Below are 57,671 nucleotides of genomic sequence, written 5' to 3'. Positions count from 1 at the left end.
AACTAACAATTTGTCGCCAAATTTTTCCTTTAAAATTTTAATCGAATTAGCTGCACTATCTATGGTGTAACTGACTTCCATTACATCAACTCCGCCTTTAACAATGCCTTCAGCAATTTCGATAACACGATCAGTTGATGCACGTACAACTGCCAACGCACCACTGTCATAAATACGATTCATATAATCAAGTTTTTTCATACGACACCTCTAAATAATATTATTGGTTCTGTAATAACTAATCATTCTGTCAATATCTTCAAGTTCATCACTATTGGGCATCATCACAGGATCCTTAGCTGGTCCAACATTAATTCCACTAGCAGTTACAGTAGCTTTTAGTGCAGACGGAGTTGTTCTTGTATGCAAAACTTTTCTCAACGGTTCAATTCTGTGTTGGCATTCCTCAGCCATCTTTAAATTGCCATTTTGATAATATTCATAAATATCAACGTCATTTTGGGTTAATAGATTAGCTGTTGCAGCAATTGCTCCATCACCTCCGGCTTCTAATAACGCCAAAATCTTCGAATCGGAACCTGATAACACACCAAAATCTTTATTAGCTCGAAGTTTCAAATAACCACGCATGTTATCAATACTTCCAGAACTATCTTTTACTCCAACAATATTAGAATTCTTTGATAGTTCGGCAACTGTTTCAGGGTCAATATTTACACCGGTTTTTCCGGGCATATTATAAAGAATAATTGGAACATTTACTGAATTAGCTAATTTTTCAAAATGATTGATTAGTTCTTCCTGAGTAGGCGGTACAAAATAAGGCGTTACCACTGACAAAGCATCTGGATTCAAAGTTGCGATTCTCTGACTAAAGTCAATCGTTTCGGAAGTACTATTTAATCCTGTCCCAACAAAAATTTGAGTTCTATGATTTACATATTCAATTACATGTTTAGCAAAGGAAAATTTTTCATCCTCTGTTAATGAATACGCCTCTCCATTTGTTCCTAAAATAAAGATTCCATTAATGTTATAAGTTAAAAGTTTATCTATCAATTTATCTGTTCTTGAATAACTAATTTTTTGATCATCGGCTAATGGTGTAACCATTGCGACAATAATTCCAGAAACGTCTGTCAAAATATATCCTCCTTAATGAAAGATTCCTAAGAACCAATTTAATAGTGAACCTACAACGTTGTAGTCGACGTTTGGGAATGTTGATCCAGTAATTCCAAGTGATGAGAATGTTGGATAAAGTAATAAAGGTAAAAAGGCTAACAATAATCCGACTACAAACGAACCTAGAATAGCGCCTCTCCATCCACCAGTTGAATTACCAAAGATACCCGCAGTACCACCGGAGAAGAAACAAATATGTGCAGCAGGAATGATAACGATTGGGAATTTCAACATAACCATTACAACAATTGCCAACAAACCGGCTGTGTAAGAACTTAGAAAGCCTACCAAAACAGCCGTAGGTGCAAATGGGAAAATTGTGGGAACATCCAATGCTGGACGTGAACCTGGAATGAATTTTTCTGAAATGGCAACGAAAGCAGCTGTAATTTCAGCAAGAAACATACGAACACCTGTCATCAAAATAGAAATTCCGGCCGTAAATGTTAAAGCTTGAATCATTGGGAAGACTAACCAATCAGTTGTTCCTGACAATTTTGTAACAACAGTTTTACCTGCAGCTAACGCAGCAACATAGAAAATAACGATCATAACAACCGCAACTCCCATTAGGAAATCCTTAAAGAAAGATAACCATTCTGGAAACTTGATGTTTTCTGTTGTTTCATCTTTATGACTTTTGAAAATATTGCCAATAAAACCAGATAGAGCGTAACCAATCATATTGAAATGACCTATAGCTTGAAAATCTCCACCTGTTATTTTTTTCATAAATGGTTGGCATAATTGTGGAAGTGCTGCTGAAACAAACCCTAAAATTGTTCCGCCAACAATGATAGCCATCGTATTACCAATTCCATGAGCCTTTAAAACAAGTGCTAGAACGCAGGCAAAGAATAAACTGTGTCCACCTGTAAAGAAAACATTTTTAAACGGAGTTATTCGAGCAAAAACGAGGTTCATAATGAACCCAGCAATTAGTGTTACTGATACTACAAATCCATATCTGCCTTGAGCCAAGGCTGTAGCAGCTTCAGGAGAAGCAATAACACCTGTTAAATGAAATCCTTTTTGAAACATTGCGTTAAAATTCTGAAGTGCAGCGGTCATAGTGCTAGCACCAACACCAAAAATTAAAAATCCAATTGCGGTTCTAAATGTACCCTTTAAAACATCTGTACCTTTTTTATGTTGTGCTACTAAACCTATTAAAGAAACAATTGCTAATAAGATAGCCGGATTAGATAATAAACTAACTGTAAAATGCATCAATTTATCCCCCTCGGATTTTTTTTTGGATAGGAATTACTAAGCTTGTACTTGTTTCAATGCGTCCGAAAGTTTTGCATAAATTTCATTTTTATCGAGAATATTCTTTATACCGACTATTACCTTATCGATGCCTTGTTCTTGAAGCTCTTCAGCGACATCACTTAGTGCAATAACAATAGGTCCATCGAAACTTGGTAAACCATCCAATGATGAATGTTCAACTTGAACTGGCAAATCATGTTCACTGATGACCTCATTTAATTTGATCTTTAACATCAAACTTGAACCAACACCTGCACGACATGCTACTAAAGCTTTAACCATAATAAATACTTCCTTTCGTTATTTACCAATTTTTTGTTTTACTACTGAATCATTTATATACTGTAAAATTTCACTAGGTTTTTGAGAATTTGATAATATTTGATAAAAATTATCATCCGTTAATAAATAAACTAATTCCTGCATTGCTTTAAGATGAGAATTACTATCGGGTGCACTTAATGTAAATACGTAAGACACTGGATCATTATTTGTATTGTTGAATTCAATTGCCGGTTCCAATACAGATATTCCCATTGCCAACTCTTTTGCTCCAGCCTCACCAGGTGCATGTGCCAATGCAACATGTGGTGCTATTACAAAATACGGTCCATATTCATTTACAGAATTAATAATTTCATTAACATAATTAGGAGTAACTATCTTATTGTCTACTAATGGTTGAGCTGATAATTTAATAGCTTCTTTCCAATCATGTGATTTAACGTGTAATTTTATTAAATTCTCTTTTATAATTTTTTCGATCAATGACAACACCGCCTAATCTCTTTTACACGAGTTATTATATATTCAGCCTTGTAAGCGCTACAATGATGATTGATTCCATCTTTTGTTAAAAGTCGCACAATATTTACGATTTACCCTTCACAAAAGAAAGCTCAACATCCCCATTCATCAATACTTCTGAGCACTTTTGAAATCGCTTACTAACCATGATTTATGACTTCTTAAACATAATTTGGAACCAATTACCATTGATTATGCCACAGTTACAAAGTAAAAATAGCGTTAGATATTATTCCTAAGGAGGACGATTATCTATGCTTAATTCGTATTCGAACATGATCTATGGCTTTATGGAAAACGAAATTGATTCCTTAAAAGATGTTAGAGACAATCTTTCCGAACAAATTGATCCAGTAATTGATGTACTTTTACATGCCAAAGGCAAATTGATTTTTATGGGTGTGGGAAAATCGGGACTAATTGGTAGGAAATTGGCGGCCACATTTTCAAGTACTGGTACACCATCATTCTTCATTCATGCTACTGAAAGTGTTCATGGTGATTTAGGAATGATCGAAAAGAATGATGTTGTTATTCTTATTTCTAATAGTGGAGAAACCAAGGAAATACTTGCTCCTTTGAAATCTTTAAATATCATTGGCGTTACTACTATTGCTTTTACTGGTAACGAAACCTCTAGTTTAGCCAAGGCATGCGATTATAAAGTTATAATTCATGTTGATAACGAAGCAGACAAATTAAATTTAGCCCCAACAAATAGCTCAACAGCCGTCTTAGTTGTTGGAGATGCCATTGCCTGTACGCTTTCCGAAACTAAACAATTTACTAGAGATGATTTTGCAATTTTTCATCCAGGCGGAGCTCTGGGTAAAAAATTATTAAGTTAAACACATATAGACACAAAAAGAGCGAACATTTTATATGTCCGCTTTTTTTGTGTCTTATTTAAATTTAATTTTTCTGTCCATAATATGCATTTTTACCATGTTTACGATAATAATGCTTATCCAACAAATATTGTGGAACTTCAATGTTATCACGTGTTAATTGTAAAGCGTGATAATCCATTTCAGCTACTACTTCTAGAACCTTAGCATTATAAACAGCTTTATCAGGTGTAGCACCCCATGTAAATGGTCCATGTTGTCTTACTAAGACGCCAGGAACAGCTTCTGGATCGATATTACGTTCTCTAAATGTCCTAACAATAACATCCCCAGTATTTTTTTCATAAGCTGTCTTTATCTCTTCTTCAGTTAAAGCATTGGAAACAGGAACCTTTCCATAAAATGTATCAGCATGTGTCGTTCCTAAAGCAGGTAAATCAATTCCTGCCTCTGCAAATGATACTGCCCAAGGAGAATGAGTATGTACGATTCCACCAATATTTGGAAATTTATTATACAAAACTGTATGTGTTGGCGTATCACTGGAAGGATTTAATTTTCCTTCAACAACTTCACCTTTTAGATTAACAACGACCATATCATCGGGAGTCAATTTATCATATTCAACGCCTGATGGCTTTATAACGAATAGTCCTTTATCTCGATCAATACCTGATACATTACCCCATGTGAATGTTACCAAACCCAATTTGGGTAATTGCATATTTGCTTCATATACTTTCTTTTTTAAAGACTCAAGCATCAAATAGCCTCCTGCTCTATGCCAACATTTACAAAAATGTCATCAAAGAATTTCTTTGCTTCTTTAACTTGTTCGATTGGATTATCAGAAGTCTCACTCCACATCTCAATCGTGTAAGCACCGTTATAATTCAATCGTTTTAATTCTTTTAAGCATCCATTAAAGTCAACTGTTCCTTTACCAAATGGAACATTTTTGAATTGACCCGCGAAGCCATTAGTAACAGGTAAAGTATCTTTTAAATGAATCGCTGCAATTGCATCAATATTGTTTTCCAAATCTGATCCTATGTCATTTTCAGGCCAAGCATTTATATTACCCAAATCTGGATAAGCCTGTAACCAAGGACTATGAATTTCTTTTTTCATATTCACAACTTTTTCAATAGAATTCAAGAAAGGGTCATCCATTATTTCTATATCAAGCATTACTTCATGGCTGGCAGCATAAGCGACACATTTCTTCAAATCTTCTACAAAATATTCTCTAGAAGTAACACTCTTCTTATCATAATAAACATCGTATCCTGCCATTTGAATATTTCTTACACCCAAATCAACTGCTAAATCGACTGCTTTATACAACATCTGAACGGATAACTTTCTTGTTTTCTCATCATATGAACCCAATGGGAATCTACGATGTCCGCTCAGCATAATGGTATGTATGCGTGTTCCAGTACTCCAAATGGCATCCCTAACTTCTGTACGTTGTTGCCTAGTCCAATCTAATCTAGCCAATCTCTCATCACTTTCATCAATCGAAAGTTCTAAAAAATTAAACCCTAATTTATGAACCAATTCTAATCTATCATGCCAACTTAAGTTCTTAGGTAGAGCTTTTTCGTATATACCTAATGAATTCATAACCATGTCTCCCTATTGACCCAATTGTATTTGAATCACTTCAATACCACGTTTACGAAATGATTTAATTACTTTTTCATTTGCAAAACTATCGGTTATTAGAATGTCTATATCATCAATGTCGGCCACATGATAATTACTAGTAACACCTATTTTACGATAATCTGCTAAACAAATTACTTTCTTTTTAGTTCGTTTTATCATTGTTGTATTAACTTGTGATTCGTATAGATTCTGTGTTGTTAAACCGCCATCTACACTTACGCCATCAAGTCCTATAATCGTATAATCCGACTGCATACTCGATAATAATTGAATTGCAACTCCACCGACTAATGATTCTTTGGGATACCTAATTTCCCCACCAGTTAAAATAATTATGGTTTGAGGATGATGTACTGATTCAGTCGCATGTGCATTATTGGTAATAATAGTTAGTCTTTTAGATGCTAATTGATTAATCGCCATCCAGCAAAGGGTACTTGAATTGACAAATATTGTACTAGATTCCGATATAAAGCTAGGGACAGCAGCGGCAATTTTCATTTTTATTTGATCCACTCTACTGCTTGCATTCACATCTAATGAAGTTGACGAAAGTGACTTTCCATACGTGGATGTAGCAACACCACTTCTCCAACCAATTACACCCATTTCTGATAATATTTTCAAATCTCTTCTAATTGTTATCTCAGAAACGTTAAGTTTTTCCGCCAAATCTTCTACTGACATAGATCCCTTTTTGTTAACTATTTTTAGAAGTTCGCTTCTTCTCTCCTGTACATTCGATATTGAATTTTTCATATGATCATCCTCAAAACGTTTTTTATTAGTTCCAAATGCGTTTGATTTCGTTTTGGAGGTCAGTTGCTGCTTTTGCTGGGTCGCTTGCTTTGGTTATTGCTCTACCAGCAATAAATGTGTATACGTCTACTCCTTTAAACAATTTAAGCGTATCAACGTTTAATCCACCAGTCACTGAAACTCTAAAGCCCATATCAACAAGCATCTTAACTTTATTTAAATCCTTTTCGCCCCAAGTTTCACCTGAAAGGAGCGCATCTCTACTCTGATGATAGACTGCTTGTGAAATTCCAGCATCTAACCATTTTTGAGCATCCTCTTTAGTCCAGTTACCATATAGTTCAACTTGAATCTCATCAATTTCTTTATTGGCCGCTTTCATAGTTGGAATTGTTGCTGAACAGATACAAGTCATCCAATCAGCTCCGGCGTCAGCCATATTCTTAGCTACAGTTCCACCTGCATCAGCACATTTCGTATCAGCAATAACGGTCTTATTAGGAAATAGAGCTTTCAATGATTTAACGGCTTTGGTTCCCTCTTGAAGAATCAAAATTGTTCCTGCTTCAACGATATCAACAATATTTCCCACTTCTCTTACATCAGCCAAAGCACTCTCTAACGTATTATTATCTAAAGCTACTTGTAAATTTGGTTTCATATTCTTTCTCCCTATTTAACAAAATCAGTTTCTTCTCTAACTCTTTGTTCAATTTCTTTATCACTCAGAACATTTTTAACACCAACGACCACAACGCCTTTTGATTTTGCATCATCAAACATATTTACAAAGTTCATAGGTGTGAATACAACATCATATTGCTTAGCTGTACTCGTACCTTCAGCAATACTTGTATGTTCAATATTAGTAATAGGGATGTTTAATCTTTCAAAAGCTTTCTTAACACTTCTCATCATCATTAAACTTGTTCCTGATCCATTCGCACATGACACTAAAACTTTCATAATTTGCCTCCACTATATTATAAATTATTTTTTGCTAACGTTTTCTTTGTATTTGTCATAATCAGTAACCATTAAGAAATAGTTCTTAGGATCTTTCCGGTATTCAAGTTGTGGAATAACAACCAAAATAATGATAACAATTACGATACCTGCTATGCCTAGATACTTCATGATTGCCGTAAATACAGGCCATAATGTATCCCAATCAAACATTCCAAGGTAACCACCAAATTTGGCTAATCCAACCCAACTAGCGATAAATGCAGCACCAAGAACTTGAATCATCCCACTAATAAATGGAAGAATCATAGCGGCCTTAGCTCCGGCACGTTTATTAGCGTATACGCCAAAGGCTGCATTATCAAAGAACAACGGAATAAATCCGGCGATAATAATTGTTGGTGAATGTAAAACAATTAAAGCACCTATCGTCAAAAACTGTCCTAAGGCACCAAATAGAAATCCAATCGTTACGGCGTTAGGTTCACCAAAAGCAAATGTAGCGGCAACATCAATACCAGGTACTGAACCAGGTAATAACTTATCTGAAATACCACTGAAGCTTTCTGTTAGTTCACCAACGAAGGTACGAACACCTAATTGTAAGATTGCCAAGTTAACGGCAAACCCTAATGATGTAGTTAAAATATAGAATAAGAAACTACCACCAGGTGCCAAACCTGAAGTACCTTTACTTGTTACATAAATTTCGTTGAAATATGGACGCCCCAAAACCAACATAATGATTCCAAAGAAGAACAACATTAGAATACCGGTAGCAACCATATTTTCATTAAAAATTTTCAAAAATCCAGGTAATTCAATATCTTCGAGTCTCTTAGCTTTCTTTTGTGTCTTCTCATCATGTTTCTTTATTTTATCGGCCAACCAGGAAACCAAAGCAATACCGAACATTTGTTGATGAGCAACCGCAAAACCACCGCCATCAGTTAAATCCTGAGTATATCTAATAGTCATATTCGAACCAACGGCCCAATATAATCCTAAGATAACTCCCATCACCAGCAAAACTTCCATTCTACCCATTTTAGGGAAACAGAATAGCAATAGCCAAAAAGCTGTAGCTGCTTGTTGAACTTGTACATTACCAGTAGTAAATACTGAACGTAATTTAGTAAACTTTTGGAATCTTACTAATATGATGTTAAAGACAAAGGCAAACAATAGAAGCAGCATTACATCCCCAAAGGTTCTCCCGAAAGTCTTTACAACACCATCTGTAACGGCGTTTTGCCCAAAATATGGGTCAATAACCGTCGCCGTGAGATGAAATCTTGTTTTTAATCCTGTAAGAATGGGTCTAAAACTGTTAACCAATCCTCCAGAACCTACCATCAAGATCATGTATCCAATGACAGCCTTCATAAAACCAGCAATTGATTCATAGATCGGCTTCTTTTCCAAAATGTAACCTAATAAAACGATAAAACCGATCATATATGCTGGTTGGGTCAAAATATTTGTAGCAAAGTAATCCCAAATCTTCATAAGAATGCTTAAAAAATTATCCATTCTTATACTCACCTGCCTTTATTTGTCAGATCCAATTAATTCTTTCAAATCATCAATATTTTCAACATTCATCAATTTATCTATAAGACCATCTGTCATTAGCATGTCAGATAATTCTCCGATATTTTTTAAGTGTTCATTTGGATCTCGCGCAGCCAGAGTAAAGAATAATTTAGCATTGGAATTCGGACCAAAGCTTACTGATTCATTAAATTTTGTAAATCCAATCGCTGTACCTAAAACATTGTCACTTTTGGCATTTGCATGAGGCATAGCAACTCCAGGTACGATTACGATGTATGGGCCATTATCTTCAACATTCTTTATTATTTCATCGATGTAAGCCTCTTTAATGTAATCATGTTCAACTAATTTCCCAGCAGCAATCTTTAATGCTTCTTTCCAATCTTTGGGAGTTTTATCGGTAATCTCAACCAAATCTTTATCTAGCATTTCATTTAACATCATATTATCTGCACCGCGTTTCTTTGTTTTATAGGAATGAAGGGAATGGTGTGTCATTATCAATTGAAAATGCATCCGAGAAACCACGATCATAGTTATATTCCATTCTGTCTTTGTCATCTGGATATGTGAATTCTCCACCTACTTGCCAGATAAATGGTTTGAAGTTATACTGCAAACGATCTTTTCTAAACTTCCATAAGTTTTCAATTTCCTTAGGGTCCGTCATAAAGTTTGTCCAAATATCATAATGAACAGGAATAATAACCTTGGTTTTCAATGATTCAGCCATTCTCAAAATATCTGAAGATGTCAATTTATCTGTGATACCTCTTGGATTTTCACCATATGCACCCAAGGCAACATCAACCTTATTTTCATTACCATGTTTAGCAAACATATTTGAATAGTGTGAATCGGCTGCATGATAGAGATTTCCACCTGTTGTTTCGAATAGATAATTTACAGCAATCTTATTCATATCTTGAGGCATTTTACCTTTAAGAGTTACATCAGGATTGTCTTCCGTTACTAAAGCTGTTCTATCAAAACCTTCAAGAACTTTAACAGTCGTTTTACCAATCTTCACAGTGTCTCCTGGTTTTACAATAACTGTCTTCTCTGCGGGAACGCCCCAACCTTGCCAAATTTTAACCACTTGTTCTGGACCATAGAATTTAGCATCTGGACAGTTCTTATTAACTGCTGCGGCTGTGTTGATATCCAAATGATCTGAATGAATGTGACTTACAAACAACGCGTCAACATTTTTAATCTCGAATGGATCAATAACAAATGGCTGATTTCTCAAATTAGGTTGCATCTTTTGAACACCACTCATTCTTTGCATTTGGTGTCCCTTACGCATCATGCCATTACCATGAGTTCTCTTACCAGTTCCACACCACATATCTACTAAGATGTTGGTATCTTCAGCCGTCTTCAACCAAATTCCTGTACAACCTAACCACCACATTGAAAATGTATTAGGTTTAACCTTCTTATTTTCAATCTCTTCATTCAACCATGTTCCCCATTCTGGGAATGTATTTAAAATCCAGCTTTCTTTTGTTACTTCATTAATATTTGTGGCTTTTGACATTTTATTATTGCCTCCGATAAATTTAATTGTGTTTCTTTACACTTTTTATGATAAGTTCATATGTATACGCTTTCAACGACGCTTTATGTTCATTTTGTATATTTTTATGATTTTTATGTTTGTTATATGAACTATGCTCATTATTCGGTTCATAAACATCAATTTTCATCTTATTTTTATGATTCATTTCAATTATCGTGATTCAAAAAAAGAAGTACTTGATTGATTCTTCAATCAAGTACTTCTTTTGACTATCACTTTTAACTCTTTAATGCATATCAAATGTCAAAAAAGATTATATTCATATATGAATTTTAACTAAAAAATTATCCTATGTTCGAATAATCGCCTTTAAAAGTAGCATTATGGCTATATATTAATAAATTTATTTTTGAGGGTGAATTAAATATGTTTAAAAAGGGAAATAACATATTTAGTCTATTAGTCATAATCTTATCTATTTTTATGACTAGTACATCTAATGTTGTTAACGCCGACAGTACGTCTCTCGGGGCTTCAACTCCACAGACTACTGCTACTACAAGTAAAGATTTAGGTACTACAGATACTGAAGATACTAAAGGCACTGCAGATGCTGAGAATATTACAAATACTGCATCTACAAGTACTAAAAATACTACAAGCACGGATTCAAGTACTTCTTTATCCAATCAGTCCAGCACAACTGATTGGGGCAATCAACTGATTACAAAAGCTCAATTACAAGATGAAAATGGAACTCCACAAGATTCATTTGGTCAATATGACACAATTAAAGCTTATTGGGAATTTTCAACTAATAATCATGTTGTTCATGATGGCGATACTATGCATGTAACTGTTCCTAAAGAACTAACAATTGCCAATGATATCCTAACTCCACAACCAGTTACTGAAATCCCTGGTGGTAAAGAAATTGGAACTGCCACACTAATAAAAAGTACCAGAACTATTACAGTAACTTTTAATCAATATGCAGCTAATAAATCTAAAACTTCTACTGTAGTTGGATCTTTCAATGCCATAACTCACTGGGATTTAGGTCAAGTTTCAGTAAATCAAAAAGTTCCATTAAACTGGAACCTACAAGGTTCAGCAACAAATGACACAGACTACACACCTTCTGCTACTGTTTCTAAACCAAGTGTAACAGATCCTGATGAAAAGCTATTCAAATATGGTAGCTATATAGATGATACGATTCAATGGACTGTACGTTTAAATTACGCCAGTCAAGAAATAAGTGATGCCGTTTATAAAGATACTTTAGGTAAAAATCAAGAGCTATTAATCGACTCTAGTAATCCGTTCACTGTTAATTCAGCCACAGCGGATCATGCAACTGGAAAAATCACTAATGATACTGACAATTTGTTTGCTGAAACCCAACCTTCTGATATAACAAATACTGGATTTACAGTAGACTTAGGTACCATTAATAAACCCGTTATTATTACTTACTACACTCGTATTACTAATTACAAGAATATTTCCAGTTCATACGGTAACACTGGTGATCTTCTTTCTAACAAGAATGAAGTACAAAACTTGCCCGTTAATATTTCATCAACAACTCTAGGCAGTGATGCCAGTTCTGGTGATCAAATAACATCCTTTATGGGACACAAAATCTGGAAAAATGTTCCAGCTGATCAAATACCAAAAAGTATTACTGTTAATCTGATTCAAAATGACAATACAACATATGCAAGTCAAAAAGTTACTGCTGACTCCGACTGGTCATACGTTTTCAATAATCTTCCTAAATATGATGACAATGGTAATTTATACAAATACACTGTCACAGAAGATCCAGTAAACGGATTTACTAGTTCTACTAGTGGTAATGACTTAATTAATGTTTTAACTTCTTCAAAAACTAAATTTACTGTTACTAAAAAATGGAACGACGGCAAGTCTCAAGATGATCATGATCCTATTACAGTAAGAGTCTACGATGGGAATGGTTCTGCTCCAAAAAATTATAAACATGATAGTTCTGTTGAGTTATCATCCAAGAATCAATGGACGCATACTTTTACTGACTTAGACCCAAATATTACTTGGTTCGTTTCTGAATATGATATCCCTGCAGGATACATTTCTGAAGATAGCTATCCAACTGACGTAAAAAATGACAAAGTAGTTACTAATACATTGGCCACTACTTTTAAAGTTACTAAAAAATGGGTAGATGGTGACAATCATCAACACCCTGACAAAATAAATATTCAACTTTATTCATCAAGCGATGATAAAAATAAAACAGCTGTTGGTGACCCAGTTGAATTAAGTGAAGCTAATTCTTGGTCATATACCTTTGGGAATGGGAAAACTAAACTGCCTAAATATGATAAAAATAATAAAGAAATCACTTATTCCGCTGAAGAAGTAAAAGTTCCTGACAACTATTCACAAGAATCTTCCACTAATACCAATGATACAGAAGAGACTATCACCAATACTTACAAATCAACCACACCAGAAACAACTCAAGTAAAGGTTAATAAGGTATGGAAAGATACTAAGTCAACTCATGATCCTATTACCGTTCATTTACTAGCAGACAATAAAGATACTGGTAAGACCGTTAAATTGAGTGATAGCAATACATGGAGTGGCAGTTTCACTAATTTAGACAAACAAGCTAATGGCAAAGATATTACTTATACTGTTTCAGAAGATACACCGACCGGATATACTTCAAAAGTTACTAATCCAGATGGTACAAATGATTTCACGATCACCAACACACCTACCCCAACTACTGATGAAAAAACTAGTTTAACTGTTACAAAATCTTGGAACGATGATAACAATAAAGATGGAATTCAACCTTCTAGTGTCACCGTTAAACTTCTAGCTGATGGCAAAAATACTGGTAAAACTATTACCTTAAATAAGGATAATAATTGGACTGATACATTTAAAAATCTAGACAAGAAAGTTAACGATAAAGATGTAACTTATAGTGTTAAAGAAAATGATGTTTTGGATTATACAGCATCATACAACTCCACCGACTCAACACATGTAACAATTATTAACAAGCACACACCTAAGTCAGTAACTCCTTCTGATAACAGGCGTACTTTCACCGTTATTAAAAAATGGGCTGACAACAACAATGCCGATAGTACTCGTCCAAGTGAAATCAAAGTTCAATTAACTGCTAATGGTAAAAATGTTGGTGATCCTGTCACTTTAAATGCCAAAGGCGGTTGGACTAATACTTGGTCAAATCTTGATAAACAAGAAAACGGCAAAGATATTGTATATTCAGTCAAAGAAATCAAAGCACCTGGTTACACAACAAAGACTGTTACAAAAGATAGTTTTGCTACAATTACTAATACTTTGAATCATGTAACGCCACCAATTGATAATAAGACTAAGTTGACCGTTACAAAGACTTGGAACGATGAAAATAATCAAGATAAGATTCGTCCTAATCAAGTTAAAATCCAATTGCTAGCTGACGGTAAGGAACTCGGTGATCCTGTTGTCTTGAATGCGGATAATGACTGGTCATATACTTGGAATAACCTTGATAAGAACGTCAAATATTCTGTTAAGGAAACTCCAGTTACAGGTTATACTACCGAGGTTAAACGGGTCGATACTAACAATATTTCCATTACCAACACGCATTCGACTAATACGCCGGTAAATCCTAGTAAACCAGATAATCCTGACAAACCAACGACACCGACAAAGCCTACAACTCCAACTACACCTATAGAACCTGAACAACCTGTAGAACCAACTATTCCTAGTCAACCAAGCAACCCTAATACTTCTACTGATACTAATTTGATTCCTTCAGAGTCTGATAATAACGAATCTTCTTCAAAGGATTCAACACCATTACTTCCAGATAATCCGCTCACACCGGCTAAAGCTAGTGATCCTAATACTCCAAATAATGATGCAACTAAAGGTTTATTACCACAAACTGGCAATCAAACGACTTGGGTACTTAGTTTACTCGGTATAATTGTTTTAATAGCCTTAGGACTATATAGTTTAGTTAAGAGATTAATCTAAACAAAAAAAGCTGAAACTTTATCAAAGTTTCAGCTTTTTTTGTATTTGAGTGTTTTTAGTATAAGAAATACTATTTTTTGAAGCCAGACTCTTTTTTATATTTTTCAAACAAGGAATTAATTCTATCTTCAACTGTTGCGCTGTGATTGATTTTAGCAAAAGCTAAAGATTCATTTAATAATTCTTCAATTTCTTTATGTGGTCTCTTTTCATTGATAGCTATTTCCGCGGAAAGAAGTTTCAATCTAGGTAAATAATAAGTAATATGTTGCTCCGAACAAAGTTTTATTCCCCGTGAAACTAATTCATTACTTTTATCATATTTCTTATTTTTTATATAAAACTCCGCTGTATAAAAAATAATTGTTAATATTCGTAAATAAACATTAATTCCATTCTTTTGATATGTTTCATCTTTATGCAAATCAATATAGTTCCAGACCTTCTCAAAGAAGAAACTAGCCTCATCGATCATACCTAACCTAAAATAAAATACACCCAAGCCAACGTATGATAGATGAGTATAAATTGTTTGATGCTTCTCATCCAAATCATTTAATATGCGTGCAAAACAATAAAAAGCATTTTCAAGTTTACCATTTGTCAAAGCTTCATAAAGTCCCCGTTGATAATAGTATTGCATCTTTAATGCGTTATTATGAATTTCATCCGCATTAATTTCAGACAATCCCTTGAAAGTGTTCGAATAATTTTCCATCATTAATTCACTTTCAGTTTTATTTAGAAGTGACTTCATATGTGTCGTCGTTGCTATTGAATTTCTATATAGATCATCAACAGAAAGTCCCAACCTCTCACATAATTTACTTAAAATGGTCAACGAAGGTATTCGACCATTATTTTCAAATTTACTAAGAGTTGATTGTGTGCAAATGTCCTTACACAGTTTTACTTGGGATATTTTCAGCGATTTTCTCCGCTCAATAAATATATTAATATCCATAATCTCATCCTATTGTTTTTAAATCCTGGAAATATTTTGTGCGGGATATCAAGGTTTTTGATCACCCATATTCCGCACAATATCAGATTTAAAAATTTCCTTTACTTATAAACACTGTTCATTATCTAATTTATACCTTAAATTGTAAACACATATCATTATATTTATATTGAATCATATTTAATTAATTTTTATTTCAAAATATGAACAATGCTATTCATATTTTACCCATACCATTCACATGTGATGAGTAACATACCTAATGAAAAAATAAATGACAATTTCATCAGACTGCGGTATCATAGAATCCATGTTACAAAAACAACTGTTCACTAATAGTGAACAAATTAGAAGTGAGGGGTTAATATGGCTAAGAAAAATTTAAGTCGTAGTCTATCATCTAGACAAATGCAAATGATCGCCTTAGGTGGAACAATTGGAGTCGGTCTGTTCATGGGGTCTGCTTCAACCATCAAATGGACTGGTCCTTCAGTTTTACTTGCCTATGGATTAGCTGGCGTGATTCTTTATATGGTTATGCGTGCATTAGGGGAAATGCTATATGTCGATCCTTCAACTGGTTCTTTTGCCAAATATGCAACAGAGTATTTACACCCTGTAGTTGGGTATTTAACTGCCTGGAGTAATGTTTTTCAATACTTGGTAGTCGGTATCAGTGAAGTTATTGCTGTCGGAACTTATCTAGAATTTTGGTTCCCAACCATGCCCAAATGGATAGCAGGTGTGGTGGTTGTTGTTACATTATGCCTAGCTAACCTTACATCTGTCAAAGCATATGGTGAACTGGAATTCTGGTTTGCCTTAATCAAAGTTTTAACAATTATTATGATGATTATTTTAGGATTTTTTGTTATCGTCTTTGGAGTAGGTAATCATGGTCATCCAGTTGGTATCAGCAATCTCTGGACTCATGGTGGTTTCTTCACTGGTGGATTAAAAGGATTCATCTTTGCTTTATCTATTGTTGTTGCTTCCTATCAGGGAATCGAGGTTATCGGTATCACAGCTGGTGAAGCCGAAAATCCTCAAGAGAATATCATCAAAGCTATTCGTTCTATCGTTGGACGTATTTTAATTTTCTATATCGGTGCTATTTTTGTTATCGTGGCTATTTATCCTTGGGATAAATTGGGTACAATCGGATCACCTTTCGTTGAAACATTCTCCAAAGTTGGTATTACCTTTGCGGCCGAAATTATCAACTTCGTTATGTTAACAGCCGCTATGTCTGGGTGTAATTCTGGTATTTTCAGTTCTAGTAGAATGCTTTATACACTAGGTCTAGAGAAACATTTACCTAAATCATTCGTAAAATTATCTCGTCATAACGTTCCATACATTCCCGTACTAGCCATTTCTATCGGTATCTTGATTGGATTAATTTTGAACTACTCATTGCCTGTTCTACTACATACTTCTGGTGATGTCTTTGTTATCGTTTATAGTTCAAGTGTTCTTCCAGGTATGGTCCCTTGGTTCGTCATTCTCTTTAGTGAATTAAGATTCCGTAAGATCAATCAAGATAAGATGAAAGATCATCCTTTCAAAATGCCATTTTTCCCTATCAGTAACTATTTGGCAATTATTTCCTTAATAATTATTTTGGTATTCATGTTCTTAAATCCTGAGACCACAGTCTCACTACTTGTAGGAGTTGTTTTCTTGATTGTCATGTCAATCATCTACTTCCTAAAAGAACGCGGCAAAGTACCTGTTGAAGATACTAAGCCTGAAGCATTTTCAAACTTTGAAGAAAATAAAGACTAAACAAAAAAGCTCAATGTATCTACTAGCAACTAGTAGTACATTGAGCTTTCTTTGTTTTTACATAAAATCAGTAACATCTTTAACATCATAACGAACTGACTTAGTATAGTCGCCTTCCGGTTTACCAATAGCAACAGCTGTAACTGGAATATATCTTTCACTGTCCAAACCAAAGGTTGAAGCAATTTTACCAAAATCATAACCTGACATTGGGTTGGCTTCGTAACCATGAGCACGTGCAACTAGTAACAATTGCATAGCAGCCATACTGCCATCGATTGTAGCATCCTTTTCAAGAAAACTTCTGTCAGCATGTTCATACAAAGGTAAGAATGTCTTAAAAACCTTATCACGTTCCTCAGGGCTAATTTGACCATTCTCACAAGCCTTATTCCAAACATCACGATACTTGTAATGTGATTGTGTATCACCTAAAACGAAGATAATTGCTGAACAACTGTCAGTCTGTGGATAGTTGAAAGGCATCATAACAGAATGGGCTTTCTTCTTACCTTCTTCATCATCACAAACAACAAAGTGCCATGATTGTAAGTTACAAGCTGAAGGAGCAGTAATTGTTTCTTCAAGCATTTCTGAAATTTCTTCACGAGAAATTTTTACATCACTTTGGAACTTTCTATATGAATGACGATTGAACATAATATCTTTAAAATCATTATTAACTAAATTCTTTGTTTCATCCATTAATCTTCATCTCCAAATATTTATCATACTTAATTCTACCGCCTTGATTAAATCTTGTAAACACTTTCACAAACTGGGTAGATGAAGTAAGAAATTTACGAATCATTCTCACTAACCACTCATCGTTAATGTACTGTTTGATGAATTTCATGAGTAAATCATGATTGACTTTCACCATCAAGTTAGCGGCACTTAAAAAGATCCAGCAACTCTATACTGAGTCACTGGATCTTTTATTTTAATTATTTAGTTTCTTTTGAAGTTTTCTTTTTCTTAAGATCGCCATGTTCACTCATTTCATGCCATTCGGCTAAACTGATCAAACTGGACATAGTCATTGGTAAGATGAAGACTAAGACAACTAATCCGATAATTACACCTAGAGCAACTTGAATCAAAGTTGTAACACCACTAGGAATCAAAGCGGCAAAGGTACCACTCAAGATAATAGCGGCACTGATAACAACCGCACCAATTGCTGTAGCAGCTCTCAACATTTGACTCTTCAAGTTAGCATCATCGTGATCATCCCTATAACGAATCATTAGGAAGATACTGTAATCAACACCTAAGGCCATCAACATAATGAAAGTAAAGAATGGTGTGTTCCAACTCAATAATGGTCTTCCCAAGAAGGTTGCAGAAATCATTCTTGTTAAGCTCATTGAAACAGCATAAGCAGTTAACAATGTACCGATAATCATCATTGGTTGCAAAATTGATTTAATAACAACGATCAAAGCAATTCCGATGCCAATCAACATGATAATAGCTGTACGCTCGAAGTCACCATTAGCAAGAGTTCTCAAATCGTTATCTTGTGATGTTTGACCACCGATAGCAACCTTAGTTCCAGCTAATGCGCCATGTTTAACTTGAGACTTCAAATCTTTTTGCATACGTTTGAATTGTGTATTTGCTTTAGTTGAATTTGGATCACCCTTTAATACAACTGTTAGAGTTGTGATCTTATGATGATCTGCCATGTATGTATCTAGAGCTGGCTTGAAGGCATTTGACTTAATCGTAGCTTTAGGTAGATAGAAATCATCACCGATATATGACTTACGTAATTCAGTCAAATATTGATTCATGGTATCACTACCACTTGCCAAAGTTGTCAATCCATCAGAGGCACTACCAAGTCCTTGTTGCAATTGATCAACTTGTGAAGACATTGATTGCAACTTAGTATTCAAGGTTTGAACACCTGTATTAACTTGTTGACTAGCAGAAGCAACAGTACCGGCACCACTATTCAAAGTAGAACTCGATGCATCTAATGTATTAGTACCACTAGCTAAAGTACTTGCTCCACTAGCAATTTGTGAGTTAGCGCTAGCAAGACTATTAGCACCTGATGACAATTGACCAGCACCACTGGCAACTTGGTTAGCACCACTAGCTAGGGTTTGTGTACCACTAGTTAATTGACTAACTTGACTTGTTAAGCCAGGAAGTGAACTTGTAAATTGATTGATACCGCTATTCAAAGTACCAGCACCACTATTTAATTGATTAATACTACTTACTAATGTAGAAATTTGGTTAGCACTTAATTGACCGCCAGTTGCTTGGCTAAGTGCACCACTACCTTGTAATTGAGCAAGTAATGGTTTTAGTTGGTTAACTGTTGCAGTTAGTTGATTCATTTCAGTAGCTAAAGTATTACTACCTTGACTCAATTGTTGAACTTGACCAGTCAATGTAGGCAGACTAGCTGCTGTACTACCGACACTAGATGCTAATTGATTAGAACCACTAGCAACTTGGTTAGCACCACTAGCCAAAGTTTGTGTACTTGAAGCTAAAGTATTTGCACCACTAGCTGCTTGGCTACTACCAGAAGCTAATTGTTGAGCTCCTGAATTAGCACTTGAAACCCCAGCCGTGTAATTACTGATACCAGATTGTAATTGTTGGGTACCAGCTTGTAACTCTTGAGTACCATCGGCCAATTGTTGAACTTGGCTCATGCTACCACTGATATTTGCGTTACTTAATTGTGTATTTGCACTATCTAAGCCTGATTTAATAGTATTTAAACCTTTTTTAGATGAATCCAAACCTTTAGTAATAGTCTTCAATTGATCTTTCAAATACATTGAACCAATCTTACTACCACCAGGTTCAGTTACAGAAGCAACTGTCTTAACACCATCTTCTTTTTGAAGATACTGTGTTAATTGATCGACAGCAGCTAATTTAGATTGAGTATTTAATTTCTTATCACTCTGAATATAAATTGTGATAGGAGCTGTCATACCTTTAGAGAAGTGCTTTTGAATTATCTCGTACCCAGCTTTTGACTTATAGCTACTTGGTAATTCATCAGCATTATTAAAGTTCAAATCAGCGTTCATAGTCATAACGAATGGAATAGCTAAAATAACAATTACACCCAAGACAATAGCTGGTTGTGCCAAAGCTGTCTTAGATAATCCATGCCATAAATGACTTGAACTACTACCATTAGAAATTTTACTTGGCCAGAATAATTTTGGACCAAGTACGGCCATGAAGAACATGTTCAATGTCAATAGAACTGGCAATAGAACAAGAACACCAATTGCGACGGCTGAAGCACTTTGATAGAACGAGAACTTAGCTAGCCACAAAACTGAAAATCCGATTAGAACTGAAATTCCTGAATAGAGAACTGTTCGACCACCATGTTTACGAGTTGACCTCATTGCATCGACCGGATCTAGTCCATCTGCCAACGCTCCCTTAAAGTAATCGTAAAGTAAAATATTATAATCAGTACCAATACCAAACAAGACAACGACTAAGAAGACTTGGGTAAAGTTAGAGATTGGGAATCCAGCATGTTGAGCTAGATTCATGACAACACTCAAACTGGTAACAAAAGCTACACCAACGTTTAATAAGGAAATAATTGGCACGATTGGTGAACGGAAAACTAAAATCAATACGATAAAGATAAAGATAACCGCAATAACTTCAGTCTTTTGAATACCTTTTTCAGTTACGGTTGAGAAATCATCATTTAAGGCATCACTACCTGTGACGTAAGTATTAATACCAGAAGTCTTTAACTGACTGTTAAGTTCTTTTACTTGGTGCTTAACAGTTCCATTAGCCTTAACCGTAATTTGGGCTAACTGAGTTGTTTTGTCTTTAGAAACCAACTGCTTCTTTGTTTCAGCATTATCTGTTGGTCCCATGACATTAGTAATACTTAGACCTGATTCATTCTCTAAACCAGACAAAGTATCCTTAATCTTTTCGGTTTGATTGGAAGAAAGCTTTTGATTTCCATTACTAAAAACAGCCGTATATGTACGGACTGATTTATTATTATTCGCTTTTTTCTGAATCTTATTAGCTACTTCACTCTCCACTGTGTTGGGTAGCTTTATCCCACCATTTTCTCTGACTAACTCTGAAACGTTTGGCATAGCGACGATTGCAATCAAGATTACAACCAGCCATACGATCAGTGCTGGCCACTGTTTACGACGAAAATCTTTCATAAAAATCACATTCCCTTAATCAAATTCAGTTATCCATACTTGGACAGTTGTAAAAATACAAATGTAATGATAAGGTTAATTACGAATTTGGGCAAGAGACAAGTCTTGTCATTTTGTCTAAACTTTGACAATTTATGAAAATTGTCCAGAATTGAGGCGCTTACATTTTGAAATATAATCCAAACGTTAAACAATCACGTGGTATTGAACGTACCCAACGGGCATTTGCAACCGCTATGTTTGATTCCTTAGCTCAGAAACCTTTTGACAAAATTACAGTAAATGCTCTCTGTGAAAAAGCCGATTACCCACGTGCCACTTTTTATAATTACTTTGATGATAAATTTGATCTTTTGAATTTCTGTTGGTTCAAATTAGGACAAGATACTCACCTGGACGTCAACAATACCCAAGAAAACAAATTAACCATTAAGGAGACCTTTGCGCAGATCTATAAATTATTTGAAGATTATCAGTCTCTACTATTAAGTATTATCGAAAATAATCCAATCGACAGTCCCTTAGTAAATCATTTTGTCCGTCATTTTACAGATGTCATTTATACATCTATCAAGAACAATTTTGAAATTAAGGACATCAATACTCCTTCAGAGTTAGTAGCTCAACATTGTAGTACAACAATTATCGAAATTTTGAGATGGATCTACTTAGGTCAACATAAAGTAACCCTCGAAGAGGCCGAAACTTACTTGACTGAATTACTCTCTGGACCAATTCGTTTACAAAAAGATAAACAATAATTTACCAATTTCACCACTTTTTGCAAAAAAGAGTACCATAGAAGTTATATTTATTATTGAAGGGTGTTTTTTATGGGTGTTTTCTTCTCAAGTATTCAAGGAATTCTAATAATCATTGGCCTAATCGCTGTTGGTTATGGTTTAACTCATTTAGGCTGGTTTTCAGAAAACTCAACACAATTGATTGCGAAATTAGTTACACAAGTTGCTTTACCTACCTATATGATTTCAACTATCACTAAAGACTTTACGGCTGAAAAATTGATCAAACTCTTACCTGACTTAGTTATTCCCGTTTTGTCGATGACTATTTTGATCTTTGTTTCTATAATTTTAATTAAAGTTTTGAAAATTGATCCTAAACATAAAGGCTTATTTTCATCAATGTTTTTCAATTCCAATACTGTTTTTGTCGGTTTACCTGTTAATATGGCACTATTTGGTGAAAAAAGTTTACCTTACGTCTTGGTCTATTACATGGCTAACACAACTTTCTTTTGGACACTTGGAACTTATTTAATTCAAATGGATGGAGAAATTAAAGGTAAATTCAAACTAAAGACGACTCTCAAAAAAATTTTTTCACCACCATTAATGGGATTCATTATCGGATTGATCTTAGTCATGCTCCATATTCAATTGCCTAAGTTCTTAATGTCAGACTTTGAATATCTAGGTAATCTGACTATTCCTTTATCCATGATCTTCATTGGTATTTCTATCTACAACGCTGGTTTAAAGAATATCTCATTTCACAAAGACAATTTGGCAATTCTCTTCGGAAGATTTTTATGTGCCCCATTATTAATGGCTGCTCTCTTCCTATTCATTCCTGCCACACCTTTGATGAGACAAGTTTTCATCGTCCAAGCAGCTATGCCAGTTATGACTAACGCCCCTGTTGTAGCAAAGCTTTACCATGCCGATTCAGATTACGCAGCTATCATGGTTACCGAAACAACTTTACTAAGTTTGATTGTTGTTCCTATCATTATGGTTCTAATTAAATAACTTTCAGCTTGCCATCAATTTGGTAAGCTTTTTTTGTGAAATTTTATTTCTTCATTCTTCGAAAGGGCTTACAATGTAGTCAGCTAATTAAGAAGGAGTGAGTATATGTTCTTTATCGATACGTCTAAAAATGGAAAACCTGTCTACAATGCTATAGTCAATCAATCATTGGATAATTACTTAGTAAATGATCTTCGTTTACCAGGCCATGGTTTGATCCTCTATATCAATAATCCTTCGGTTATCGTAGGTGTTCATCAAAATGCTTATGCCGAAGTCAACTTCCCTTACCTTGAGAAGAATAAAATCCAACTTGTCCGTAGAACTTCCGGTGGTGGCGCCGTTTACCATGATTATGGAAATCTGATTTTCGAAAATATTATCATTGGCGACGACGAACATTTTGGAGATTATGCCTACTTTGCCCAACCAATTATCGACGCTTTGCATGATATGGGTGCTACTGGTGTCGAGATGCGTGGCCGTAACGATATCGTTGTGGATGGCAAAAAATTCTCTGGTATGACAATGTTTAAAGTTGGTGATTCTTACGCCGCTGGTGGCACTTTAATGTTCGATTTGGACATGGATACTGCTAGTAAGGTTCTAACACCTGAACAAGATAAACTTGAATCTAAAGGTGTTAAATCTGTTAACAAGCGTATTACCAATATCAAACCATATCTTGATGAACCTTTCAGAAGTATGAATGCCAATCAATTTAGAGAAGAATTGTTGAAACGAATCTACCACGTCGACAAGCTCTCTGACATTGAAACTTACACTTTGGACGAACATGATTGGAACATTATTGACTCTCGCTTAAAGAATAAATACGACACTGATGCTTGGAATTATGGTAAGAATCCTGGTTTCACTAACTATGTTTCTAAACATTATGATATCGGTACAGTTGCTTTCAACTTCTCTTTAAAAGATAACAAAATCTCTAATATCAAAATTTATGGTGATTTCATTACCGGCGGCGATATTACTTTAATTGAAAAAGCTCTCTTAGGAGCCGAATTCACTAAGAAAGGCTTAATCACTGCTCTTGAAAAAGTTGATTTAGCAGCCAACCTAGGTAAAATTGAACCAGCAATCTTAGCTGATCTACTACTATCTTAAAGAATTCACTTATACGATTAAATACAGAATAATAAATACTAAAAAAGACCAGTATAACAGCTATTTTTAATAGTTGTCATACCGGTCTTTTTATCGTTATAACGATAAATCAACTTACAAAAGTTGTATGTTTAGCTTTCCAATCTTCCAATTTGATATTAACCCAAAATGAGTAAATTCCAATCGTGATGATAGACAATAAAAACCACTTGATCCAATTACCAAATAACTCTAACCCAGTTCCATTAAAGTGCATTCGATGACCCTCAATTACAGTATGATTAATTTTCCATCCGTAAACTAAACAAAGCGCCCAAGGATAAAGAATACCAATTGTAAAAACAGTCATAATAAATCCACCTAAACTCAGCAAGATCAGTTCAAAAAGTCCCCCATCAAAATACGAATATCTTCCAAATTTCACATTTTGTGATCTAACTCGTTTCGTATTTGGTTGTTGTTCTTGATTATTCATATTCCCCCCTGATACAAAACATATCCTAAAAGTCTGTCCTCTAATTATTGTAAATCATTCGTTTGACTTTTTTGGACACTGGATAATAATTGTTTAATTCAGAAAATTAAAACAGCACCACTTAGAAACGCAAATGCATACGTTCATTCTAAATAGGTGCTGTTAATTGTTATTTAACTGAATAATTAGGTGCTTCTTTAGTAATTGTTACATCATGTGGATGTGATTCTCTTAAACCAGCATTTGAGATTTGGACAAATTGAGCGTCTTGTAGTTCTTTCAAATTATGAGCACCAACATAACCCATACCTGAACGTAAACCACCAAGTAATTGATAAATTACATCGCCAACAGCACCTTTAGCTGCAACACGACCTTCAATACCTTCGGGAACTAATTTATTAGCCTCATTAACACCGCTTTGGAAGTAACGATCGGACGAACCATGGGACATAGCAGCTAAGCTACCCATTCCACGGTAAGTCTTGAAACGACGACCTTGATAAATTTCAAATTCACCAGGTGCTTCATCAGTACCAGCTAACATTGAGCCAAGCATAACGGCGTTACCACCACCTGCTAGAGCCTTTACAATGTCACCTGAATACTTGATACCACCGTCAGCGATAATTGTCTTGCCATATTCGTGGGCAACACTTGCAGCATCATAAACAGCTGTTAATTGAGGAACACCGACACCAGCAACGATTCTAGTTGTACAAATTGAACCAGGTCCAATACCAACTTTAACAACATCTACTCCAGCATCGTAAAGTGCTCTTGTACCTTCAGCTGTAGCGACATTACCAGCGATTAGAGTTGCTTCTGGGAACTTATTTCTAATTTCAGAAATCTTTCTTAAAACTCCGGCTGAGTGACCATGAGCTGTATCAATAATAATGGCATCAGCTCCGGCATCAAGTAAGGCTTCGGCACGTTCGAAAGTATCACTAGTAACACCAACAGCGGCGGCTACTAACAAACGTCCATATTGATCTTTAGCGGCATTAGGAAATTCTTTTACTTTTTCGATATCTTTGATTGTTACAAGGCCACCCAAACGACCGTTTTTATCAATCAAAGGTAATTTTTCAATCTTGTGTTCTTGGAGGATCTGTTCTGCTTCTTTTAAAGATGTTCCAACTGGTGCAGTAATTAATTCTTCACTCGTCATTACAGTACCGATTTTAACTGAAAAATCAGTAATGAAACGTAAATCTCTGTTAGTAATAATACCAACCAATTTCAAATCAGTTGTATTAGTTACAATGGGAACACCACTTATGCGGTATGTACTCATCAATTTTTCTGCTTCACTAACTTTGTCATCTGCTGTTAAGTAAATAGGGTCAATGATGACACCATTTTCGGAACGCTTAACTTTTGATACTTCATCAGCTTGTTGCTCAATACTCATATTCTTGTGAATGACACCCAAGCCACCCTGACGAGCCATTGCAATGGCCATCGGTGCCTCGGTAACTGTATCCATACTTGCACTTAAAATTGGTGTATTTAGCTTGATATTCTTAGCTAGTTGAACTGATAAATCTACTTCATTTGGTAAAACATGACTCTCTGCTGGTATTAATAAGACGTCATCAAAAGTGAATCCTTTTTTATCAAATTTTGTATCCCATGCCGACATGATCTTCCTCCTAATTATTTGTTTTGCCTAAATATAGGTAAAATTTATAAACATGTTATCCGATTTTTCTACGATAGTCAATCAATAAAAAAAGACCATCGTCATAACGACAGCCTCATTCATACATTTTTATTGCTATAACTTTATAATTCCATAAATTTTGTTTTTCTAAATAAAAATCAAATCGACGTTTCTTCAAATATAATTTATACCGTATAACGTCGTTTTGCTTGGAAACATATTCATTGAGTCGATGTAATTCGTGATCATTATTTCTCTTCAAATAGGATGAAGTCTTCTCATCCAAGGCAATATCATCAATTTTTTGACGATTGGCCAAGGCATGTTTACAAGCAAACTCCATTCTTTTACGAATTAAGTCATTTAACACTAGCAAAATAATTATAAATATCATTACTAGTAACAGCAAGCCACCACATATTTCCGTCATCTCTACATTTGAAATATTCATAACAATCAACACTTTTATATTTATTTTAATTAAATAATATCATGATGATATTATTGTTATCAAATTCTCGGCTTCTATCCTTCTTGTGTGGTAAGATTCTTTTACACAACGTTTTAGGGGGAACTTATAATATGAGAAAATTGGTTCGGGACAAAATACCTAATATTATCAACGACGATTCTAAATTTGAAGTACTTTCAAATGACGATTATCGTCTCTCTTTACGTGAGAAAGTAGTTGAAGAAGCTACTGAAGTAAAGGCTGCTAGTACGCGCGCTAACTTGGTCGAAGAATTAGGGGACTTGGAAGAAGTTATTCGTGCTATTCTCGATGACGCTTCAATCACTTATGAAGAAATGGATAGCCTTAGACATGCTAAAATCAATCAAAAAGGTAAATTTACTGAAAAATTTGCTATGATAAATATTAAAGAAGAATCATAAGCTTTTGGTTCTTCTTTTTTGTTTCCATTGTATGATTTTTTAAAACAGGCTAATATAATACTTATACTTTTTAATATAGAAAGAAGATTAAAATGCAAATCTTAACTTTATTTTTAGTTGCACTAGTTGCCTTAGAACATATTGGTATTGCGGCTTTAGAGATGTTTGCTAAACCAGAACAACAAGCCAAGGCTTTTGATATGCCCTTGGACTTCGTTAAAAACGACCATGCCAAAGTTGCCTTAGCAAATCAAGGAATTTATAACGGTGCTTTAGGTCTCTTAATTCTTGCAATGATTCTTTTCTTCACTGGTACAACTTTGAAAATTATCATGATTTTATTGATGCTTTACGTCATCATTGTAGCAATTTATGGTGCTATGACTGCTACTAGAAAGATTATCTTTCTACAAGGACTACCTGCTCTGATAGCTTTGGTTTTCGTACTCTTCTTTTACCGTTAATCAAATGCTTCTATAATATAAGTAATTTTATAAAGAATGGATAAAAAAATGAAAAAAGATTCATTACTAAAAAGTTCGCTGTGGATTTCCATTAGTGGAATTATTTCTCGTATTCTAGCGGTTGTTTACATCATTCCCTGGAATATTTGGATTGGTCCGTTGGCCGTTAATGCTGCCAATGCCATGTATGGAAAAGTCTATAACATTTACAATCTCTTTTTGATTATCGCCACAGCAGGTATTCCTTCAGCTATTTCTAAGGAAGTTGCTGCTCATAATGCCTTAGGACGTTTTGATCAAAGTGAAAAACTCTTCAAGAAGTACAGTTTCTACATGACTTTAGTCGGTATTGGCTGTGCTGCAATCATGTTCTTCGGCGCTAAATATGTTGCCATTGTTTTGGCAGCCGGCGATATGCGTGTTGTAACGCCCATTAAATATTTGAGTGTCGCAATGTTGATTATTCCAGCTTTAGGTATTTTAAGAGGTTACATTCAAGGTTACGCCTTCATTTCTTATTCAGCCTTTTCACAAGTTATCGAACAAATTGCCCGTGTTGCTTACATGCTTTATGCCACATATACAATTATGATTTTGCAAAAGGGTAATTATATCTCTGCTGTTAACCAATCGACTCTTGCTTCATTTATCGGTGCCACATTAGCCTATGTCTTCTTACTTTGGATTCGTGTCAAAGTCAGACGTTCAGTAACAATTGACGACATCAAAACAAAGGATGACTTACCTACAGACGAAACAATTGATATCAACTTTGGTTCAATGTTGCGTTCAGCCATTCCGTTCTTGTTAGTTGATACCATCATGACCGTTTTACAATTATTTGACCAAACAACTTTCACATGGATTTATCAATTGATTCTTCATGCTAGTGAAAAAACAATTGATAACCTCTATGCAATGTTTGGATTCCAAGCTAATAAGATTATTATGGTTCTTGTTTCCTTAGCTATCTCCGTATCTGCTTCCGTTATTCCAGCTCTATCAGCTATGGTCAGCAAGAAAGTTTCCAACGAATACATTCAAAATTTCATGCGTAAAATTGTTCAATTCACGGTCTTTATCATCCTTCCAGCTACTTTCGGAGTGATGGCTATCAGTCGCCAACTCTGGACTGCTTTTGTCTTCTACGATCAAAGTATCCTCGGTTCAAAAGTTTTAATAGTCTCCTGTTTTGAAGCTTTCTTCTATTGTCTATTCATGATTTTGGAAAATATTCTTCAGGTTACTCATCACATGAAGAAATCAATGATCTATCTAGCAATTGCCTATCTACTAAAAATAGTGCTTCAGTTACCTCTAACTTTGGCTCTAGGTGTTTATGGTCCGGTTGTTGCAACAACTATTGCATTCGTAATTATGAGCCATTTTGCCTTTAGATTGATCAATAAGCAATTTGCAATTGTTGATAAAGAATTAGGCAAGAAGTTAATTCGCATTCTCATTGATGGCGTAATTATGTTAGTTGTCGTTGTGGTTGCCAACTTATTAATTGTTCAAGTGATTTCTGACGCCACTAAAGTTGGAGCAATCATCGTGATTGCTATCTGTGGAGTTCTCGGTATTTTAGTTTATGGTTTCCTCAGTTACAAAGATGGTTCACTCAACATTCTTAAAGATATTCGTGATACTAAGATTTATTAATTAAAACAAAAAGGAAAACCATTAATGGTTTTCCTTTTTTTGTTTCTCTAAGCCGAATCGATCATTTGCCACGTTATAGTACCGTTATAGTTACCTGACTTAGTATTACTATCCATCTTTATTTTCCAAGAACCGGCTCCGATATATTCTGATAAATCTAAATTATCTTGTCCGCCTGAGAAGCTCTCTGACTGGATCCTTGTTCCGTTTGCCAAAATTGGTTGCCATGTTCCGGAATCAGTGACACTTGTTTGGCGTTGACGGAAGAATAAAATGTTTCCCAAATTGTTACTTAAAGTATCTACATCACTATTCTTCATCTGTGAATTAGGATCAGTATTATCGTAAGATACGGAAATCATGAACGGATTGTCTGTCGGATGATTAATAATCAACTCACCATCAGTTTTGACGTTATTAGCCTCTAAACTCGAACCTGAAAAGTTATGTGTTCCAAAATCAATCATTTGTGGGACCGACGTAATGCCATCAACATTTTCAATCGAAACTTCGGCGTTATTAGAAATTAGATCATCCAAATCCTTATTCGCTACAACTCCACCTTTCAAAGTAGCGTTAGTCGTTATTTTACCAACTGCCGCTGAAGTAACTTTGGCCTTGTTCTCAACAATAACCGACTCACCGGCTTTTACTTCTCTAACAACTCCTGTATTAGTACCACCTTGCGGATAACTGTTTCCATCGGCTCCTGTAACAGTAATATCATAAGGTGTACCCAAGCTATTTGGTAAATTACTGATCATATTGGTGGCACTGGTTAGTGGATGCGTACTATCACTCGCAACTTCAAATTTTGTTTTATAACTGATTACATCTCCTACTTTAGCCGTAGTTTGATTAGCGTAATCTGTTTCCTTATTAGTTTCATTTTTAACTTGGCGCGTAAAATTATAATTGAAAGCCAATTTTTCGATCGGCACATCAACCGAGGCTAAACATTTTTTCTGGCTTGCCCCAGATACTTTTTGATCGGTTCCAAAGAATTGAGCTGTATTTTCAATTGTCGTACCAGCACCACTTTCGACGACAGCTTCAAAAGTTATCGTTGCGGAATCGTTATCCTCTAGAGAATACCCTGGCATAACAGTTAAAATTCGATTCGTATCATTGTAACTACTGGCAGGAACTGCAGTAAAATTAGTTCCATCATTAGATTTTTTTATTGTTGAAGTATCTATTTGCAATCCTTCAGGAATTTCATCGATCAATTTATCATAAGACCACTCTGATCCGTACCCATTATTAGTTACTTTCATCGTAAATTTCAAACGATCTCCAACCTCATTTTTACCTGTGGAGTTAGTTTTATTAGTATAGGTTTTTGATACAGCCGGTGAAGCAGAAGATTGCGGCATTGCTCCCATAGTTGAAACAAAGTGAGCTGTCTGTCCCGGTTCCAAAGTAGTAGGATTCCATTTCAATGCGTATGCCGTATCAACGACTCTCGGCGAACCATCACTAGTCTTGAAAAGTGAAGTTCCATAAGCATTATTGTCTTTTTCAGCTCCTGAACCATCAATACTGATTTGATTCTTGCTATTCTTGAAACCATCCAACCAATTAGTCGGATTAGTTAGTAAGTCTCTCGCAACCCCAGTATACTGATCAAATCCATCCTTAACTTTATTAGTAATTAAAAGGGTATATCTATCTGAGGAATCAGCTCTGGATGTAATAATCAGCCCTCGACTTTCACCCATATCATAAATATATGACTGATCGGTTTTTCCCATTAATCCTAAGGCCGTATCCTCAGCAAACATGGTTGTGAATTTCTGTGTCGTTGAACTTGGGTTATAAACATACATCTCCCTTTGAACAACAGCACCATTATTAGGATCAGCACGCATCAATAATTCGACTTTTAAATCAAACACTCCATAGGTCTTACTATTACGTTTCAAATCACCAACAATTTTATAAGCAGCATTTCCATTCTGATCGGTTCCAATATAGTACTTTTTATTCGACATCCGATTAGTTGGATCTGTCCCTGAAAATTGTGATGGCAAAACTGAATATTCCATTGCTGTAACTTTAGTCGTCGTTGAATCAGACGGTACAATCATAAAATCTGGTGACAACGATGAGGCTAGACTGCGATTGGTTTCAATACTACTTCCGGCACGATTTTGAAAAAGAGCGTTAACGTATTTATCACCTTTTTTCAAAAAGACATCCATCTTAGAATATTGAACTGAATTACCACTTGCAATTGAATCTTTAATAATTGAATCATCGCCACCATCTAAAAAATAAGGTAACTCACTGGAATTAGAATTATATCCTTGAGCCAATCCAAAAGTATAACCTAAATCCAAATTATCACCCATCGGTAACAAACCAACTTGGGTTGTTTGACTAGACGGCGCATACCAGTTATCTATCCCGTCATCTATTTCTGCAGCCTGCACATTTCGAATTGAAGACACGCCAAATATAGCCACTAGAAATAAGAGTAAACATAATATCATTTGCTGTATTCTATTGGTTTTCATATCCTCCACCTATCTAAATTAAGAATAATAATTATGATTCATTATAAATGGAAACGCTTAAAAATATTATTCAAGACAAGCAAAAATATTTTTACATTTTTGATAATTTAAGATATGCCATTATGTATCATTATTTCTATGGAATTATAAATAGAAGTATACTAATCTAGTATCAAAATATTGTTAACCAGGAGATACTACTTATGGCATATGACAAAAAATTTATGGATTTAGCCGCTCAAGAGGCTCAAAAGAATGTGGGAACACAGATTGGTGGACCCTTTGGTACTGTTATTGTTAAAGATGGAGAAATTATTGCACAAGGTCGCAATCACGTTTTAGCAAATCACGATCCTTCAGCACATGGTGAAATCACCACCATCAGAAAAGCTTGTGAAAAATTAGGAACACACGATTTATCCGGTTGTGAATTATATACAAATGCTTATCCTTGCCCAATGTGTTTAGGTGCTATTATTTGGTCTAACATCAAAACTTGTTACTACGGAAACACCGCTGAAGATGCTAAGAACATTGGTTTCAGAGACGATTTCATTTACAAATTCTTATCCGATGGTTTGAAGGATAAAAAAGTTTTGAATCTTGAACAACATGACAGAGATACGACTATCAAAGCTTTCAATAATTTCAAAGAAGACTCATCACATACGATTTATTAGTATAAAAAAGACATCAATTCGTTTAAAACCGAATTAATGTCTTTTTTATAAATGTTATTAATATTTCTTTCCATTCAAATAGTTCCTATAATTTGGGAAATTTCATCGGTAGACATTACCCCTCTATGGATACTATCAAGCTTTCCATTTCTTTTTAGTCTATCAAATCCTAATATATCCACCAAATGGCTCCTATAATCTATATCTTCTATTGTAGTAGTAAGATTTTCATATGTTGAATTAAAATTCATTAAAAAAGGTTTATTCATTTTTATTTATCCCCTTACCAACAATTTCCAATAAAAGGAATGTCAAAAGTAAACTAACTACTCCATTAATAAAGAAAATCATTTGATAATTAATTTTTGAAAATACAACACTAAATATAAATACTGCGATTGGTGTAAGTATTTGTGCGGCGGTATACATCGAAGTATTAACTTTCCCAAGATCCCTTTCTGGAACCGTCTTTTGTATATACGTGAACATTGGTGGTTGAGACATGGCATCCAGTACGCCAATAACAAATTCGAAGAATGTAAAAATAAATAAAACATAACGTGGTAAAGTAAAAAGCATTAATCCCAAAATAAGTAATTGTGTACTAGTTGCCCAATACATACTTCTTATGAATCCAAAAGTACTCTTTAAATTGATCATTGTAATAATAATTCCACCAATAAGAGCCCCAACAGAATAAACTCCTTCAATATTTCCACTAATTGTCGTTGAGTATTTCAATATATGTATGACAACATAAGGCATACCTATAACAAGAGCTGTACTAGTAATATTGAGACACATAGTTACTATTAAAAAGAAAAGTACCATTGGATATTTATTTAGTGATTTAAAAATATTTAAATTTTGAATTTTCTTTTTAGTTTTATCTATAGGATTGCTATCAAAATGAGTTGCTATTGTTAAAATCAATGTCAGCGTTTCTGTAATAATTTGTAAGACAATCATCCATTTAAAATCCATAATCCCAAATAGAAAACCCGCTATTGCTGGCGCTAAAATACTTGATACCGTGGCTGCCGTAGATTCAATAGAATTAAGCTTCTGAATATGCTCACTTGTTACAATCTGTGGAGTTGATGACAAATATGAGATAGTAAAAAAACGAGCTGTAATATTATTCAAACACACAACAATAATTGCTGAAATAAGAATATTAGTATGGAATAATTCAAAAACAAAAAAATACATGATTAAAGTCAAAATTAATACACCCTCAGCAATCAAAGCAACATGCTTTCTCTGATAACTATCCACAGTATTTCCTACCCAAGGAGCAACAAATAAACCTACTACTGGTCCAATGATCAAGCTTGTCCCATATCCCATGGCTGATCCGGTAACTTGTAATAATTTCAAAGAAAGCGCGTAATTAAATATCGATGCTCCTAAATCATTAACTACTGTCGTAATTCCAGCTTTAACCAGTTGCTTCATTGTATTCGATTCCACTAGTTCCAAGAATTCACCCCCCCTATTTTCAAAAAACACTGAAACTTGTAAAGTTTCGGTGTTAATTTCATACTAAATACTTAATTGTCTTTCTTATTGTATCTATCATCCATTCTTGTCTTATATTCTGCTTTATAATCTTCCCAGATTTGTTTAGTAATTTCCCTTTCAACAAGTTTAGAATCACTCGAAGCCTTAATTCTTTCTTTAACCAATTCACTCATATCTTTCATTTCCTTCAATAATTGATTAATTATGTTATACTCCAAAAAAACATATATCTCAATTAAAAAATAATGTTTTACAATTTATTTTTAATTAATTAAATATTAAAAACACCATTGCCTATAAAATAATTTATTTATAATACGAATCTAACCATAATGGGTTTTCAATCTTTTTCGTAGTATAATAATGTCCTACTATAGAAAAATAGAGGGAACATTGTTCTCTCTATTAATAATATTAATTTTAAAAACAAAAATAATATCTTCCTTAATGATATGGAATATCGTTAGATAATTCTGCACTTAATGAATTATTTATAATAGTAGTTTGATTCACGCTCAACTGACTTTTAATTAAATTTCCATCTTCTAAGCCAATAGTAGTAGTGAGCATAATAGAAGCTGTTATTAAATATACAAAGATTTTTTTCAATATAGTACCCTCCATACTTTAGTGTATATATATACACCATATTATTTAAAAAAAAATATTTTATTAGAGGTATTTTAATGATAGACGGAAATAAAATAAAACAAACTAGAAAAAAAATAGGTTTATCTCAATCTGATTTAGCCAAAGATATTACTACACAGGGAACCATCAGTTCCCTAGAAAGAAATTCTACTTCTCCAGGAAGTACAATCTTAGTAAAATTATTAAATCGGCTAGATTTAAAATTAAGTGATGTTGTTATTAACGACATTGCTACTGAAAATGATCAGATTTTAATGCAGGCAGACCATTTTAGCATGAATTATAAATATCAAGAGGTTATCGATTCATTAAAAGATTTTCAACAGACTGACGATAAAGACCAGCATGCTCATTATCAATTTTTAAAAACAGACGCTGAAATGTGGCTCACTAATAACTCTGATGATGCAATATTTGGTTTCAATCAGTTATTGCTACTTCACGATGACATCTCTGACATATTTACCATTCTTGCAACCTGCGAATTAGGTGTGGCCTATAGCCAAAAAAAAGATATTACGAAGGCTAATTTTTATTTCGAACAAACTGCATCATTATTTAAAAACTACAATACTAATAACAATCTCTTTTGGTCTCTATTAATTTACGATAATTTGGGAATGTACTATGCCAATAATGACAAACTTGAAAAATGTATAGATATTACTACTTCTGGTTTAAATTTGGCTCAAAGAAATGGCAGCTCGTATTTTGTTGAATCATTCTACTACCTACTTTCAGAAATGGCAGAACAACAAGGTAAACATTCTGAGGCTATTCAATATACGATTCAAGCCTATTCATTTGCTAAATTCATAGGCAACCGCTTAATAGGAGAAAAAGCATTGGCGTTTCTCAAGAAGAATGGCATTGATTACTTAAATCTATAATTAATACTAAACGTATTTTTTGGTCATTTTATATTCATAATTTTCAAATTATTTAAAAATATTTTTTCATTCTTTCATTAATCAAATTTGACGTTGAAAAAAAATAATAGTATCTTATTAGTATTGAAAACGATTACTAAGGTTGAGGAGAGATTATTGTGTTAGTAGGAAGTATTGAAGCAGGTGGAACAAAATTTGTTTGTGCTGTTGGTGACGAAGACTACCGTATCAAGGATAGTGTTCATTTCCCAACAACTACACCAGAAGAAACATTACAAAAAACAATTGATTATTTTAAACAATTTGATATCGAAGCTTTAGGAATTGCATCATTTGGTCCTATAGAGCAACGTAAGAACTCACCAAAATATGGTTATATCACATCTACACCTAAGCCAGGCTGGAAAGACACTGACTTTGTTGGCAAAATGAAAGAAGCCTTTGACATCCCAATGTTCTGGACAACTGACGTTAACGGTTCAGCTTATGGTGAGTATGTCATGTCTACTCTATCTAATGAAAAAATTGATTCATTAGTTTACTACACTGTTGGTACTGGTGTCGGTGCCGGTGCCATTGATAAGGGTAAATTTGTTGGTGGTATCGGACATCCTGAAATGGGTCACACACTTGTAAAACGTCATCCTGACGATCTAGATTTCAAGGGTGTTTGTCCATTCCACGGTGACTGTCTAGAAGGATTAGTTGCTGGTCCTACATTTGAAGCTCGTTTAGGTATCAAAGGACAAGATGTTCCTTTGACAAATCACGTTTGGGATATTATGGCTTATTATGTTGCTCAAGCAGCTCTTCAAGCTACACTTATTCTTAGACCTGACAAGATTGTCTTCGGTGGTGGTGTTGTTAGTGAACCATTCCTAGATAAAGTTCGTGCTCAATTCAAAGACTTACTAAACGATTACGTTGAAGTCCCAGATTTGAAGAAATACATTACAATGCCTGTAATCAAAAACAACGGTTCAGCTACATTAGGTGATTTCGCCTTAGCTATCCGCGAATTACAAGAATAATTTTTATAAAAAATAAAAAGGGATTGAAAACTGATTAGTTTTCAATCCCTTTTGTTATCCATTTCTTTTTCTGAAAATAATAAATTTGCTAAATACGTAATTTAAAATGATTACAACTACATTATCTAGAATTTTGACGATTAGAGCATTACCGTGCAATAAGGAAACACCTATAGTCATAATACTTTGATCAATTACCCATGAAGCTGCTCTGAAAAGGAAAAATGAGACCATTTCCTTAAAAAAGTCTTTCCAAGTTGCCGTATGGGAATTAAAAACCCAAAGTTTATTTGTTACATAAGCAAACAATACGGAAAGCCAGTATGCTAATACATTTGCGAACTGATAATTCCATCCTAAAAAGTGCCATAAAACATCGAAAGTAATAATATTAACTAAAGTTGTCAAGACTCCAAAGAAAGCATAAGGAATCATATCTTTATATTTATTCCATAATTCTTTTAACATTTATTCAGATCCTTAATGGTTTAATTTCCAATTTTTATAGCTTAATCCTAAGAAGTAAGCAATTACTTCAAAAGCTGAAATAAAGAAAGTTACTGGCCAATTGGTTACAAATGCTAAGTATAAACCTAACCAAACTCCCGCTAACGACAATCCGACTGAAACCATAATCAATTTCGGCACCGAATGTACTAAATACTTGGCTGTCGCTCCTGGCAAGGTCAATAATACAAAGACTAGTAATGAACCAACGATTTGAGCTCCAATACTGACGCTCAGAGCCAAAGTTACTAAGAAAGCAACTGATAGTAATCTTGTTTTCAAACCGGCAGCACGGGCGCCAATATGATCGAATGAATCAAATGATAGTGGTTTATAGAAAATAATGAAGACGAAAATGACGAATAACGCCAGAATCATTAATTGATTAACCTCTTTAGAACTGATGCCAACAATACTACCAAACAAGATGTTAGTAGCGTAACTACTCGATTCTGAGGACAGCGATAAGAACAGAATTCCTAAACCAATGAATAACGACGATATTGCACTGATTGACGCTTCTCGTCTAGATGATTCACTACTCAAACTACCGACTGCCACTGAACTGATCAATGTAAAAATAATCATTCCAGCTAAGGGCGATATTCCAACTAGAATTCCAAAAGAAGCTCCGGCAAAACCAATTTCAGATAATGTGTGAGAAAGAAAAGACATATTTCTAGAAACAACGAAAACACCAACTAATCCAGCGGTGATGGCGATGAAAGTACTAGCAATAAATGCTTCTCTCATAAATTCATATTCAAACATGCTTACCCTCCCATCTCAAACATATCTTCTGAAACATCTTTAACATCGACTTCTTGTAATTCATGATCTCTAAAAAAGAGCGCCCGATGAGTATATTTCTTAGTTAATTCATAATCATGTGTAATGAAAATGACAGTTAGTTTTTCATTTTGATTTAATTCAGCCACTAAATCCATCAATTGCATCTTAACTTCAACATCCAAACTGGCCGTCGACTCATCTAAGATCAATACTTTAGGATCATTCAAGAGTGCTTGAGCCAAATAGGCTTTTTGCTTTTCTCCACCTGAAGCTAATCCCAAAGGTCGATCTTTTAAAGCTGTCAGTCCCGTTTTTTCAAGAATTCTTTTGATCAACTGATTATCTGATTGACGTTTTTTGGGACTCAAAGTGAATTTGAGATTCAAACGGACGAATTGTTCGATATTCAAAGGATAATCGATATCAATATTTCTAAATTGTGGTACATAACCGATAGTTTGCTTGTGATCAACGATTAGGTCACCACTAGACTTCTTTTCCAAACCCATGATCATTTTGACCAATGTCGTTTTACCAGAACCATTCGGTCCGATCAAACTGATAAAGTCGCCATCATTGATTTGAAAATTTAAATTTTGAAAAACCAATTGTTTACCAAAACGTTTGGTTAAATTGACTGCCTTAATAACGATTATTCCTTCACTATCCTTTCAATCTGACTAATATTTTGATCCATCCAACTATAATATCCCAAATCACTTGGTAATGTTTCCGTGAAATAAATAATTGGTACATGATGCTTCTTTGCTAAAGTGGTCATCTTAGTAATAATGCCACTAGTTACCTGCTTATTAACGACTAAGAAACTAACTTTATGATTCTTCAAGCCGGTTTCCATATTTTTCACATCTTTAATAGATGGATCAGTGTCTTCTTCGATGGCTTTAGCAAAATGTTGATTAGCAATTGTCACGTCCAGATCTTTCAAGAGATAGTAAGGTAGCGGTTCAGTTACATAAGCCTTTTTACCAGCCGTATACTTTTTTAATGCTTTTTCTCTTTGGATTAAACGATTCAATTTTAAATAATATTCCTTAAAATTAGCTTGATAATACGCACGATTTTTCGGATCAACTTTGGCCATATGCTTGTAAACCATCCGGCTGAGTTCTTGGACATTCTTAACTCCAAACCAAACATGCTCATTATCACCATTTTGTTTCTTCAAGACGTCTCGGGAAAAATCGATCATATTATCTTCTTGACTATTAGCGGCCACAATTTTTTCAACCCAATCATCGTACCCCAAACCGTTAGCGACAATCAATCTTGAATCAGCAACTTGTTTAGCATTATTGCTGGAAGCTGAAAAACTGTGTGGATCAACATTGACTGATTTAATAATTGATTCAACCTGATATTTATCACCGACAACACTCTGTATCGGTTCCTTATAAGTATTAACTGTGGTCGTTATGATTTTTTGTGACGTATCACGACGACTACAGCCCCCTAATACTATCAATAGCGAAAACAAAGCTAATAAAATAAAATTTCTTTTTCGCATTCTTTCCCTCTATTCAAATAATTGCCAAACTAAAACAGAGGCCTGAACAAAACATAGTTTTGACCCGACCTCTGAAAAATATAACTAATTCTTATTATAAAGGCAAGTGCTTTCAAATTACCAAATTTGGAAATATTGACCGTTAGCTGGTACTAAGTAACTGCCAACTGGAGAATCTGAATTCTTGCTATAAATATTTATTTGATAACCATTAACATTATTCCAAGTAACCTTACCGTTCGCAACATATTGAGTATTAGCTTTATCATACGTTGTACTTAACTTATCAGCTAAGAAAGAAGTGGCTTGATCTGCTGTCGTAATATTAACCCCTGTTTGTGATGATTGTGCTGTATTCTGATTTTGTGATGATTGGTTATTATTTGTGTCAGTATTGTTGCTATTATTATCAGATTTTGTTGAGCTTTGATTTGTTTGTGTAGAATCATTGTTCTTATTTGTCGTGCCAGTATTATTATTACCGTTGCTGTCACTATTGCTATTACTGCCACTGTTGGTATTATCATCATTAGTTGCTTGGTTATCATCATTTGATGAAGACGAAGTAGAACTTGATTGGTCAGACTTCTCAGATTTCTCTGGAGTCGACTTCTTAGTACTCTTTTCTGTTTGTTCAGATCCAGTGTTTGACTTTGTGCTTGTAGCTTGTTGACTACTGCAACCTGCTAATAGAACCCCTGACAAAATCACTGTAAAAAGCGATAATCTCTTAAACATAGTATACAAGTACCTCCTTGTACTTGTTATTATATAGGAATGACGTATTTTATTGCAATGTTCCATGAGAAACATTACCGAACCGTAAGAATTAGACAGAAAAATAGTCACAATAATCTGTTTTTGATCAAAAGAACAGCCTCCATTAATCATTCAAGATATATCTTTTACTTGAATCCCTTAATAGAGGCCGTTCTTATTTATTATTCAGATTTTATAATGATTACTTAATGAAGTAAGATTTAGTCCGGAACAACAAGAAATTTATCTTAGCAATTTATTGCTTAGATAAAGGTCGAACTTGAAGATCCATGGCGTTCCAGCCAAATTTTCTTGTTCTGGAGGACGGCAGTTTTACACTATCAACCTAACTCAAAAAAGAATCTAAGCGGGCTTATTCCGATCTCTATCCATAAATCTTCGTATAATCAATTTTTTCGCCATTACGAATCTTTTGACCAAGTTCGATTGATTTATCAACGATAATTCCTTGTCCATCAATTACTTGATAAGGATGATCTGGAGCTTTTTCTTGGGCATATGATAACTCAGTACATCCCAAAACGATTACATCACAATCAAATTTATCATGCATTGTTTGTAAGATCTTGTGATACTTGGGAGCATTCATCTTACCTTTAATTTTAATATCATCATAAATTAAACTTTCAACTTCATCTTGTACTGCTTGATCACCAAGGCTTAATTCAAAGCCAGCATTCTTAATTTCGTCTTCATAGACGTGATCAGCAATTGTTCCCTTTGTAGCAATCAAACCGATTCGCTTAGCTTTGGGATACTTATTCTTCATTACACTGATAGCCATATGTGGCATGTGGATTAGCGGAATATCAGTTGCTGCCTGCAATTCTTTATAGTAATAATGAGCTGTATTACAAATAATTACCATAAATTCAGGTTTCAATAAACTCTGTTGTTTAATATCTTCTGTCAATGGAGGTAAAAAGCTAGGTTTACTGTGATCCAAAATATGTGCAGTTCTATCAGGCACAGTTGAGTGATTGACCAAAATATAGTCTAAGTAATCTTGATCTTTCTTACTAGGTGTCCTCTCATTTAATAAATGTATATAGCTTTCAGTAGCAAGGCTACCCATGCCACCAATTACTGTAAAGAATTTCTTCATGTTTCTAACCTTCGATATCCTTCAAAATTTTCTTAGCTACAACTGGATCACTTGGATAAGGTACATCGACACCCTTAGTCTTTTGATATGGATCATTACCTTTTCCGGCAAGAACAATGATATCCCCATCATTACTTGAGTCAATCATTTCACGAATAGCTTCTTGACGATCAATTACTGTCTTAACTTCAACTTTTTCGTGGTCAATTTGATCATCGATTTCCTTACAAATTTTAGCTGGATCTTCAAATCCAGGATCATCTGTTGTCAAAATTGCTGAATCGGCTAGTTCCGTTAGGACTCTAGCAAAGCCTGCACGTCTAGAAACTCCTTTATCACCAGGGCTACCAACTACAACTTTAACTTTTGATTCAGGATATTCACGCTTTATGAAACTCAATAGAGCGTTCATACTAGCATAGTTGTGGGCGTAATCTACAAAGATTGTCCCGTGGTTCTTGGTATTAATGTGTTCCATTCTCCCCGGGACGAACGCTTTTTTTAAACTATCAGCGATCACCTCATTATCAATACCCATAATTTTAGCCGCTGTAATAGCAGCACCAGCGTTCAACTCATTGAAATCACCAACAAGACCTAATTCATAGGTATATTCACCATGGTCTTGTAGATCTTCAGCTTTATCACTTTCAGCTGTATAGGTAAAGACGGAATCATTTAAATTGGATTCTTTGTTACGAATACTGAAGTCAGTGTCACCAACTTCATCTTTAGCAAATCTATAAATATCTTTGTCAGCACTTGTCTCTTTGGCTGCGGCTAAAACTGTGTCATAGTCGTTAGTTTGACGATTAATGATATTTACTTTAGAGTTGATCATCAATTGCTTTTTACAATTCAAATAATCAGCATAAGTTGGATGTTCATTAGGTCCGATATGATCTGGAGTGATATTCAAGAAACCTCCAATATCAAACTTCAATCCATAAACACGATTCTTCTTATAAGCTTGTGAGGATACTTCCATAACCAAATACTTCATGCCGTTATCGACAGCTCTTCTCATATCATGGAACAATTCCATTGATTCGGGAGTTGTTAAATCTGATTTGAATTCATCACTTGGTTTTGGTCCAACGATACGATCAACAGTTGAGAACAATGCAACTTTCTTAGGATAAGCACTGTTCAAAATATCGTATGTGAAATATGAAGTTGTTGTCTTACCTTTCGTACCTGTAAAGGCAACGATAAACAAATCATTTTGAGGATTGCCGTAAAATTCAGCACTCAACAATGCCAAAGCTTTCGATGCATCCTTCACAATTAAATGATCAATATCTGTACTATATTCCTTTTCAGCAACATAGATCTTGGCACCATTTTTAATTGCTTGGTCTAAATATTCTGCCTTGAATTGATTTCCCTTGCAGAAGAAAATTCCATTGGCTTGGTCTTCTCTAGAATTGTAACTAATATTTGTTACTTCGAGATTTTCATCGCTTACTGAATCAGAAACTAGCAAGTCATGATTTTTCAAAATCTCAATAGCTTTACTTACTTTCAAACTCATTCTTTCACCTGCTCCTAAAATAGACGTTTCCATAGATGATTAAAAAATTCAACGATCTGATCCCACCAAGACTTCTGGCTAGTCTTCTTGTGTATTACTTTTTTAACATCTGCCTTTTTAAACGGAAGATAACCACTAGCAGTATTAGCAGCAATTAATTTCACCGTTTGCTTATTGCGTTTCGCAGTAAAACCTAAGTCGTTACTACTTTCATTATAACTTAAATTTTCAACATTAAAATTCTTTGGTACCCAAATATAACTAGATTGATTAATTTCATACTTTTTTTTGTTAATAGTAATTTCTGAGCCTTTTTTCAAAGTTTCTTTGTATTCAAAATTATCTTTCACATAATGTGCTAATTTCTGCGTACTACGAAATCTTTTATCAGCATCATTACTTTCACCTTGAGCATTCATCACAATTGTAACAACACGAGTCCCATTCATAGGTAATGTTCCCACAAAAGATTCGCCAGCCTGCTTGGTTGTACCTGTCTTCAATCCATCAAACTCATAACCCGCCTGATAATCACGTTGTCCTTTTAACAATAAATTTAAAGAATTATAAGTCTTAGTTTCATTGTCAGCCGGAAAATCTAATTTTGCCATTGAAGTTGTTTTCAAAATTTCTGGATATTGGTCCAAAACATGCTTGACGATTACACCAATATCATTAGTTGATAACTTATTTTCACCATCGGCATTGCCAAGATACATACTGGAATCCAAGTCCGAGTTATTCAATCCTGAAACATTATTGATTTCAGCATCCTTGATACCCCAATTTTTCAGAGTTTTTCTCATCATTTTGACAAAGGCTTGTTGGCTACCAGCTACTTTATCGGCTAACATCATTGCCGCCGAATTAGACGAAACAATCCAAGCCGCTTGATACAGTTGCTTAACAGTATAAGAATGACCAACATCCAATTTAACATTAGTCAATTCATTATCCTTAGTCATATCAGCCTGTGCTTGGGTAGGCTGTAGCGTATCTTGTTCAGTAATTTTGCCTTCTTTTAAAGCCTTAGTTACTAAATAAAGTGTAATTATTTTGGTAATTGAACCAATAGCAACTTTTTGATTTGCGTTCTTGCTGTAAATAACCTGACCACTATTTTCATCAAAAGCCATTCCAGCCGTCGCATTTAAATCCAAACTGGGTTGTGAATCAGCTTGAACAGTTGATGCAAACAAGGGTAATGTCAAAATAATTAATGACATTATCAATGTTAACTTTTTAAAAAACTTTTTCATTATTAAACCTCGCAAATCAATCTTTATTGAGTAATTGGAAAATGACTAATAAATGATGTCTTTTCCTTGTTAGATGTAACTGCTATTGTTCCACCGTGCAATTTCACCATACTCTGGGCAATCGCTAGTCCTAGACCAGTTCCACCAGTCTTCTTAGACCGTGAATCTTCAACTCGATAGAAGCGGTCAAAGACATGTCTCAAAGATTCCTCAGGAATAGCCGGACCGTTATTAGCCACCGTTACAACGACTTCATTTTTCTTTTGTTCAGCCGTTAACCAAATATGAGTGGCTCCCTTACCATATTTAAAGGCATTCATGATGAGATTATTGAAAACCCGACCTAATTTTTCGGTATCGCCTTTCATTATGATCTTATCTGGATGTGAATTGACGATTATTTCCATTCCACGTTTGTTAGCTTCTAATTCAAAATCAGCTGACAATTGATCTAGCATCTGTGCCATATCAAATTGAGTCATATTAAGACGACTTGTTGCATGCTGTACGTTAGCGAACTCAAACAATGAATTGACTAAATTCTGCATCTCTAAAGACTTCTTATAGGCAATGTGAGTATACTTCAATATTTGTCCTAAATCGTTATAATTCTTGCTCTCAATCAATCCTAAGTAACCGATAACTGAGGTCAAAGGTGTTCTGATATCGTGACTAACATTACTGATCAGTTCATCTTTACTCTTCTCAGATTGTTCCTGTTCCTTAGAACGACGATTCATGTTTGAGATCAATAAATTATAATTATCAATGATTCCTTGTAAGTTCTGATTTACTTTCACCCCAATTGGTTGCGGTAAATTAGTTGTAGCACTCTGTTGTAAAATCCGTTGAACCTGATGTAATTCAAGATGGTGATACATAGTTAAAACCATCATAACAGTCAAAATCAGTTGTACCAAAAGGGTCAAAACTAAAATCCAAAGTTTATCACTGATAAGATTAGACAGATTAGTTTTGACATTTTCGACAACGCCGTTCTTGCCGATAGCTCCTATTAAAATCACATTGATAACCTGAAATAAAAGAAAGGTGCCTATTCCTTCTAAAAGGAGGACACCTTTTTCTTTCACATTCAGTTTGATTCTTTTATTCAAAATCAAACCTCCACTTTGTAGCCAACGCCCCAAACGGTTTCGATAACTTTTTCACCATTAGTTGCTTCTTCTAGTTTATCGCGCAAATGACTGACATGAACCATAACGGTTTTTGCCGAAACGACGCTTTCTTGCTTCCAAACTCTTTCAAAAATTTCATCCGCAGAAAAGACACGATTTGGATGACTTGCTAATAAATAGAGCACTCCAAATTCTAATGCTGTCAACTGCACTTTTTGATTAGAATCAGTTACTACCTCATGTGAATCTTTATAAATAGTAATTGGTCCCACTTCCAATTTATCTGGTACATTTTTAGCTGTCTGTTGAGAGCTACGACGTAATAAAGAACGAATTCGTGCCATTATCTCTAATGGGTTGAAAGGCTTCGTTACATAATCGTCAGCACCCGTGATAAGACCTTGAATCTTATCCATATCAGTCGTTTTGGCGGAAACGATAATTATTGGAATCTGGGAGTTCTTACGAACACGTTTGACGACTTCAATACCATCGATTCCAGGCATCATAATGTCTAAAACCATCAACGCTATATCGCTATGAGCCGCCAATTGGTCCAAAGCTTCCTGACCAGAATTAGCCGTCACAGGATCATAACCTTCATTTTTAATATAAATACTAAGTAGTTCTACAATCTCTTTATCATCATCAACCACTAAGATTTTCATCTAATAGACCTCTCAAGCGTACATATATTTACAAGTATACAACTAGTTAGTATTATACAATAAGATAGAACTAGATTACTAATTAGACCGTGAAAGTGAGTTTTTATGGAGTATTTAAAAAAGCGTTTAAAATTTATTTTGATTATCATTTTTTCAATTGCTGTGATTGCATTCGTTCAATACGAATTACATTTCGACAAAAATCTAGATATTAAAAAAGTCGGTATGATGATGACCATTTTACAGGCCGCTGCCGGTGGTTATGGTCTTTATGGTCTAGTACAGTTTTTTCGAGTTAAATAAAAATCTCTCAATCGATTATGATTGAGAGATTTTTTAATTTTGAATTCCTATTTAACTTCTATTTAGAATAACCACTGTTCTTTGCTGAACAGTGGTAACGAGCTCCGCAAGGGCAACCTCTTCCGGTTTGCTACAGTAGTGGAATCACACGTCAAGTACGCGTGCAATTTCACTACTTAGGCAAATCCTCGGAGGCTGAACGCCCTTGCTCCGCTCTTTAGAAGAACGTCTTTTCTTTGATTCCCATGTAACGACGGAAAGCAAAACGGATGCCATATGCTACTACTGCAGCTACAAAGTAACCTACTGCATTAAGTGTTGGATTAATTGTTGTTGGTACAAATGCCATTGCTCCTAAGAAGACAAACATTAGTACTAAACCAAGTGCTAAGTAACCAATTGTTTTACCCCAACCAGGTCTCTCTGATTTTGGCATTCTCATTTGGTTGTTGAACCATGTTAACAATGCACCCCACATTAATGACAAGACGATCAATGTTAAGATACCTGTTTGATTATTAGGATCTGTCTTCTTCGATGTCAATGCAACGACTCCGTATAACAATCCAAACAAAGCAAAGAATAACAAAGCTGTATCGATCCATAGTCCCCAGAATGGTGTTTTCTTTGGCTTTTTAACTGGATGAGCAATCTCTTTAGCCTTTTGAGTAACTGGTCCATAAAGTTGATTAGCTGGAATTCCTTTAATCTGATTATCAATCATTTCAGGTAACATTCCATCGATAACTTCTTTGGCCTCTTCTTCTTTGAAACCATCGTCAAGCAAGCGTTTGTTAAGTTTAAAAACGTATTCTGCATTTTTGTTGCTTAACTTTTTACTCAAATCATCAGTATCTGCACTGTAAATTTGGCTTGTGACTTCTTCTTTTTTCTCATTTTTAGCTGATGCAACTTTTTGCTTTTCAGCAGCCTTTTTATTCTTTTCTCTTAAATCCTCTGACATTTTGCTCCCCCTGGATTAGACATTGAAACGAAATTCGATAATATCACCATCTTGAACTTCGTAATCCTTACCTTCAACACGTAATTTTCCGGCTTCCTTAACAGCTTTTTCACTACCTAGTTCGTCTAGGTCACTAAAGGCCATTACTTCGGCACGAATAAATCCACGTTCAAAATCAGAATGAATGATTCCGGCAACTTGTGGTGCCTTCATTCCTTCATGGAAAGTCCAAGCACGTGTTTCCTTACCACCTGCAGTAAAGAATGTTCTAAGACCTAATAGCTTGTAACTAGCTCTAATCAATTTATCAAGTCCTGATTCTGTAACACCTTCGGCTTCAAGGAATTCTTTTCTTTCGTCATCATCTAGTTCAGCAATTTCTTCTTCGGTCTTAGCTGAAACACCAATAACTTGAGCATTTTCCTTCTTAGCGTAATCTTCAATTAACTTGTAATACTTTGAACCTTCGGGGTCAGCCATATCATCTTCAGCAATATTAGCAACATACAAGACAGGTTTTGATGTTAATAGGAATAGTCCCTTAACAATCTTTTGTTCTTCTTCATCGAAGTCAATTGATCTAACAGCTCCACCCTTTTCAAGAACTGGCTTGATCTTTTCTAGAACAGCAAATTCAGCTTGAGCTTCTTTATCTTTGGCACTTTTAGCGGCTTTTTCAACTCTTGTGTAACGCTTGTTGATACTGTCAAGATCAGCGATACCCAATTCCAAATTAATTGTTTCAATATCATCTAGTGGATCAACTTTACCAGTTACACTTGTGATATCGTCGTCATCGAATGCACGAACAACGTGAACGATAGCGTCAACTTGTCTGATATTTTCCAAGAACTTGTTACCAAGTCCCTCACCCTTACTAGCACCCTTAACAATACCAGCGATATCAGTGAATTCAAAAGTAGTATGAATTAATTTTTTAGCAGGAATCAAAGAATCGATTCTTGATAGACGTTTGTCTGGTACTTCAACCATTCCTACATTAGGGTCGATTGTTGCGAAAGGATAGTTAGCCATTTCGGCACCAGCCTTTGTAATAGCGTTAAATAAAGTTGACTTACCAACGTTTGGTAGTCCTACAATTCCGGCAGTTAAAGCCATTAGTTATTCCTCGTTTCTTTTAATAAAATTAGGTGGCATTAATTGATCTTTAGTCAAATAATGTTGCTCGTTTTCCGTTTTCACCTGGTCGGCTTGAGTTAATACTTTTTTGAATTTCTTCTTAAATTCAGCTCGTGGAATCATAACAATATGACCACACCCTAAGCACTTAACTTTAATATCCGCACCCATTCGGATAACTTCCCAGCGGTTTGCCCCACAAGCATGAGGCTTTTTCATTAAGATAATATCTCCAAGTTTAAACATACAATTCCTCTAATCTAAATGGATTCCTAATATGTCTAAAATACGGTTCAAATCATCCGTATTCGAGAAATCAATTTCAAGTTTTCCATGGCCGCTCCGATTCTCTCTAACAGTAACAGGAGTGTCAAATCTTTCCACTAATTTTTCTTCAGTAGCTTTGATATATGGTGACTTTTGAACAACTCGTTTCTTTCTCCTACTGTCGTGTTTGGATTCGGTAGCTAATTGTTCCAATTGACGAACAGTTAAATCTTCATCGACAGCACGCTTAGCGAGTTTATCAATCTGTTCTTTATCTTTCAAACTAAGTAAAGTTCTAGCTTGTCCCATTGATAATTTACCATTCTGTACTAATTTCTTAGTCGCGTCAGGTAGATTCAATAGACGTAGGTAATTAGCGATATAAGGACGACTTTTACCCAATCTTTGGGAAACTTGTTCTTGTGTCAAATTTAATTTTGTTATCAAAGTTTGATATGCATCAGCTTCTTCTAACGGTGTTAAATCTTCACGTTGTAAGTTTTCCAAAACGGCAATTTCCATCATTCCTGATTCGCTTAAAGGACGAATAATTGCAGGGATAGTAGTCTTCTTAGCAATTTTACTTGCTCTGAAACGACGTTCACCAGCAATGATTTCGAAACCATTAACACTTTCACGGACGATGATAGGCTGAAAGACACCATTTTGTTCAATTGAACGTGCTAATTCATTTAAAGCATGTTCATCGAAGGTTTTTCTAGGTTGATATGGATTAGGACGAATATCATCGATTGATAGATCAACTACGGTCTCACTATTTTCATCGATTGCTTCGAATTCAGAAAAGATTGCGTCAATTCCTCTTCCTAAACCCTTTTTATTTTTGCTTGATGCCATTACGCTTTAACACCTCCTTAGCAAGATCACGATAAGCTTGTGCACCTCTTGACTTGTCGTCAAAATCAACGATTGGTAGTCCATAACTTGGAGCTTCAGCTAAACGTGTATTTCTAGGTACGATTGATTTATAAACCGAATCGCCGAAATATGATTTCACTTCGTCTACAACTTGGGCACCCAAGTTAGTTCTGGCATCTAACATAGTGATCAAGACACCTTCAATAGCTAAGTTTGTATTAAAGTGCTTTTGAACTAAGCGAATTGTATTCAATAACTGACTTAATCCTTCCAAAGCATAATATTCACTTTGAACAGGAATAATGATTGAATCACTGGCTGTGAAGGCATTGGTTGATAATTGACCTAATGAAGGCGGGCAATCAATCAGAATAATGTCATAATCAGCATCTACTTCTGCAAGTCCAGCACGTAAACGAGTTTCACGAGCCATCATCGAAGTTAATTCCATTTCCGCACCAGCTAATTGAATTGTGGCTGGCACGATATCGAGATTCTTATGTTTGGTATGAATAATGGTCTTTTTAAGTGGATATTCATTAACTAAAACATCATAAACATCTTTTTCCACATTGGCCTTTTTGATTCCCAAGCCACTAGTGGCATTCCCTTGAGGATCAGTATCTACTATTAATACCTTTTGGCCCAGATCAGTTAAACATGCTCCCAAATTGATGGTGGTTGTGGTTTTTCCGACACCACCTTTTTGATTTGCAACAGATATTTTTCGTGCCATTTTATTCCCCTATCTCTAGAAATTGCTCAACAATTTCACAAAATATTATCTATGGTAATCACTTTTTGGCGCTTTTGCCATAACTATATAATCTTATCATTTTTACAATATTATTTAATAGTTTGGAATTATTTCACGAGCGGTTTTTTAGCTGGAGTACCGGGTTTTCGAGGATACTTTTTAGGTGTCTTAGAAATTTTTTCAACAAAGATAAAATTACGAATTCCGGCATCATTTGGCAATTCAACTGATTCCTGTTGTTTAATTGTTCCGCCTAAAGTTTCGATAGCATATTGTGCATTCTTAACTTCTTCAGGAGCTTTTTCAGATTTCATGGCCACGAATTGACCACCAACTTTTACTAACGGCAAACAAAATTCAGTTAAAACATTCATAGCTGCCACTGCTCGAGCTGTCACAACATCAAATTTTTCACGGAATTGAGGATTCTTCCCAACTTCTTCGGCGCGTCCATGAACTAAACTAACGTCAGTTAAATTAAGTTCATTCACTAACCCTTCTAAAAATTTGATTCGCTTATTTAACGAATCAACGATTGTAATTTTTAATTTAGGATTAATAATTTTTAATGGTAAGGATGGAAAACCTGCTCCAGATCCAACATCGCACAAAGTTAGTTCTTCATTTAAGATTTTTTCATCAACAAAACCGAGTACGATTGAATCATAAAAATGTTTCAAGTAGACTTGGTCTTCATCTGTAATTGAAGTTAAATTCATTACCTTATTAGTCTCAACTAGTTCATGAAAATAAGTCGCAAATTGTTCCTTTTGAACATCACTCAATTCAATACCCTTCTGGGCTAAAGCTTCAAAAAATTCTTCCGGTTTCATTAAATACCTCCACTCGTGAAACAGTGTTTCACACTCTCTAATCGTATATTAATGCGACACTTAATTCAATGATGAGTTCAATAAGTCTAATCAAAATATAGTTGCATTTGCAACAATTCAAATATATACTAATCCTAACTTAAATCTCTAGGAGTAACTTATGATAATTGTCAAACACACAAATGAATTGACGTCAAAAGAACTGACCGAAATTTTCAAACAACGAGTAGCTGTTTTTGTTGTTGAACAAAATTGTCCCTACCAAGAAGTTGATGCTAACGATTTCGACGACTTACATGTTTGTTTAGTAGAAAACAATAAACTTATGGCATACACCAGAATTATCGATAAGGGTGATCACATAACTTTTGGACGTGTGCTTGTAGTCAAAGAATATCGTAATGATGGCCTTGGTCGTCAAATTGTTCAGGCTACAATCAATGAAATTAAAAAGAGATTCCCTAACCAAACAATTCAAATTCAAGCTCAAGCTTATTTGCAAAAATTTTATGAAAGTTTTGGTTTTAAAGCCATTTCCACAGTTTATTTGGAAGATAATATCCCTCATTTAGACATGCTGCTAGAAAATAATTAGAGGTGTTCATAATGAATTTAGTTACTTTACCAATAAATATTGAAGAAATTGATTATGCAGAATTACCTAAATTACAAAAATTGAGTGTTGAAACTTTTAATGATAGTTTCCGCCATTTCAAAGCATCCAAGGATTTTTCCCATTACACTTTAAAAAATTATAATTATGGTCAACTAGCAAAAGAGATGCTCAATCTTCAATCAAAATTCTATTTCATTTACTATAATCATAAATTGGCCGGTTATCTTAAGCTTAATTTTGCGACTGACGCTTTAGAAATCGATAGATTCTATTTACGCAAGGATTTTGAATACATTGGTTTGGAAAAACAATTATTAGAATTCACATTAAAGAAGACTAGAGAACTCCATCAACATCGAATCTGGAGCAGTGTTTGGGAACATGATGATTCAGTACTTCATTTTTATAAGCAATTTGGTTTTCAGAAAACTACTAGTCGTAATTTTTCATTAAATGGTCTGTTACAAAAAGATTTTATTATGGAATTGAATCTATAGAAAAAGGACGATACAAATCACATTCGTGAAATGTATCGTCCCTTTTTGACTCAATGAAGTATCCAAAGTGGCTGCTTCATTTGCCCCTGCCAAGGAACTTAATTATAACTCATCCTTAACACATATGCTCGCAACCATCGGGTAAACAATCACAATTTACCTTCTCTGGAGCTGTTTTCAATTTATTATCCAGCGTTTTTTGTAATGACTCAATATCGCTCTTACTAATATCCAATGAGTCGATCAATTCATTTAAAACTGAACCCGTCTTGTGGGCACAAAAATCATTAAATAAGCTATTAGCATATTCATCCATCGTCTCTTGCTCAGAAACAGTTGTTGAATAAATATAGCGCCCCTTTGCCTTTTTACGACTGAGAAATTCTTTTTTAGTCAATCTAGTTATCAAAGTTTTAATCGTCGAATCAGACCAATTCTGCTTTTGTTGCATCAGATTGATAATCTCCGTACTAGTTACGTGTTTTAAAGTCCACACGATACGCATAATTTGCCATTCCGCTGAAGAAATTTCAACTTTTTTCTGTTCTTTCTTTACTGCCACAGTATCCATCAAAATCTTCCTCTCTTAACAAATTAATTATATAACATAACATTGGCTAGATTGTGAATATTTTTTGAATTCAGGATTTATTTAGTTGTCCTTCATCATAAACTTCAACACAATAATCTTTCTTACCGCAGACTGGACAAGTCAATTTACGTGCCTTGATATTATGTTTAGCCCAAAAGGCCTCTTTCGTATTTGGTTTAAATTCAGCTCCACAGTTGGGACAAATATAATTAGTTTTTTGGAAATAATATCTAGTTACTAAAGTAGCACAGATGATTAAAAGAACGATCGCAATTAAAAATGGCCACCATTGACCTTTAATAATTCCCCAAGCCAAAGTACCATATTCCAAAATATTGAAAGGAATCCCATATAGAATCATCCGCAAATGAACTTTACGCAATTCTTTTTTATTTTTCATAATGTCTTCTATGTCATCAATCGTACTTAATGATATTTGATTGATTTGAGGTAAATTTCTTCTTAATTCTTCGATTGTTTTCAACTGTTCACGTGAATCTCTCAAAGTATCCTTAATAGCCTTTTGTTGTTGCTCCAAAAGTAAATTCAAAACTACAATTGAATTTTTACTACTCAGAATTTCAGCAATTGCTTTCAATGGCAAGCCTAATTTCTTCAATAAAAGAATTAACTTTAATCTACTCAAATCCACATCGGTATATATTCTGCGACCACTTTCAGTGACTTTACTAGGTTTTAATAAGTCCTTTTTATCGTAATATTGTAGTGTTCGAACAGAAACTGATGCCAACTTAGCTAATTCACCAGTTGTATATTCTGACATAGATTTTCACCTCTTTCTCTAATCATTTTTACCTTATTACCTAAGGTCATTAGCAAGTACTTTTCTTTATAACGGCGTTATGAAACAAACAAACTAGATGATTAATTGCCTTAATTTTTAAAAAGTCCTAAAATAGTCCGATAGATGGTAAACACAAGTAATCCTATATAAAGGGAGGAAAATATCACGAAATATAGTTTTTTTGTTCAACCACAAATAAATAAAGATAATGATTCAATTTTCGGTTACGAGGTCCTTTTACGTAAAGAAGACAACGGTTCTTGGCATTTGCCAAAGGACTTCACGGAACTTTCGATTGAACAACAAACCAAGTTGCTCGAAGAAACTGTTAAATCTTTGAAAAAGAATACTGGCAAAGATAATCGAGTGATTTCCTTCAATTTAAATCATGATCAAACTAATGACCCTTCCGCAATCGATGAAATTATTTTCTTAAAGAAAAGGATTGCTCCTGTTTCACTTACAATTGAATTAACTGAAGCAGTTCCTTTAAATAAAGTTAAAGAATTGAGTTCACTATTACATCAAAATAATATCTCTTTAGTCCTCGACGATGTCGGGACTGGCTCTAATACTTACGAAAATATTAAACAAGCATTACCCTATGTTGATCGAATCAAATTTGCCATGCAAAATTTTCGTATGAATGGTCATGCCGAACTAATCCCTAAATGTCTTGATTTCTGGGTCAAACAGGCTAAACAGTACTGTTTAGATATGGTAATCGAGGGTGTCGAAGATTATAAAGATCAAGTTTTGGCTAAAAACTATGGTATCGATATTCAACAGGGATACCTTTATGGCAAACCCGCAATGGTTTAATTACGTTAAAAAATAATAGCCTCAACAACTCGGTTTTGAGTTATTGAGGCTATTTTATTCTGCTCTACTATGACAAAGCATCCCATGAAGGTAAAACAATTGGTTCTTGATCGAGTTCAGCTAATTCTTCATCGTTTAAATATTTCTTGTTAATAACGACTTCATAAGTATTATCCTTGAACCACTTTTCATCCATCAAATAATAACCATGCACGCCGTTATCTTCACCCCAGGAGTTTTCAACTTTCCAACGGTTAGGTTGGCCATTCAAAATATTAACTCCGGTAATAGTCATTGCGTGAGAAACTTCAGCCTCTCCGTAATCAAGGGCAAGTCCCTTTTCAATTTGACTGTCCATACCGAACAATTCGTCATATTGATAAAGATCCCCCAATAAGTAACCATTCTTACGATCTGATTGCTTCAAAACATCATTACCGAACCAAACCAATTGATTATTCTTTAATTGTTGAATAGTTAATTCCTCAAGGCGTTCCATCGGCAAGTTCAAGAAGATATGTTCTTTACCGCCAATAACGTTATTTTGATTCTTAATTGAATAAACCTGATGATATTTTTTACTCTTTTGAGGAGAATTTTCAATTGTCACAAAATCATCCAAGTTAGTTGTAAAGTAGTTATTGAAGAATTGTTTTGGTGTAATGCTCTCCTCTTCAATCAACTTATCATTATCAGTTTGCAATGATAGTTCAAAATTCTTTGGTGGCAAACCAAATGAGTAGACACAAATTTTATAAACTTCTGACAACATTTCGGTGACGCGTTTATCAATATCTGCTTGAGCAGCTCCGTCTTTAACTAATTGGCGTAATTCAATTCCATTTTTGCGTAATAATTTATTAAGAACAGCATCAAATTCACGCGTATTTTCTGAAACAGCTGTTTCTGGCATAACATAATTAGGAACTACACCATACTTACTGATTAAATTAGCAGCAGAGCTCCAAAAACCACCATCTCCGTTAGGACCACTGAAGACATCATTGACTTGACGATCTTCAATTGGTAAATCAGCTGATTCCAAAACTTCTTGATAAAAGGCATTAGATTTTTCTAGTCGATCCCAAAATGATAAATAATTTTGAGATAGTTCAAAATCTTTCATATTGTTGCGCAAAGCAAATTCTGTTCTTAAAGTATTAAGAGCAGCAAAAAGCCAACAACGTCCAGATTGCTTTTGATTAGAGACCTTTCCTGAGTTGACCATAATGTTAAACGAAGGATTCAACTTCGTTTTTACTTCTGGATCTTCTGAAGCTTTGAAAATTCCAACCTGTGCTACAGAGTTCTTCAAAACATTATTACTTGCATCTTGATTTAAGTTCTTGTTAAAATCTGCTAAAATCTCTTTATTGATTTCTTTTGTCAATTTCATCACCTCGTTACTAAACTATATTACAATTATTTAACTAAATTACAATGTTTCTAATCTAAATTGGAGAAATTATGTCTGAAATTATTAAAATTGCTTACTTATACGAAGATTTAATGAATACATATGGAGACAGTGGAGATGTTAAAATTCTCAGTTTCCTCTTAAAAGAACAAGGTTATGATACCCAAGTTGATAACATCAGTTTGGATATGGACTTCAACGCCTTTGATTATGATTTTCTCTTCTTTGGCGGTGGTCAAGATTTTGAACAATCTGTTGTTGCAACTGACTTACAAAGACATCGTCAAACTATTAAGGATTATATTGAAGCCGACAAACCGATGCTCTGCATCTGTGGTGGTTATCAATTCCTTGGCAAGTACTATCAAACAAGTGGTGGCGAGACTATTCAATGCCTTGATATTCTTCCCTTACATACCGTTTTTAAGGCCGATAGCCGTATGATCGGTGATACTGAGTACAAGACTGAATGGGGCACTGTAAAAGCCTTTGAGAACCATAGTGGCCGTACATACTTTGATGACAAGAAAATGCTCAAGCCCTTCGGAACAATGATTCAAGGCTACGGTAATAACCCTGATGAAAAACAAGAAGGCATGCGTTACAAGAACGTTATCGGCAGTTACTCTCACGGACCAATTTTAAAAAATGAAAATGTTGCCCGTGCTATTGCAGATAAAATCGTTCAAGCTCATAAAGAACGTCTGGCAACTACAAATAACAAATAATTTGAAAATACAAAACAGCATTCATTTAGGCGTTTCTAAATGAATGCTGTTATTTTTATTCTTAAAATTTTAATTGTCTAAAAATTTATTTGTTTTCAATATTGCACTGGAAATAGCTGGAGCAATAATGATAGCTGCAATCATCTCTGGAACACCATTAGTTCCAACGATTACTAGCAATAACTTATTTAAAAGATCAGTTTGAGTGGCGTAAGCTTGTGCCATTGTACTTGCATACATCAAGCGCATCAATCCCAATACCAGACCAGTATTGACCAAGGAACCGACTCCAGAAGCTATAGCCATCCCTAAAACCTTTTTACTCGTATGATGTTTGAACCACAAATAGATCCATCCAGCAACCAATCCTACTGCTACTCTAGGCAAAACGGCTACCACTGGATTTGTGAAAACTGTTGTATCGATAATCGAAGTTGGACTAGTGAAGGCACGAATGATTGTTCCAATTCCCCATACCAGACCTACAATAGCACCATCTTTAGGTCCTAAAACGATGGCTGCTACAATAACAGTAATATGAATAATTGTTATATTAATAAAACCAGTTGGAATAAAGCCTAGAAAGGGTACCATCGATTGCACAAGAATAATCGCCATTAAAATTCCTAAAATTGCGGTGCGATAAGCTTTTCTTTTTTGCAAATGTCTTCACGTCCTAATTTAATTTTCTTAATTTTACCTGATTACTCAACAAAGAACAAAAAAATAACTATTTACACATAATTTTTTCTCGGCGAATTTTATAATCAAGTTAGCCACTTTAGAAAAATGACAAAATAAAAACAC

At 34.6% G+C, this 57,671-nt stretch carries 61 protein-coding genes (1 of these 61 running past the window's edge); 17 read left to right on the top strand and 44 right to left on the bottom strand.

All coding sequences use genetic code 11. The features are described from left to right. The 5 genes in view from FD33_RS00985 to FD33_RS00965 are tightly spaced (at most 39 nt apart) and all read right to left on the bottom strand, a layout consistent with a single transcriptional unit that may run on beyond the window. Nucleotides 1–201, bottom strand: the beginning of a protein-coding gene (locus tag FD33_RS00985; protein WP_025084847.1) for a beta/alpha barrel domain-containing protein. 426 nt of this gene lie to the left of the window's left edge; 201 of the gene's 627 nt are visible here — the first part of the coding sequence; the start codon lies at nucleotides 199–201; the stop codon falls past the left edge of the window. Nucleotides 202–210: 9 nt separating this feature from the next. Next, on the bottom strand, nucleotides 211–1,104 hold the full coding sequence (gene dapA / locus FD33_RS00980; RefSeq protein ID WP_025084846.1) for a 4-hydroxy-tetrahydrodipicolinate synthase: 894 nt from the start codon (nucleotides 1,102–1,104) through the stop codon (nucleotides 211–213). Between the two features lie 12 nt (nucleotides 1,105–1,116). Next, the gene (locus FD33_RS00975; protein WP_025084845.1) at nucleotides 1,117–2,376 is read right to left on the bottom strand and encodes a PTS ascorbate transporter subunit IIC; all 1,260 of its coding nucleotides are present in this window, start codon (nucleotides 2,374–2,376) and stop codon (nucleotides 1,117–1,119) included. Between the two features lie 39 nt (nucleotides 2,377–2,415). After that, nucleotides 2,416–2,703: a PTS sugar transporter subunit IIB gene (locus tag FD33_RS00970; RefSeq protein WP_025084844.1), complete on the bottom strand. Its 288-nt coding sequence runs from the start codon at nucleotides 2,701–2,703 to the stop codon at nucleotides 2,416–2,418. An 18-nt stretch (nucleotides 2,704–2,721) separates the two neighbouring features. Further along, entirely contained in the window at nucleotides 2,722–3,189 is a 468-nt protein-coding gene (locus FD33_RS00965; protein ID WP_025084843.1) for a PTS sugar transporter subunit IIA, read from the bottom strand. 329 nt (nucleotides 3,190–3,518) lie between these two features. Here FD33_RS00965 and FD33_RS00960 point away from each other — a divergent pair, with 329 nt between their 5' ends. Next, nucleotides 3,519–4,076, top strand: a complete 558-nt coding sequence (locus FD33_RS00960) for a KpsF/GutQ family sugar-phosphate isomerase (protein ID WP_373887546.1) — start codon at nucleotides 3,519–3,521, stop codon at nucleotides 4,074–4,076. A 64-nt stretch (nucleotides 4,077–4,140) separates the two neighbouring features. Here the strand turns inward: FD33_RS00960 and FD33_RS00955 are convergent, their stop codons facing one another. From FD33_RS00955 to ulaG, 8 genes are read right to left on the bottom strand one after another with little or no spacing between them, the layout of a single operon-like run. Further along, on the bottom strand, nucleotides 4,141–4,839 hold the full coding sequence (locus FD33_RS00955) for an L-ribulose-5-phosphate 4-epimerase (protein ID WP_025084841.1): 699 nt from the start codon (nucleotides 4,837–4,839) through the stop codon (nucleotides 4,141–4,143). After that, complete coding sequence (locus FD33_RS00950; RefSeq protein ID WP_025084840.1) at nucleotides 4,839–5,705, bottom strand: L-ribulose-5-phosphate 3-epimerase; 867 nt, start codon at nucleotides 5,703–5,705, stop codon at nucleotides 4,839–4,841. Before FD33_RS00950 ends, FD33_RS00955 begins: the two co-directional genes overlap by 1 nt. Before the next feature lie 12 nt (nucleotides 5,706–5,717). After that, complete coding sequence (locus FD33_RS00945; RefSeq protein ID WP_025084839.1) at nucleotides 5,718–6,509, bottom strand: DeoR/GlpR family DNA-binding transcription regulator; 792 nt, start codon at nucleotides 6,507–6,509, stop codon at nucleotides 5,718–5,720. Between the two features lie 25 nt (nucleotides 6,510–6,534). Beyond that, nucleotides 6,535–7,170, bottom strand: a complete 636-nt coding sequence (locus FD33_RS00940; RefSeq protein ID WP_056955676.1) for a 3-keto-L-gulonate-6-phosphate decarboxylase UlaD — start codon at nucleotides 7,168–7,170, stop codon at nucleotides 6,535–6,537. Between the two features lie 11 nt (nucleotides 7,171–7,181). Then, complete coding sequence (locus FD33_RS00935; RefSeq protein ID WP_025084838.1) at nucleotides 7,182–7,475, bottom strand: PTS sugar transporter subunit IIB; 294 nt, start codon at nucleotides 7,473–7,475, stop codon at nucleotides 7,182–7,184. A 24-nt stretch (nucleotides 7,476–7,499) separates the two neighbouring features. Then, nucleotides 7,500–9,008, bottom strand: a complete 1,509-nt coding sequence (locus FD33_RS00930) for a PTS ascorbate transporter subunit IIC (protein WP_025084837.1) — start codon at nucleotides 9,006–9,008, stop codon at nucleotides 7,500–7,502. Between the two features lie 18 nt (nucleotides 9,009–9,026). Then, nucleotides 9,027–9,476 carry a PTS sugar transporter subunit IIA gene (locus tag FD33_RS00925; protein ID WP_025084836.1) on the bottom strand — a complete coding sequence of 150 codons (450 nt, stop codon included), beginning with the start codon at nucleotides 9,474–9,476 and terminating at the stop codon, nucleotides 9,027–9,029. 25 nt (nucleotides 9,477–9,501) lie between these two features. Further along, nucleotides 9,502–10,575, bottom strand: coding sequence for an L-ascorbate 6-phosphate lactonase (ulaG, locus tag FD33_RS00920; protein WP_025084835.1), 1,074 nt, complete (start codon nucleotides 10,573–10,575; stop codon nucleotides 9,502–9,504). 465 nt (nucleotides 10,576–11,040) lie between these two features. Here ulaG and FD33_RS00915 point away from each other — a divergent pair, with 465 nt between their 5' ends. Next, the gene (locus FD33_RS00915) at nucleotides 11,041–14,622 is read left to right on the top strand and encodes a Cna B-type domain-containing protein (RefSeq protein WP_235806947.1); all 3,582 of its coding nucleotides are present in this window, start codon (nucleotides 11,041–11,043) and stop codon (nucleotides 14,620–14,622) included. A gap of 70 nt (nucleotides 14,623–14,692) precedes the next feature. Here FD33_RS00915 and FD33_RS00910 read toward each other — a convergent pair whose 3' ends face one another. Continuing rightward, nucleotides 14,693–15,586 carry a helix-turn-helix domain-containing protein gene (locus FD33_RS00910; protein WP_025084832.1) on the bottom strand — a complete coding sequence of 298 codons (894 nt, stop codon included), beginning with the start codon at nucleotides 15,584–15,586 and terminating at the stop codon, nucleotides 14,693–14,695. A gap of 366 nt (nucleotides 15,587–15,952) precedes the next feature. On the opposite strand from FD33_RS00910, the gene FD33_RS00905 reads away from it, so the two are divergent. Beyond that, nucleotides 15,953–17,374 carry an amino acid permease gene (locus tag FD33_RS00905; protein WP_025084831.1) on the top strand — a complete coding sequence of 474 codons (1,422 nt, stop codon included), beginning with the start codon at nucleotides 15,953–15,955 and terminating at the stop codon, nucleotides 17,372–17,374. A gap of 57 nt (nucleotides 17,375–17,431) precedes the next feature. Here the strand turns inward: FD33_RS00905 and FD33_RS00900 are convergent, their stop codons facing one another. Both FD33_RS00900 and FD33_RS00890 read right to left on the bottom strand, forming a co-directional pair. Then, nucleotides 17,432–18,079, bottom strand: a complete 648-nt coding sequence (locus FD33_RS00900; RefSeq protein WP_025084830.1) for a nitroreductase family protein — start codon at nucleotides 18,077–18,079, stop codon at nucleotides 17,432–17,434. Between the two features lie 242 nt (nucleotides 18,080–18,321). Beyond that, nucleotides 18,322–21,576 carry an MMPL family transporter gene (locus FD33_RS00890; RefSeq protein WP_025084829.1) on the bottom strand — a complete coding sequence of 1,085 codons (3,255 nt, stop codon included), beginning with the start codon at nucleotides 21,574–21,576 and terminating at the stop codon, nucleotides 18,322–18,324. 167 nt (nucleotides 21,577–21,743) lie between these two features. Here FD33_RS00890 and FD33_RS00885 point away from each other — a divergent pair, with 167 nt between their 5' ends. The 3 genes from FD33_RS00885 (at nucleotide 21,744) to FD33_RS00875 (ending at nucleotide 24,476) form a co-directional block, all read left to right on the top strand. Further along, nucleotides 21,744–22,337, top strand: a complete 594-nt coding sequence (locus FD33_RS00885; protein WP_025084828.1) for a TetR/AcrR family transcriptional regulator — start codon at nucleotides 21,744–21,746, stop codon at nucleotides 22,335–22,337. A 72-nt stretch (nucleotides 22,338–22,409) separates the two neighbouring features. Beyond that, the gene (locus FD33_RS00880; protein WP_056955673.1) at nucleotides 22,410–23,348 is read left to right on the top strand and encodes an AEC family transporter; all 939 of its coding nucleotides are present in this window, start codon (nucleotides 22,410–22,412) and stop codon (nucleotides 23,346–23,348) included. Between the two features lie 105 nt (nucleotides 23,349–23,453). Beyond that, entirely contained in the window at nucleotides 23,454–24,476 is a 1,023-nt protein-coding gene (locus FD33_RS00875) for a lipoate--protein ligase (protein WP_025084827.1), read from the top strand. A gap of 109 nt (nucleotides 24,477–24,585) precedes the next feature. On the opposite strand, the gene FD33_RS00870 is transcribed toward FD33_RS00875, so the two are convergent. The 3 genes from FD33_RS00870 to FD33_RS00860 form a co-directional block, all read right to left on the bottom strand. Beyond that, nucleotides 24,586–24,951: a DUF898 family protein gene (locus FD33_RS00870; RefSeq protein WP_051564129.1), complete on the bottom strand. Its 366-nt coding sequence runs from the start codon at nucleotides 24,949–24,951 to the stop codon at nucleotides 24,586–24,588. 169 nt (nucleotides 24,952–25,120) lie between these two features. Continuing rightward, nucleotides 25,121–26,599 (bottom strand): IMP dehydrogenase, encoded by a 1,479-nt coding sequence (guaB, locus tag FD33_RS00865; RefSeq protein ID WP_025084825.1) that lies wholly within the window; start codon nucleotides 26,597–26,599, stop codon nucleotides 25,121–25,123. Between the two features lie 115 nt (nucleotides 26,600–26,714). Beyond that, on the bottom strand, nucleotides 26,715–27,071 hold the full coding sequence (locus tag FD33_RS00860; protein WP_056955672.1) for a hypothetical protein: 357 nt from the start codon (nucleotides 27,069–27,071) through the stop codon (nucleotides 26,715–26,717). Nucleotides 27,072–27,202: 131 nt separating this feature from the next. Here FD33_RS00860 and FD33_RS00855 point away from each other — a divergent pair, with 131 nt between their 5' ends. The 3 genes from FD33_RS00855 (at nucleotide 27,203) to FD33_RS00845 (ending at nucleotide 29,640) form a co-directional block, all read left to right on the top strand. Beyond that, nucleotides 27,203–27,514 (top strand): nucleoside triphosphate pyrophosphohydrolase, encoded by a 312-nt coding sequence (locus FD33_RS00855; RefSeq protein ID WP_025084823.1) that lies wholly within the window; start codon nucleotides 27,203–27,205, stop codon nucleotides 27,512–27,514. Nucleotides 27,515–27,606: 92 nt separating this feature from the next. Next, nucleotides 27,607–27,978 carry a DUF1304 domain-containing protein gene (locus tag FD33_RS00850; protein WP_034543922.1) on the top strand — a complete coding sequence of 124 codons (372 nt, stop codon included), beginning with the start codon at nucleotides 27,607–27,609 and terminating at the stop codon, nucleotides 27,976–27,978. 48 nt (nucleotides 27,979–28,026) lie between these two features. Further along, nucleotides 28,027–29,640, top strand: a complete 1,614-nt coding sequence (locus FD33_RS00845; RefSeq protein ID WP_025084821.1) for a polysaccharide biosynthesis protein — start codon at nucleotides 28,027–28,029, stop codon at nucleotides 29,638–29,640. A 47-nt stretch (nucleotides 29,641–29,687) separates the two neighbouring features. On the opposite strand, the gene FD33_RS00840 is transcribed toward FD33_RS00845, so the two are convergent. Further along, the gene (locus tag FD33_RS00840; protein ID WP_025084820.1) at nucleotides 29,688–32,093 is read right to left on the bottom strand and encodes an isopeptide-forming domain-containing fimbrial protein; all 2,406 of its coding nucleotides are present in this window, start codon (nucleotides 32,091–32,093) and stop codon (nucleotides 29,688–29,690) included. Nucleotides 32,094–32,362: 269 nt separating this feature from the next. Here FD33_RS00840 and FD33_RS00835 point away from each other — a divergent pair, with 269 nt between their 5' ends. Next, nucleotides 32,363–32,839: a nucleoside deaminase gene (locus FD33_RS00835; RefSeq protein ID WP_025084819.1), complete on the top strand. Its 477-nt coding sequence runs from the start codon at nucleotides 32,363–32,365 to the stop codon at nucleotides 32,837–32,839. Between the two features lie 74 nt (nucleotides 32,840–32,913). Here the strand turns inward: FD33_RS00835 and FD33_RS00830 are convergent, their stop codons facing one another. The 4 genes from FD33_RS00830 to FD33_RS12570 form a co-directional block, all read right to left on the bottom strand. Beyond that, nucleotides 32,914–33,108: a hypothetical protein gene (locus FD33_RS00830; protein WP_025084818.1), complete on the bottom strand. Its 195-nt coding sequence runs from the start codon at nucleotides 33,106–33,108 to the stop codon at nucleotides 32,914–32,916. Beyond that, nucleotides 33,101–34,312, bottom strand: coding sequence for an MFS transporter (locus FD33_RS00825; protein ID WP_234031751.1), 1,212 nt, complete (start codon nucleotides 34,310–34,312; stop codon nucleotides 33,101–33,103). The genes FD33_RS00830 and FD33_RS00825 overlap by 8 nt, the downstream gene beginning before the upstream one ends. 80 nt (nucleotides 34,313–34,392) lie before the next feature. Then, complete coding sequence (locus tag FD33_RS00820) at nucleotides 34,393–34,536, bottom strand: hypothetical protein (RefSeq protein WP_159102808.1); 144 nt, start codon at nucleotides 34,534–34,536, stop codon at nucleotides 34,393–34,395. Between the two features lie 271 nt (nucleotides 34,537–34,807). Further along, a complete protein-coding gene (locus tag FD33_RS12570; RefSeq protein WP_156407814.1) occupies nucleotides 34,808–34,972 on the bottom strand; it encodes a hypothetical protein in 165 nt (54 codons plus the stop codon). 77 nt (nucleotides 34,973–35,049) lie between these two features. Between FD33_RS12570 and FD33_RS00815 the strand changes: the two genes are divergently transcribed. Together FD33_RS00815 and scrK are read left to right on the top strand one after the other, a co-directional pair. After that, entirely contained in the window at nucleotides 35,050–35,904 is an 855-nt protein-coding gene (locus FD33_RS00815) for a helix-turn-helix domain-containing protein (RefSeq protein ID WP_056955670.1), read from the top strand. A 158-nt stretch (nucleotides 35,905–36,062) separates the two neighbouring features. Next, a complete protein-coding gene (scrK, locus tag FD33_RS00810) occupies nucleotides 36,063–36,935 on the top strand; it encodes a fructokinase ScrK (RefSeq protein WP_025085447.1) in 873 nt (290 codons plus the stop codon). Nucleotides 36,936–36,989: 54 nt separating this feature from the next. Here scrK and FD33_RS00805 read toward each other — a convergent pair whose 3' ends face one another. The 10 genes from FD33_RS00805 to FD33_RS00760 all read right to left on the bottom strand — a co-directional run bounded on the left by FD33_RS00805 (nucleotide 36,990) and on the right by FD33_RS00760 (nucleotide 46,244). Then, nucleotides 36,990–37,403 carry a GtrA family protein gene (locus FD33_RS00805; RefSeq protein WP_025085446.1) on the bottom strand — a complete coding sequence of 138 codons (414 nt, stop codon included), beginning with the start codon at nucleotides 37,401–37,403 and terminating at the stop codon, nucleotides 36,990–36,992. Between the two features lie 12 nt (nucleotides 37,404–37,415). Beyond that, nucleotides 37,416–38,213 (bottom strand): metal ABC transporter permease, encoded by a 798-nt coding sequence (locus tag FD33_RS00800; protein ID WP_054642695.1) that lies wholly within the window; start codon nucleotides 38,211–38,213, stop codon nucleotides 37,416–37,418. A 2-nt stretch (nucleotides 38,214–38,215) separates the two neighbouring features. Further along, a complete protein-coding gene (locus FD33_RS00795) occupies nucleotides 38,216–38,842 on the bottom strand; it encodes an ATP-binding cassette domain-containing protein (RefSeq protein WP_227005305.1) in 627 nt (208 codons plus the stop codon). Nucleotides 38,843–38,886: 44 nt separating this feature from the next. Continuing rightward, the gene (locus FD33_RS00790; RefSeq protein ID WP_025085444.1) at nucleotides 38,887–39,762 is read right to left on the bottom strand and encodes a metal ABC transporter solute-binding protein, Zn/Mn family; all 876 of its coding nucleotides are present in this window, start codon (nucleotides 39,760–39,762) and stop codon (nucleotides 38,887–38,889) included. Between the two features lie 117 nt (nucleotides 39,763–39,879). Continuing rightward, on the bottom strand, nucleotides 39,880–40,500 hold the full coding sequence (locus tag FD33_RS00785; RefSeq protein ID WP_025085443.1) for a hypothetical protein: 621 nt from the start codon (nucleotides 40,498–40,500) through the stop codon (nucleotides 39,880–39,882). Nucleotides 40,501–40,906: 406 nt separating this feature from the next. After that, nucleotides 40,907–41,647: an aspartate/glutamate racemase family protein gene (locus FD33_RS00780; protein WP_056955669.1), complete on the bottom strand. Its 741-nt coding sequence runs from the start codon at nucleotides 41,645–41,647 to the stop codon at nucleotides 40,907–40,909. A 4-nt stretch (nucleotides 41,648–41,651) separates the two neighbouring features. Further along, nucleotides 41,652–43,181 (bottom strand): UDP-N-acetylmuramoyl-L-alanyl-D-glutamate--2,6-diaminopimelate ligase, encoded by a 1,530-nt coding sequence (locus FD33_RS00775; RefSeq protein ID WP_025085442.1) that lies wholly within the window; start codon nucleotides 43,179–43,181, stop codon nucleotides 41,652–41,654. Between the two features lie 14 nt (nucleotides 43,182–43,195). After that, complete coding sequence (locus tag FD33_RS00770) at nucleotides 43,196–44,440, bottom strand: D-alanyl-D-alanine carboxypeptidase family protein (RefSeq protein WP_025085441.1); 1,245 nt, start codon at nucleotides 44,438–44,440, stop codon at nucleotides 43,196–43,198. A 23-nt stretch (nucleotides 44,441–44,463) separates the two neighbouring features. Next, a complete protein-coding gene (locus FD33_RS00765) occupies nucleotides 44,464–45,555 on the bottom strand; it encodes a sensor histidine kinase (RefSeq protein WP_025085440.1) in 1,092 nt (363 codons plus the stop codon). Nucleotides 45,556–45,557: 2 nt separating this feature from the next. Further along, nucleotides 45,558–46,244, bottom strand: coding sequence for a response regulator transcription factor (locus tag FD33_RS00760; protein ID WP_025085439.1), 687 nt, complete (start codon nucleotides 46,242–46,244; stop codon nucleotides 45,558–45,560). 105 nt (nucleotides 46,245–46,349) lie between these two features. Here FD33_RS00760 and FD33_RS00755 point away from each other — a divergent pair, with 105 nt between their 5' ends. Beyond that, complete coding sequence (locus FD33_RS00755; RefSeq protein ID WP_025085438.1) at nucleotides 46,350–46,547, top strand: hypothetical protein; 198 nt, start codon at nucleotides 46,350–46,352, stop codon at nucleotides 46,545–46,547. A gap of 217 nt (nucleotides 46,548–46,764) precedes the next feature. On the opposite strand, the gene FD33_RS00750 is transcribed toward FD33_RS00755, so the two are convergent. From FD33_RS00750 to rsmG, 6 genes are all read right to left on the bottom strand, one after another. Beyond that, nucleotides 46,765–47,511, bottom strand: coding sequence for a DUF1129 family protein (locus FD33_RS00750; RefSeq protein WP_025085437.1), 747 nt, complete (start codon nucleotides 47,509–47,511; stop codon nucleotides 46,765–46,767). Between the two features lie 15 nt (nucleotides 47,512–47,526). Then, the gene (gene ychF / locus FD33_RS00745; RefSeq protein ID WP_056955668.1) at nucleotides 47,527–48,630 is read right to left on the bottom strand and encodes a redox-regulated ATPase YchF; all 1,104 of its coding nucleotides are present in this window, start codon (nucleotides 48,628–48,630) and stop codon (nucleotides 47,527–47,529) included. 3 nt (nucleotides 48,631–48,633) lie between these two features. Then, nucleotides 48,634–48,897: a DUF951 domain-containing protein gene (locus FD33_RS00740; protein ID WP_025085435.1), complete on the bottom strand. Its 264-nt coding sequence runs from the start codon at nucleotides 48,895–48,897 to the stop codon at nucleotides 48,634–48,636. A 9-nt stretch (nucleotides 48,898–48,906) separates the two neighbouring features. Further along, nucleotides 48,907–49,776, bottom strand: coding sequence for a ParB/RepB/Spo0J family partition protein (locus tag FD33_RS00735; protein WP_025085434.1), 870 nt, complete (start codon nucleotides 49,774–49,776; stop codon nucleotides 48,907–48,909). Next, nucleotides 49,757–50,533: a ParA family protein gene (locus tag FD33_RS00730; RefSeq protein ID WP_025085433.1), complete on the bottom strand. Its 777-nt coding sequence runs from the start codon at nucleotides 50,531–50,533 to the stop codon at nucleotides 49,757–49,759. The genes FD33_RS00735 and FD33_RS00730 overlap by 20 nt, the downstream gene beginning before the upstream one ends. Before the next feature lie 128 nt (nucleotides 50,534–50,661). Continuing rightward, nucleotides 50,662–51,387, bottom strand: coding sequence for a 16S rRNA (guanine(527)-N(7))-methyltransferase RsmG (gene rsmG / locus FD33_RS00725; RefSeq protein ID WP_025085432.1), 726 nt, complete (start codon nucleotides 51,385–51,387; stop codon nucleotides 50,662–50,664). 160 nt (nucleotides 51,388–51,547) lie between these two features. Here rsmG and FD33_RS00720 point away from each other — a divergent pair, with 160 nt between their 5' ends. Continuing rightward, on the top strand, nucleotides 51,548–51,982 hold the full coding sequence (locus tag FD33_RS00720) for a GNAT family N-acetyltransferase (RefSeq protein ID WP_025085431.1): 435 nt from the start codon (nucleotides 51,548–51,550) through the stop codon (nucleotides 51,980–51,982). A gap of 11 nt (nucleotides 51,983–51,993) precedes the next feature. Beyond that, nucleotides 51,994–52,500, top strand: a complete 507-nt coding sequence (locus tag FD33_RS00715; RefSeq protein ID WP_025085430.1) for a GNAT family N-acetyltransferase — start codon at nucleotides 51,994–51,996, stop codon at nucleotides 52,498–52,500. Nucleotides 52,501–52,615: 115 nt separating this feature from the next. On the opposite strand, the gene FD33_RS00710 is transcribed toward FD33_RS00715, so the two are convergent. Together FD33_RS00710 and FD33_RS00705 are read right to left on the bottom strand one after the other, a co-directional pair. Beyond that, a complete protein-coding gene (locus FD33_RS00710) occupies nucleotides 52,616–53,071 on the bottom strand; it encodes a CopY/TcrY family copper transport repressor (protein ID WP_025085429.1) in 456 nt (151 codons plus the stop codon). 70 nt (nucleotides 53,072–53,141) lie between these two features. Further along, the gene (locus FD33_RS00705; RefSeq protein WP_025085428.1) at nucleotides 53,142–53,876 is read right to left on the bottom strand and encodes a MerR family transcriptional regulator; all 735 of its coding nucleotides are present in this window, start codon (nucleotides 53,874–53,876) and stop codon (nucleotides 53,142–53,144) included. Nucleotides 53,877–54,059: 183 nt separating this feature from the next. Between FD33_RS00705 and FD33_RS00700 the strand changes: the two genes are divergently transcribed. Next, nucleotides 54,060–54,719 (top strand): EAL domain-containing protein, encoded by a 660-nt coding sequence (locus FD33_RS00700; RefSeq protein ID WP_056955667.1) that lies wholly within the window; start codon nucleotides 54,060–54,062, stop codon nucleotides 54,717–54,719. 67 nt (nucleotides 54,720–54,786) lie between these two features. Here the strand turns inward: FD33_RS00700 and FD33_RS00695 are convergent, their stop codons facing one another. Further along, nucleotides 54,787–56,115: a C1 family peptidase gene (locus FD33_RS00695; protein WP_034544197.1), complete on the bottom strand. Its 1,329-nt coding sequence runs from the start codon at nucleotides 56,113–56,115 to the stop codon at nucleotides 54,787–54,789. 71 nt (nucleotides 56,116–56,186) lie between these two features. Between FD33_RS00695 and FD33_RS00690 the strand changes: the two genes are divergently transcribed. Next, nucleotides 56,187–56,864 (top strand): type 1 glutamine amidotransferase, encoded by a 678-nt coding sequence (locus tag FD33_RS00690; protein WP_056955666.1) that lies wholly within the window; start codon nucleotides 56,187–56,189, stop codon nucleotides 56,862–56,864. Nucleotides 56,865–56,933: 69 nt separating this feature from the next. On the opposite strand, the gene FD33_RS00685 is transcribed toward FD33_RS00690, so the two are convergent. Continuing rightward, entirely contained in the window at nucleotides 56,934–57,527 is a 594-nt protein-coding gene (locus FD33_RS00685; protein ID WP_025085426.1) for an ECF transporter S component, read from the bottom strand. Between the last annotated feature and the right edge of the window lie 144 nt (nucleotides 57,528–57,671).

Source organism: Companilactobacillus paralimentarius DSM 13238 = JCM 10415 (genome assembly GCF_001434985.1).
GTDB classification, from domain to species: domain Bacteria; phylum Bacillota; class Bacilli; order Lactobacillales; family Lactobacillaceae; genus Companilactobacillus; species Companilactobacillus paralimentarius.
Note: the sequence above shows the minus strand (reverse complement) of the source record. Positions and strands in the feature narration are given on the sequence as shown.

Coding starts and splice junctions, on each gene's coding strand:
- FD33_RS00695 (WP_034544197.1), bottom strand. CDS start 56,115: ATGAAATTGACAAAAGAAATCAATAAAGAGATTTTAGCAGATTTTAAC.
- FD33_RS00860 (WP_056955672.1), bottom strand. CDS start 27,071: ATGAATATTTCAAATGTAGAGATGACGGAAATATGTGGTGGCTTGCTG.
- FD33_RS00905 (WP_025084831.1), top strand. CDS start 15,953: ATGGCTAAGAAAAATTTAAGTCGTAGTCTATCATCTAGACAAATGCAA.
- FD33_RS00780 (WP_056955669.1), bottom strand. CDS start 41,647: ATGAAGAAATTCTTTACAGTAATTGGTGGCATGGGTAGCCTTGCTACT.
- FD33_RS00760 (WP_025085439.1), bottom strand. CDS start 46,244: ATGAAAATCTTAGTGGTTGATGATGATAAAGAGATTGTAGAACTACTT.
- FD33_RS00855 (WP_025084823.1), top strand. CDS start 27,203: ATGAGAAAATTGGTTCGGGACAAAATACCTAATATTATCAACGACGAT.
- FD33_RS00945 (WP_025084839.1), bottom strand. CDS start 6,509: ATGAAAAATTCAATATCGAATGTACAGGAGAGAAGAAGCGAACTTCTA.
- FD33_RS00955 (WP_025084841.1), bottom strand. CDS start 4,839: ATGCTTGAGTCTTTAAAAAAGAAAGTATATGAAGCAAATATGCAATTA.
- FD33_RS00900 (WP_025084830.1), bottom strand. CDS start 18,079: ATGGATGAAACAAAGAATTTAGTTAATAATGATTTTAAAGATATTATG.
- rsmG (WP_025085432.1), bottom strand. CDS start 51,387: ATGAAACCGGAAGAATTTTTTGAAGCTTTAGCCCAGAAGGGTATTGAA.
- FD33_RS00730 (WP_025085433.1), bottom strand. CDS start 50,533: ATGGCACGAAAAATATCTGTTGCAAATCAAAAAGGTGGTGTCGGAAAA.
- FD33_RS00845 (WP_025084821.1), top strand. CDS start 28,027: ATGAAAAAAGATTCATTACTAAAAAGTTCGCTGTGGATTTCCATTAGT.
- FD33_RS00785 (WP_025085443.1), bottom strand. CDS start 40,500: ATGTTTAAGAGATTATCGCTTTTTACAGTGATTTTGTCAGGGGTTCTA.
- FD33_RS00870 (WP_051564129.1), bottom strand. CDS start 24,951: ATGAATAATCAAGAACAACAACCAAATACGAAACGAGTTAGATCACAA.
- FD33_RS00910 (WP_025084832.1), bottom strand. CDS start 15,586: ATGGATATTAATATATTTATTGAGCGGAGAAAATCGCTGAAAATATCC.
- FD33_RS00960 (WP_373887546.1), top strand. CDS start 3,519: ATGGAAAACGAAATTGATTCCTTAAAAGATGTTAGAGACAATCTTTCC.
- FD33_RS00975 (WP_025084845.1), bottom strand. CDS start 2,376: ATGCATTTTACAGTTAGTTTATTATCTAATCCGGCTATCTTATTAGCA.
- FD33_RS00790 (WP_025085444.1), bottom strand. CDS start 39,762: ATGCGAAAAAGAAATTTTATTTTATTAGCTTTGTTTTCGCTATTGATA.
- guaB (WP_025084825.1), bottom strand. CDS start 26,599: ATGTCGGCATGGGATACAAAATTTGATAAAAAAGGATTCACTTTTGAT.
- FD33_RS00775 (WP_025085442.1), bottom strand. CDS start 43,181: ATGAGTTTGAAAGTAAGTAAAGCTATTGAGATTTTGAAAAATCATGAC.
- FD33_RS00830 (WP_025084818.1), bottom strand. CDS start 33,108: ATGAATAAACCTTTTTTAATGAATTTTAATTCAACATATGAAAATCTT.
- FD33_RS00715 (WP_025085430.1), top strand. CDS start 51,994: ATGAATTTAGTTACTTTACCAATAAATATTGAAGAAATTGATTATGCA.
- FD33_RS00880 (WP_056955673.1), top strand. CDS start 22,410: ATGGGTGTTTTCTTCTCAAGTATTCAAGGAATTCTAATAATCATTGGC.
- FD33_RS00835 (WP_025084819.1), top strand. CDS start 32,363: ATGGCATATGACAAAAAATTTATGGATTTAGCCGCTCAAGAGGCTCAA.
- FD33_RS00850 (WP_034543922.1), top strand. CDS start 27,607: ATGCAAATCTTAACTTTATTTTTAGTTGCACTAGTTGCCTTAGAACAT.
- FD33_RS00950 (WP_025084840.1), bottom strand. CDS start 5,705: ATGAATTCATTAGGTATATACGAAAAAGCTCTACCTAAGAACTTAAGT.
- FD33_RS00800 (WP_054642695.1), bottom strand. CDS start 38,213: ATGTTTGAATATGAATTTATGAGAGAAGCATTTATTGCTAGTACTTTC.
- FD33_RS00820 (WP_159102808.1), bottom strand. CDS start 34,536: ATGAGTGAATTGGTTAAAGAAAGAATTAAGGCTTCGAGTGATTCTAAA.
- FD33_RS00770 (WP_025085441.1), bottom strand. CDS start 44,440: ATGAAAAAGTTTTTTAAAAAGTTAACATTGATAATGTCATTAATTATT.
- ulaG (WP_025084835.1), bottom strand. CDS start 10,575: ATGTCAAAAGCCACAAATATTAATGAAGTAACAAAAGAAAGCTGGATT.
- FD33_RS00755 (WP_025085438.1), top strand. CDS start 46,350: ATGGAGTATTTAAAAAAGCGTTTAAAATTTATTTTGATTATCATTTTT.
- FD33_RS00735 (WP_025085434.1), bottom strand. CDS start 49,776: ATGGCATCAAGCAAAAATAAAAAGGGTTTAGGAAGAGGAATTGACGCA.
- FD33_RS00915 (WP_235806947.1), top strand. CDS start 11,041: ATGACTAGTACATCTAATGTTGTTAACGCCGACAGTACGTCTCTCGGG.
- ychF (WP_056955668.1), bottom strand. CDS start 48,630: ATGGCTTTAACTGCCGGAATTGTAGGACTACCAAACGTTGGTAAGTCA.
- FD33_RS00805 (WP_025085446.1), bottom strand. CDS start 37,403: ATGTTAAAAGAATTATGGAATAAATATAAAGATATGATTCCTTATGCT.
- FD33_RS00750 (WP_025085437.1), bottom strand. CDS start 47,511: ATGTCAGAGGATTTAAGAGAAAAGAATAAAAAGGCTGCTGAAAAGCAA.
- FD33_RS00710 (WP_025085429.1), bottom strand. CDS start 53,071: ATGGATACTGTGGCAGTAAAGAAAGAACAGAAAAAAGTTGAAATTTCT.
- FD33_RS00970 (WP_025084844.1), bottom strand. CDS start 2,703: ATGGTTAAAGCTTTAGTAGCATGTCGTGCAGGTGTTGGTTCAAGTTTG.
- FD33_RS00925 (WP_025084836.1), bottom strand. CDS start 9,476: ATGATGTTAAATGAAATGCTAGATAAAGATTTGGTTGAGATTACCGAT.
- FD33_RS00875 (WP_025084827.1), top strand. CDS start 23,454: ATGTTCTTTATCGATACGTCTAAAAATGGAAAACCTGTCTACAATGCT.
- FD33_RS00690 (WP_056955666.1), top strand. CDS start 56,187: ATGTCTGAAATTATTAAAATTGCTTACTTATACGAAGATTTAATGAAT.
- FD33_RS00930 (WP_025084837.1), bottom strand. CDS start 9,008: ATGGATAATTTTTTAAGCATTCTTATGAAGATTTGGGATTACTTTGCT.
- FD33_RS00720 (WP_025085431.1), top strand. CDS start 51,548: ATGATAATTGTCAAACACACAAATGAATTGACGTCAAAAGAACTGACC.
- FD33_RS00740 (WP_025085435.1), bottom strand. CDS start 48,897: ATGTTTAAACTTGGAGATATTATCTTAATGAAAAAGCCTCATGCTTGT.
- FD33_RS00705 (WP_025085428.1), bottom strand. CDS start 53,876: ATGTCAGAATATACAACTGGTGAATTAGCTAAGTTGGCATCAGTTTCT.
- FD33_RS00890 (WP_025084829.1), bottom strand. CDS start 21,576: ATGAAAGATTTTCGTCGTAAACAGTGGCCAGCACTGATCGTATGGCTG.
- FD33_RS00815 (WP_056955670.1), top strand. CDS start 35,050: ATGATAGACGGAAATAAAATAAAACAAACTAGAAAAAAAATAGGTTTA.
- FD33_RS00935 (WP_025084838.1), bottom strand. CDS start 7,475: ATGAAAGTTTTAGTGTCATGTGCGAATGGATCAGGAACAAGTTTAATG.
- FD33_RS00940 (WP_056955676.1), bottom strand. CDS start 7,170: ATGAAACCAAATTTACAAGTAGCTTTAGATAATAATACGTTAGAGAGT.